The organism is Vibrio sp. TRT 21S02 (assembly GCF_050113675.1).
In the GTDB taxonomy this organism is placed as follows: domain Bacteria; phylum Pseudomonadota; class Gammaproteobacteria; order Enterobacterales; family Vibrionaceae; genus Vibrio.
In genome coordinates, this window is sequence record NZ_JBNJOI010000007.1 from 57,672 (window position 1) to 115,342 (window position 57,671).

A 57,671-nucleotide genomic window follows, 5' to 3' on the forward strand; every position below is an offset into this window, starting at 1 on the left:
TACTGCTATTCTCGAAGCGTTGGTAAACTCTTAGAAAATGGTCATAGCCATATTCAAAACGCTCTTCAATTGACCGTCCTTCTTTCTCAAACTGAATTGAAACAAGTCGATTTTCAGCATCATAATCAGCGGTAAAAGGAATATTGTCTGGCAATAGCCCTTTTATTAAGTTGCCATCCGCATCATAGGCAAAAACATCGGTATTGCCATTCCAACTTTTAATTTGGTTCAACGCATTATAAGACGCTTTAGGTTGCACTCGCTCGAATGGCAACGATTCAGAGGTTTGCAATTGGGTGATATTCCCTGCAACATCAAACCCAAATGTAAACTCAGCAATCTTACTATCACCTCGTTTATATTGAAGTTGTGAAATGTCTCCGACAGAATCAAAGCTCAAAGTCTGCACAACATCATTTGGATAAGTGAGGCTCGCAGAAACGTCACCTGCTGTATCGTTGTAAATTAAATCAAAAACTTGCTCCAATGCTGATATTTGTTTTAAACGACTAAGTGCGTCGTACTTATATTCACCATAATTCTCTTCATTTAACTGAATTGAGGAAACTCTATTTAGCTCATCAAAATTTATTGCAATAGTATCTTTGTTCCAAGGCCCATCGATAGTATGAGGCATACCATTTGCATGATAGGTATATTGTGTTTTCCCTTGGCTATCAGTAACAGATTCTATTTGCCCAAGAGCGTTGTATTGGTAACTGACTCCAGGTGTATCATCACTATAACTAACACGGACTAATTGATTTTTTTCGTTGTAGGTGAAGGATTTGGTTATGCCACGAGCGTTCGTCGTTTGCTTGATATATCCTTGTTCATACGCAATGTTAAATTCATTGCCATCAGCATAACGTTTGGTTGTTAGTTGCCCAACTTCGTTATATTCAAATTCTGTTTTGTTTTGGTTTGCATCAATGATTGCCGCAATACGACCAGCGGCATCTCTTTCAAGACGGGTGACCCCTGCCATAGGGTCTACAACCGCCATCAATTGTTTCGCGGAGTTATACTGATATTGGTATGTTCTATCTCCGGGTAGTGTTTTGCTCTCTAAAATACGAGGACAACTACCATAAACAATTTCAGAGTTCCGATTACCCGCTTGTTTCACATGAGTTAATTGATTAATGCGGTCATATTGATATTGCGTTGCTTTGCCATGTAAATCGGTAACCTGAGTAACACGGCCAAGCGCATCATATTGATAAGAAGCGACCACCTTATCAGAGGTTGAGATGGAACCGAGTAACCCTTCTGAGTAACTGAGGTTAACAACTTGCTTATTTGCACCAATGACTTGTATTAACTGACCTTTTTCATTGTATTGGTACTGTGTTTGAGCACCATTTAAATCGGTTTTATTGGTCAACAAATTAGAAGAGTTATAGCTATAGCGAATATCGCCTCTTGGGGTTGCTTCTTTAATTAAGTTTTGATTGTCGTCGTACACATAGATAGTTTCATTGCCTAGCGTATCTATCGACTGGATGATATTCCCTAGAGAGTTATTCCTAAATTGGATTGTACTACCATCAGAATAACTTTTTTTCGAGAGATTACGGTTGTCATCGTACTCGAAACGGACCCACGTATTATCCGGATAATCTATCTGGCTAATTCGTGAATAACCCTTATTAAAACGTTGATACTGGTAGACTGTTTTAGGGACATTATCTTGAGCATTGTTGGTATGTCTATCGACATAATTCACATAATTTTCTGGTGAAACATGCCAAGACTTTCCTGTCTGTGAGTTATAGAAAAACTCTTCACGGTATCCGAGAGGATTAATAGCTGTAATACGGCTACTCATCCCCATAGGGTCTCCTAATGCAGGATATTCATCGACACGACTTGAATCAGGGTCTCCAAATTCAACAATAAACTGTGTTTCACCCTTGGCATCTTTAAGTGAATTGATGATTCCGTTTTCATCGTAACCCACCTTGGCGGTGTACCCTTGCATGTCTTCCAGACTGATCAACTCACCTTTATCGTTGTACTCAAAGTGGGCTTGATAACCTGTTGGCCCCGTAGCCGTAGTGATTTGGTTGTTCTGGTTATACGTAAGGGTGACTGATTGTGCTAAGGCATTGGTGATCTGTGTGAGCTTATTATTTTGGTACGCAAAAGTCAGCGCATTACCGCTTTGATCAACCGAAGTCACCAACGTGTACTTACCTTCGTTACTTGCTTCAAACAATTTATAGCTGCCGTCAACGTACTGTGCTTTTATCTGCTCGCCCTGAACTGATAACCTCGGTAAGAAAGAGGCTTCCCCAGCCATAAGTGAATATTTGTTTAAAACAAAGTTGGTACCAATTTTTTCATATTCATCCACACGGCCATCACCGCTGAATAAAATAAATGAGCCTGTTTCTTCATGTGTTGTAATGTAGTCGCCATAACTGTGCGTCCAACGAGATCCAACAGAGCTTTGTGGGTTTTCTTTACCTAACGCATTGTAAGTGAGTGAGAATTCAATATTAGGTCCATAAGCAGAGTCCACCCAAATCGGTGTATCATAAACAACTAAGTTCAAACTCTTAAAGTCAAAGTGCCATACGGGAGCACCTCTCTCACAGCCATCTCCGTTATCACCAGGTTTATCCGATTCGTAAGCAGAACCAGGAGGACGCTCCCTTCCCTGAGCACCATTAGGTGGATCGTACAAAGGGGCACAAGATTGAATCAGCGCTAATACCACTAGCGCTAGTGCAACAAAAATAGCTAATAGCATTTGTTTTATTCCTTTAGTGGTTTAGTTGATTCGAAGTGGATTCTTTTTCAACCAAAAGAGCTGGTGAAGTTAATAATGCATCATATTGATTAGTCGCCTTATTGTGTATTAGGCGTCCTTTCGCAAGATTAAAATCGTAGAATGCGGAGAGGTTCTCCTCCTCACCAGAAGGGGTGTTTCGCTGATAGTATTCCAGTTCATGGTCAGACAACGAGCGGTCCCAATATTGGATATTATCTACTTGCGCTTTCATTTCTTCTGTTTGAGAAAATGCGCCTAGATAAAAAGGAGTTTTACTTACGCCAGAAAAGTCAATATATGACAAAGAATATATTTTAGTTCCATCTACATATATCTGTGCGGTAGAAGACTTATAACGCATGGCAAAAGTATACCAAACACCCTCATTAAGCTGCTTACGCCTGCTGTAACTCCCTCGATCTCCAACACCAAAAGCAACATTACCATCTTTATCTACGCCTAAATAGTATCGATTTTTGGTAAGATCATTAGCACCTAAGTGTTGTAACAAACCTTTTAACTGAGAAAATTTAACATTATAAATTAATGTCTTATCTCCGGAGCCTGGGTAAATACCAGTTATAGCATAGTCACCATTACCATTGAGGTTTAATACTCCATCGGTAAATAACGTTGTTTCACTACCATGTTTATTTTCAAACCAACGTGTAAACGACAACCAGTTTGAAAGTCCATCTCCATCACTAACTTTATCTGCATCTTTAGTAAATGGATCAATTCCCTCACTCAGTTCAAAGCTATCGATCATCCCATCACTATCAGTATCTTCATCACAGGGGTTTGTCGACAGTTCAAACTCCTTACCGTCAAATAATCCATCGTTATCTGTATCTGCTGTCAAATAATCAATGCAAAGTTGTTGCTCTATATAATCAGGAATCCCGTCAGCATCGGTATCTTCCTCTGGATAAGGTTGAATATTGATGTCACCCTCGAGTTTCAAGTCGAAATCTCCATTGGCAAGGTTTTTCACCCACGTATCTTTTACCGTAGAGAAATCATAAGCGGCAACAAGTCCCTCAGAGCCGAAGATCGGCATAATGGCGGTATACTTCAAACGCTCTTCATCTGACAATGCTCGCTCCCAGACTTGAACATTGTCCAATACACCATCAAGATGATTTGTAGCAAGACCTACCTCATTCAATGCCCCCAGCCAAACAGCATGATCAAATGGCTTTGAAATAGTTGACCACCTCCGATAATCACTTCTTATTAATCGAGTATTGAGATAGAAATTAATCTTCTCTTTCCCAACAACTAATGCGATGTGGTTCCATTGTTCTGAAGAATATATTGGTTCATTCCAAGAGTACCCACTTGAAGTGTCTTCTCCCCAACCCATCTTATGCTGTAAATACTGGGTGCCCGCATAATAATGCTGACTTTTTCTTTCGGTCACACCTGATAGCTGTGATTTGTCGTTTGACGACTTGAACCAATACATTAACGTTGAATCACTATCTTTGGGGAAGAATGGCGTGATGGCATAACCACCATTCGCTGAGTTGGCTAATACTCCACTTTCAACTGAATTCTCTGTTAATTCCGATGTTTCAATGCTTAGGTATTCCTGCCAGTTGTTTACACCATCACCGTCACTGTCAAAATTAGCATCGGCAATTTGAGCATCCGTGCCGTTTTTGCGCTCAATATTGTCAGGCATGCCATCACTATCAGTATCTTCATCACAAGGGTTTATCGATAGTTCAAACTCCTTACCGTCAAATAATCCATCGTTATCTGTATCTGCTGTCAAATGATCAATGCAAAGTTGTTGCTCTATATAATCAGGAATCCCGTCTGCATCTGTATCTTCCTCTGGATAAGATTGAATATTGATGTCGCCCTCGAGTTTCAAGTCAAAATCTCCATTAGCAAGGTTTTTCACCCATATGTCTTTTATCGTAGAGAAATCATATGCAGCAACAAGCCCTTCTGAACCGAAGGCTGGCATAATGGCGGTATACTTCAAACGCTCTTCATCTGACAATGCTCGCTCCCAGACTTGAACATTGTCCAATACACCATCAAGATGATTTGTAGCAAGACCTACCTCATTCAATGCCCCCAGCCAAACAGCATGATCAAATGGCTTTGAAATAGTTGACCACCTCCGATAATCACTTCTTATTAATCGAGTATTGAGATAGAAATTAATCTTCTCTTTCCCAACAACTAATGCGATGTGGTTCCATTGTTCTGAAGAATATATTGGTTCATTCCAAGAGTACCCACTTGAAGTGTCTTCTCCCCAACCCATCTTATGCTGTAAATACTGGGTGCCCGCATAATAATGCTGACTTTTTCTTTCGGTCACACCTGATAGCTGTGATTTGTCGTTTGACGACTTGAACCAATACATTAACGTTGAATCACTATCTTTGGGGAAGAATGGCGTGATGGCATAACCACCATTCGCTGAGTTGGCTAATACTCCACTTTCAACTGAATTCTCTGTTAATTCCGATGTTTCAATGCTTAGGTATTCCTGCCAGTTGTTTACACCATCACCGTCACTGTCAAAATTAGCATCGGCAATTTGAGCATCCGTGCCGTTTTTGCGTTCAATATTGTCAGGCATGCCATCATTGTCAGTATCTGAATCACATGGGTTTGTAGTAATTATAAATAGATGAGATACACCAAGCTCATCACCATCATTTAAACCATCACCATCACTGTCCGCATTCAATGCATCAGTACAAAATGCCAACTCTAAACGGTCAGCTAAGCCATCATTATCCGTATCATTGTCTGTTGGCTCAGCAACTAATTGAGCACCATGAACTAACTTCAAGTCGTATTGATTTGTTGCTCGGTTTTTTACCCAGTCACCTTTGGAAACACTAAAGTCATACCAAGCCTTTAGAGAAGGAGATGTAAGTTCTGGCTCTTTAAACATGTACTGTTTTATTTCATGTTGGTTTAACGCTCGAGACCATATCCCTACATCATCAAACAGCCCTTTCATATGATTCACCGGTGTGCCATATTTATTTGATGCCCCAAGATAAGTAGCCCAAAGCGTTGCTTCAGAAGGAAACGCATACTGAGTCTTAACAGGTGTGCCATTTACGTATAACGTTACCCTTTGGTCCTTTTCATTTTCTCTTTTATACACTAAAGCAAGATGCACCCAGTCTCCTATGGCATGAGGTCTGTCGTCATCCGTATCAAAACGAATACGTGCAACTCCCTTATGTTCACCATTGAAGCCCAACTCCATACCCTGAGAGACACCTGAGAGTTTCAGCTTATATTCGTCAGGTCCTTCAAACTGGGTCCAGTACATAAAGGTCACTTCCCCTTCATCAGGAAAGAAGTTGGTAATAGCGTAGCTACCAGAGTGCTCTAATTGCATCACACGTGCCGCTTCAACTTCAGAACTTGACGGAAGCACCTCTGTCATATCGGTTGCGTAGCTTTGCCAGTTATTATTTGGGCTACTTGGTAATGACTTGCTATTTGCGTTTGATATTAAGGGGTTACTGCTATTTTTAAGTTCATAGTCATCCGGAATATTATCTTTATCACTGTCCCATAAACATGGATCTGTAACTATAGGGTAAAGAGAGTTCACACCATACTCTTGACCATCTAATAACCCATCACCATCAGTGTCTGCATTCGCTACATCAAGGCAACTTGCCAACTCTAATTTGTCATTAATCCCATCGGCATCACCATCAAAATAAGCCTCTTCTTCTGTTAAACGCGCCCCTTTGACCAAGGTTAAATCATATTTTCCTGTTACTAGGTTTTTAACCCATTGGCCTTTAGATTCGTTAAAATCGTACGCCAGCAATAAATCGGCTTCACTAGTAGCATCAGGTTGAGTGATCATATAACGGCGAATTTCTTGCTGGTTCAATTCACGTTGCCATAAGAAGACATTATCTAATTTGCCATTCATATGACGATTCGCCACACCCTCAAAATTGATGGCTCCCAAAAATACTGGGAAAGGGATACTTTTAATAGCGCGATTCGAGCTCTCTTTGATAAGTTGACCATTCAAATATAATTTAGCTCCACCACTTCCCACCGTTAATGCAAGATGATTCCATTGGTTATTCATCAAATCATCATAGCTATGTTCTCTGTATGAGCGATTAAGTATAAATGCAGCTCCATACATATCATGTCCTAAGGCTAAGCCCGCTTCATTACTGATTGGGGTTGCGCCGCTCATGGCATAATCGTATACATGTAACCTTTCATTTGGCTTGTACCAAAACATAAAGGTTGAGTCGCCTTCAGTAGGATAATAACCAGATATCGCATAACCTGGAGTATCTTCAATATTTAGCTCTCGATCAGTTTCAATCGACGTTAGAGACTGGAACTCGCTACTATTATTTAATGTACCGATAAAGTAATCCCAATTAGTTTGTCCACTAGCCGTATGAAGTAAGTTCCCATCAGCAATGGTTGGGTTCATTCCGTTCTCGAGTTCAAAGAAATCGTCGACCCCATCATTATCCGTATCTTTTTCGCAAGGGTTGGTGGTTATTTTCTCGCCATCAATGACTGTGCCTATTTGCAGTTCATTCCCGTCAGCAATACCATCACCATCAGAATCACTATTACTAGAGTCAGTACAGTAGGTTGCTTCAAACTCGTCACTTAACCCATCTCGGTCTGCATCTTCAGAAACTTCCGACGCAATAACATGAGCGCCCTTAACCAATTTCATATCATATTGGTCAGTCGCCATATTCTTAATCCAATCTCCTAAAGTATTTGAGAAATCATAAAAAGCCACTAACCCATCACTCTGTGCATCAGGTGCCTGTAACATGTGGTTTAATATATCTTGAGCCGACAACGCTTGATCCCAAATTTGGATATCATCTATCTGACCTGACTGATGGTATTTATCGATACTTTGATAATTTAATGCACCAAACCACAGCATGTATTTCTGTAGCTGAGAAGTACTTTGATTTGTTGCTCCTCTGTTAATGCTTTCAAGATTACCGTTAATATAAAGCTTGATACTTTCAGGTGAGGTCACGATAGCAAGGTGATTCCATTGATCTTTTTTGAGAGTTTTAGAAGCTGTCAGGCTTCTATCTGCCCAATCCCCTTTGCCCTGCCCAGTTTTATCTAAGCCTAATGTAAATTCATTACTATATATCGAGTAAGTTGCACCACTAAGCTGCTCGGCAGATATTGAAGAAGGCTTAAACCAGTACATAAGCGTCTTGTTGCTACCTTGGGGGGTAAGGCCTGATATTGCATAGCCTCTACTATCCGAGAGTTCGAGCTCACCATTTAGGCTTTGTTCTGCGTGATTATTCGTCTTTAATTGAGATACCGATTGCTTCGCATACCTAGTCCAGTTGTTTTCCGTTTCATTTGTAGCGATGTGCCCTACATCATAGGCGGTTGGATCCATATCATTTTCTGCCTCAAATTGATCAGGAATACCGTCATTATCTGTATCTTCAGAACATGGGTTAGTGGATTTGATGCTCTGTGACAAAGGCGCTAATTCATCTTTATCAGAAACACCATCGCCGTCACTATCAGCCTTATATGGATTTAGGCATTTACCTTGCTCCAATTGATCGGATAGTCCATCTCCATCAGAATCCTCTCCCCAATCACGTATTGTGAGGGCAGCAGTTGAGGTTAGCTTTAGGTCATAACGTTCATTGGCTTTATTAAATACCCAACTTCCTCGAGACTTTGCAAAATCATAATAAGCGACTAAACCCAAAGTCCCCGCCTCAGGCGCTTCAATCATGTAGCGACGAATGAGATGTTGTGGTAGCTCTCGTTGCCATATTTGAACATCATCCAGCGCTCCATTCATATATTTACTTGGCTTCCCTGATGAATTCAAAGCCCCCAACCAGATAGATAAAGGAACTGGATCTGGAGGATTTAGCAGCCAAGCCGGTATAGAGCGTCTATCAACTCTATTCCCATTAAGGTACAGTGTTGCAGTTCCCGATTTCACAGCGATAGCAAAATGGTGCCATTCATTTAGGTTAAAGCTCTCTTTGTCGCTACCTAATCCACCACCACTCCACTTACCGACCATTTTGCCTTTGGAATAGTTATCCGTTCCTAGTTGCAAAGTTGCGGTATTCGAATTAGTAAAAAAGCCAGAGAATTGATCTCCATAGGAACTCGGTTTGAACCAATACATAAAGGTCTGTTCGACATTACTGCTATAACCAGAAATGGCATATTCTCGATTGTTATTCAGATCGAGATAACGTTCTTGATCGACAGTGTCTAGGTTGCTTTCGACTTGTTCTATATGGTTTTGGTAGATCTGCCAATACGTTAGCCCTGAGTCAGGGTCTACCATGAGCACATCATTTTTCGAAGGGTTCATACCATTCTGGTATTCAAAGTCATCGGGAATGCCATCCAGATCGGTATCTTGATGACACGGGTTTGAAGTCACCCCAATTGAAGAGCCAATACCAAATTCTTCACCATCAGAAATACCATCACCATCAGTGTCAAAACTGTCGGTATCACTACAAATGGCATTTTCAAATACGTCAGGAATATGGTCACCATCCGTATCCAAATAATCTGGTTGTAAAGTTAGTTTTGCACCTGATGAAAGTTTTAAGTCAAACTGACCTGAGACTATGTTTTTAACCCATTCACCTCGACTCTCAGTAAAATCATAAAAACCGAGTAAGTTGTCGTCCTCTTGGAATGTTGGATTAAACATGCTCTTTGTTACATCTTGAGCGGTTAGGGCCTTACTCCAAACTCGAATATCATCAATAACGCCATTAAAACCTTCAGTTAACCACGCTTTTTTCTGATTTCTCGCCCCAAACCACAGAGCATATTGGCTCGCACTCTTAAAGGTTATACCGCGTAAAGTCTTGACCAGTTCTCCATTCACAAATAGTCGAGCTTCTCTGTCCGCGTACGACAAAGCAACATGCGTCCATTGTCCGTCATTTGCATATTGGCGTTCAGTTGTCGTCTGACTTTGGCCAACTCCAAAAATAAAATTACGTGATTTATCCAGACCTACAAAGTAGCGACGATTACTGTCATCATGAGAACCTTGAAGCTGGCGTGAATCTAGGTCATCAAATTGATGTTTGCTCCAAAATGATAGACTCATTGGAGAGCCATCTGGAATATAACCTGAAATTGCAAAACCATTATTGTCAGCGAGATCTAATACTCGTTTCTGATTAACAATCTCTGTATTTTCTTCTCTATGTTTGTTCGCTACCCATTGAACATAATCCGACCAACGTTCACCGTAATAACTATCTACGGTAAGAGGATTTGTTCCTGCGATCGTCTCATACGCGTCTTCGATACCATCCCCGTCTCCATCAACTAAACAAGGTAACGAGTGAATTTGAGTAGCTTCCCCGAAGACAATTTCTTCATTATCTAATAGCCCATCCCCATCAGAATCTGAGCTTAACTCTGATAAACAAAGTGTTCTTTCAATATGATCGGGAATTGTATCTGAATCGCTATCTAGCGCTGTAAATGACGCTATTTTACTAAAAGATTTTTGGCCGGTGTCGCTTATAGCTACAACTTGCCAATAACGTGGATTAGAATCGGTAATGTCGGAAAGATCGATATTTATATTGTTATTAATAAGACCACTTTTATACTTATAGAGTTGGCTTTCATTTGAGCCAAGCAAAATTTCATAATGGCTAATATTTTCCATTAATTCCCAACTAAACCTGACAGGGTGCTCTAAATTTAATTTCGAGAGATTAGTTGGTGAAATATAAATTGGGGAATCTAAATCTGAAAACTCTTTTTGGTCTGAAACCGAAAGTATGTTTCCTAACGCATCAAGATGATAATATCTTTTTGTCTCATCACTATTAGCTGATATTAACTGCCCAAGGAGATTATATTTATATGATTGCTGTACTCCCACGGCTTGCGCATGAGAAAAGATAAATAGAAGAACAAAAAGGGTTATTATACGATTAATATTCACCGAGCAGCTCTTTTATATCGCCATCAATAGGTAAATAAAATATCAAAAATTATATTTTAAAAAAAGAACCGAAATTAGTCTGAAAGTATTAACATTATAAAAATATAAAAAACCATTATAACACTGAAAATAGAATATAATTTTCCTTTAAAAACAATGAGCTTTACAATTAAGAGTGACAATTTAATTCAATTCACATAAAAAAGTTTTATACTCAAATTCTTAATATGTGAAGTACTTAAACATACTATCCTTAAAAATCATAACAAATTCTAAACCAATGCGATTGTTGGTCAGTACTTTCCAGCATAACCAACGATGACTCTTTCGCTATTGCCTAATAAAAATGCCGTTCACTTAATGTGAACGGCATTTAGGTTCTTACTTATCTTTCAGAATTAGTGTACTACAGCTTCTTCTTCATTAAGGTATTCAAACTGCAACTCATCGCCTTTAAGAGCAACTTTTACAGTCCCGCCATCAACTAATGAACCAAACAACAATTCGTTCGCTAATGGTTTCTTCAATTGCTCTTGGATAACTCGTCCCATAGGGCGAGCACCCATCGCTTTATCATAGCCTTTCACAGCTAGCCAATGGCGCGCATCATCCGAGACTTCCAATGATACGCCTCGAGAGTCCAATTGGGCCTGAAGCTCAACAATGAATTTATCGACAACCTGATGGATAACATGCTCATCAAGACTATTGAACCAGATGATGTTATCAAGACGGTTACGAAACTCAGGTGTAAACACCTTCTTAATTTCCGACATCGCATCATGACTGTGATCTTGCTGGATCAGACCGATTGATTTCTTCTCAGTCATCTGAACACCAGCGTTGGTTGTCATTACTAAGATAACATTACGGAAATCGGCTTTACGTCCGTTGTTATCAGTAAGCGTACCATTGTCCATTACTTGCAGTAACAAATTGAAGATATCAGGATGTGCTTTCTCAATCTCATCCAATAGGACAACTGAATGAGGATGCTTGATAACCGCGTCAGTTAGCAAACCACCTTGATCATACCCAACGTAACCTGGAGGAGCACCGATTAAACGGCTCACTGAGTGGCGTTCACCATACTCAGACATATCAAAGCGAAGTAGCTCTATACCCATCAACTTCGACAGTTGAACTGTGACTTCGGTTTTACCTACCCCTGTTGGGCCTGCAAACAAGAAAGAACCAACAGGTTTGTTGTCTGCACCTAACCCAGCACGAGTCAGTTTGATCGCTTCGCTCAATACATCAATCGCATCATCTTGACCAAATACCAGCATTTTCATCTTCTCATCAAGATTTTGAAGAATCTCTTTATCTGATGAAGAAACTGACTTTTCAGGAATGCGAGCCATTTTCGCGACCATTGCTTCAATGTCACCCACACCTACTGTTTTCTTACGGCGACTTGCCGGAGCAAGACGACTGCGCGCCCCAGCTTCATCAATAACGTCGATTGCCTTATCAGGTAGATGACGTTCATTGATGTATTTCGCTGAAAGCTCCACTGCGGCTCGAAGTGCTTTATTGGTGTAACGGACTTCGTGGTGAGCTTCGTATTTCGGCTTAAGACCGATCAAAATTTTAGTCGTATCATCTAACGACGGCTCTACAACATCAATTTTTTGGAAGCGGCGAGAAAGTGCTCGCTCTTTGTCAAAAATATTGCTGTATTCTTGATAGGTGGTTGAACCAATACAACGCAACTTACCACTACTTAGTAACGGTTTAATTAAGTTTGCTGCATCCACCTGCCCACCAGAAGCAGCACCAGCACCGATGATAGTATGAATTTCATCAATAAATAGGATTGCGTCGTCTTCTTTCTCTAGCTGTTTCAAAATAGCTTTGAAACGCTTCTCGAAATCTCCACGATATTTAGTACCCGCAAGCAGTGAACCTATATCAAGAGAATAAATCACACTGTCTTTGATAATTTCAGGTACTTGACCTTCAACAATTCTCCAAGCAAGACCTTCTGCAATCGCAGTTTTACCTACCCCCGCTTCACCAACAAGAAGTGGATTGTTTTTACGACGGCGGCATAGTACTTGGATTGTTCGCTCAAGCTCTTTTTCACGGCCAATCAACGGATCAATCTGCCCTTGCTTAGCTAATTGGTTTAAGTTTGTTGCGAAACTTTCTAAGCGCTCTTCCGAGTTAGTTTCTTCAACGCTATCGCTGCTAAATGAATCAGATGACGAAGAATCGTCACCGGAGCTTGACGCTTTTGTTATGCCATGTGATATAAAATTGACGATATCTAAACGGCTAATATCGTTCTTTTTAAGAAGATACGCTGCGTGAGATTCTTGTTCACTGAAGATGGCAACTAGTACATTTGCACCAGTTACTTCACTGCGCCCTGAAGACTGAACATGGAATACGGCGCGTTGTAACACTCGTTGAAAACTCAATGTTGGTTGGGTTTCACGAGTCTCATCGTTTTCGGGGATTAAAGGCGTTGTTTGGTCGATAAATACATCAAGTTCAGCGCGTAAGCCGTCAATATCAGCCTGACAAGCTAACAACGCTTCTCTGGCAGCATCGTTTTCAAGCAATGCTAGCAGGAGGTGCTCGACGGTCATAAACTCGTGTCGTTTGTCTCGAGCTCGGGCAAATGCCCCATTCAAACTCGATTCTAGTTCTTTATTTAGCATAAGTACCTCCTTATGGAACGGCTCTGCCGATAGAATTTAGCGTTAGGCTTGCTCCATCGTACAAAGCAGTGGGTGCTCATTTTCCCTTGAATACATAGTGACCTGTGCCACTTTAGTCTCAGCAACTTCTGCAGTAAACGTGCCACAAATTGCTTTACCTTCATAATGTACCTTGAGCATTACCTGTGTCGCCTGATCGATATCCATTGAAAAAAAGCGCTCAAGGATTTCAATAACAAAGTCCATTGGTGTGTAGTCATCATTATTAAGCACCACGTTATACATCGATGGCGGCTTAACTTTGGTCTTCTCTGCCTCCAGCAAATCCGAGTCTGGAGTTACCCATTCAAAATTATTACTCATTGTTCCATTTAAAACGTTTAGAGAGTTTCTTCACTAATTTTACCACTTCACCAAAGCAAAAATGTAGATTTCACTCGTAATAAGAACAAAAAACGGTTTAGTAAAAAAACACCCATACTTAGAGACTAATGCAGCAATTGTATCGCTGCAAATAAAAGATTTCTATTGTGGCATATGTGCTATCTAATTGATTAAAAAGACACCACAACCCACTCATATCAATGATGATTAATAGTGAAACATACTGATTTTTGTTGAAAAAATGTAAATCTCAAAAGTGATTTGTTTGCAAATATGTAGGATATTATACGTCTTGCCTATTGACTGCGCTCAATCATTGACTAAATTGGTCAAATAGTGACTGAAAATTTGGCAGCGGCTGAATGGAAATTCACTATTTACAGCTTACATTATGACGTGAGTTGAGGGTTAACAACATCAGTAACAAAATGCATGAGGGATGTATAGCATGGCTACAGGTACAGTGAAATGGTTTAACAATGCCAAGGGATTTGGTTTTATCTGCCCAGAGGGTGAAGATGGAGATGTATTTGCACACTACTCAACCATCAAAATGGATGGATACCGTACTCTGAAAGCTGGCCAACAAGTAACGTTCGAAGTGGAAGAAGGACCAAAAGGTTACCACGCAAGCTCTGTAACTCCGGTCGAAAGCCAAGTTGCAAAATAATCGCTGCCAAAACTGGTTAATTATTCCATAAAAAACCCGCCTTTCGGCGGGTTTCATTTTTATCACTTTATTAATCGATGATGCTATTGAGTGTCGCACTTGGGCGCATCAATGGTGATGCTTTGTCGAATTCAGGTGTGTAGTAACCACCAAGAACACCAGGAACACCTTGAGCGTCATTTAACTCGGCAACAATTTTGTCTTCGTTTTCTGCTAGTGCTTTTGCCACAGGAGCAAACTCAGCCGCGAGTTCCGCATCCTTTGTTTGAGTTGCTAGAGCTTGAGCCCAGTAAGTCGCTAGGTAGAAGTGGCTACCACGGTTATCTAGCTCGCCAACTTTACGCGAAGGTGACTTATTGTTGTCTAGGAATTCACCAGTAGCTTTATCCAACGCATCAGCAAGAACTTGTGCTTTCGCATTACCTGTAATTGTACTTAAGTGTTCCAAAGAGGCTGCAAGTGCAAGGAATTCACCAAGAGAGTCCCAACGAAGGTGGTTTTCTTTCTCTACCTGCTGAACGTGCTTAGGTGCAGAGCCACCAGCACCTGTTTCAAATAGACCACCACCGTTCATTAGTGGAACGATAGAAAGCATCTTCGCAGAAGTACCAAGTTCTAGGATTGGGAACAAATCAGTTAGGTAGTCACGAAGTACGTTACCTGTTACTGAGATAGTGTCTTGACCATCTTTTATACGCGCTAGCGAGAACTGACACGCTTCAAGTGGCGCTAGGATCTTGATCTCTAGACCAGAAGTATCGTGTTGTGGAAGGTATGCATTTACTTTCTTGATTAGCTGAGCATCGTGTGCACGGTTCTCATCTAGCCAGAAGACTGCTGGAACACCTGTTGCACGAGCGCGTGTTACTGCAAGCTTAACCCAATCTTGGATTGGCGCATCTTTCACCTGACACATACGGAAGATGTCACCCTCTTCTACTGATTGCTCAAGTAGAACAACACCAGAAGCATCAACAACACGTACTGTGCCCGTAGCATCTAGAATGAATGTCTTATCGTGTGAACCATACTCTTCTGCTTTCTGAGCCATTAGGCCAACGTTTGGCACGCTACCCATTGTGGTTGGATCGAACGCACCGTTTTCTTTACAGAAGTCGATAACCGCTTGGTAGATACCTGCGTAGCTACGATCCGGGATCATCGCTTTAGTATCTTTCTGTTTGCCATCTGGGCCCCACATTTGACCAGATGAACGCAGCATCGCTGGCATAGATGCATCAACGATGATGTCACTTGGTACGTGTAGGTTCGTGATACCACGATCTGAATCAACCATCGCTAGAGGAGGCTGAGTTTCGTAAACCGCTTGTAGAGCCGCTTCGATTTCTTTTTTCTGAGCTGCAGGCAGTGATTGGATCTTCGCGTAAACATCGCCGATACCGTTGTTTACGTCTACGCCTAGCTTGTCAAATACATCACCGTATTTCGCGAATACGTCTTTGTAGTAAACCTTAACCGCGTGACCAAAGATCACTGGGTCAGACACTTTCATCATGGTTGCTTTCATGTGCAATGAAAGCAGAACGTCTTGCTCTTTCGCTTCAGCGATTTGCGCTTCAAAGAACTCAACCAACGCTTTCTTGTTCATGACTGAACAATCGATGATTTCTTTGTCCTGCAGTGGGAAAGCTGCTTTCAGCTCTTTCACAGCACCATCAGCTGCAACGAATTCAATCTTAACGTCGGTTGCGCCTGCAACTGTATGCGATTTTTCGCTACCAAAGAAATCGTTACCAGACATGCTAGAAACGTGAGATTTAGAATCTGCAGACCATGCGCCCATTGAATGTGGATTTTTCTTCGCATAATTCTTTACAGATAGAGGCGCACGACGGTCAGAGTTACCTTCACGCAGTACTGGGTTTACTGCACTACCTTTAATTTTGTCGTACGTTGCTTTGATCGCTTCTTCTTCGTACGTGCTTGGTTCTTCTGGGTAGTTAGGTAGATTGTAACCTTTGTCTTGTAGTTCTTTGATTGCAGCTTTCAGTTGAGGAATCGAAGCTGAGATGTTTGGCAGCTTAATGATGTTTGCTTCTGGAGTTTTCGCTAGCTCGCCCAATTCAGCAAGTGCATCACCGATGCGTTGTTCTTCCGTCAAATGCTCAGGGAAGTTTGCAATAATACGCCCCGCTAGCGAAATATCACGTGTATCGACGTTGATACCCGATGAAGCTGTAAATGATTGAATAATCGGCAGTAGAGAGTAAGTAGCTAGCGCAGGTGCTTCATCAGTGATGGTATAAATAATTGTAGGTTTTTCTGTAGGCATGAAATTTCCCTATTGTTCTAACAGTGCCCTATTGGATGACTGGCCCTGTGTGAATGTCCGCTAACAAGATGGTGTATCATCCCCTCAAAGCTTGTTTGCGATTTTGTCACTCTTTAAAATTATCGGGATAAAGCGTTGAGCGTGCCATATCCTTATTCCTTGAGTGCTTATAATTAAACAAAATGATGAGAATAGTCTATCATCTTGTGTCTTAAACCTGTTTTTGGGCGCGCAAATCATAGCTCAAATTGTGTGTTCAGAAAACTTAGACAAACACTTCGTTTACATTTTTGCAAGGTAGTTAACATGTCCCCACGCTCACAACGTGAGTCTTCTCGCCGAAGTTCTAAACCTAATCAATCGGGTTTTAAACGAACGAAACCCAACAATACAAGCAAAAATCATTCATCTCGACAGCGTCGTAAACCAACGAACGAGAAGCCTCGTCTATCACCTGAAGAGCGTAAAGTTATAGTCTTCAATAAGCCCTACGATACGTTAAGTCAATTTACCGATGGCGAAGGTCGAAAAACACTGGCGGACTTCATTCCAGTGAAAGATGTTTATGCTGCCGGCCGCCTTGATCGTGATAGCGAAGGACTGATGGTATTAACCAATGATGGCATTTTGCAGGCTCGCTTAACACAACCGAAATCTAAGTCTCCAAAAACTTACTGGGTACAAGTCGATGGTGCGCCAACGGAAGCAGATCTTGATAAACTGCGTAAAGGGGTCGAACTGAAAGATGGCATGACGCTCCCGGCAAAAGTGGAAGTAATGCCTGAACCCAATGTTTGGGAGCGTAACCCTCCAGTGCGCTTTCGAGCCAATATTCCAACAACATGGCTAGCCATCACCATTATTGAGGGGCGTAACCGTCAAGTTCGTCGCATGACAGCGAACATTGGCTTCCCTACTCTGCGTTTAATCCGCTATTCGATGGGTGATGTGACGTTAGGCAATTTACAGCCAGGCGAATGGAAAGAAATTGAGTTTTAGATCGTCAAACATCGACCGAAATTCCTTGCTTGCACCAGCCCCTCTCTACGAAATGACGTATACAGTTTGAACCTCCAAATACAAAAAAGCCGCTTCATTTGAAGCGGCTTTTGCTATTCAGAGAAATCATATACTCAAAATAATTGGAGTTTCAGCTAGGCAACAAGTAAGTTCATCCCTATGCGCATAGGAGTTCTATGTAATTAGGGTGAACTTACGCAGTTAACAACGCTGCAACTTCAAGTATGAAGAGTAGATTACTCTTCGTCTTTCTTCTCTGCGGCTTTAACAGCAATCGCTAGCTCTTCAAGCGCAGCTGGGTTAGCTAGGCTTGGTGCATCTGTTAGCAGACAAGAAGCAGCCGTTGTTTTCGGGAATGCGATAACGTCACGGATGTTTTCAGTACCACAAAGTAGCATTACCAGACGGTCAAGACCGAATGCTAGGCCTGCGTGAGGAGGCGTACCAAATTTCAGAGCATCCAACAGGAAGCCAAATTTAAGCTGCTGCTCCTCGGCATCAATACCTAAGATATCAAATACCGCAGCTTGCATTTCTGCATTGTGGATACGTACAGAACCACCGCCCACTTCGTAGCCGTTTAGAACCATGTCGTATGCGTTTGAGTTCGCAGCCGATGGGTTCGCTTTTAGCTCTTCTGCTGTCACACCCAGAGGTGATGTGAATGGGTGGTGCATCGCGTGTAGATTGCCTTCGTCGTCTTCTTCAAACATTGGGAAGTCAACAACCCATAGCGGTGCCCATGCAGACTCGTTTGTTAATTCTAGATCGATACCTAGTTTCAGACGAAGTGCACCTAGAGCTTCAGATACGGTGTTTGCTTTGTCAGCACCAAATAGAATGATGTCGCCAGATTCTGCTTGAGTGCGGTCAAGAATACCGTTGATCACATCTTCGTTTAGGAACTTAGCCACTGGAGATTGGATACCTTCCATGCCTGCTGCACGGTCGTTAACCTTCATCCATGCTAGACCTTTCGCACCGTAGATGCCTACAAATTCACCGTAACCATCAATTTGTTTACGAGTTAGTGAAGCACCGCCCGGTACACGGATTACTGCTACGCGACCTTTCTCGTCGTTTGCTGGACCAGAGAATACTTTGAATTCAACATCTTTCACTAGGTCTGCAACGTCTACTAGCTCTAGTGGGTTACGTAGGTCTGGTTTATCGCTACCGAAACGACGCATCGCTTCAGAGAATGGCATTACTGGGAATTCACCTAGGTCTACGTTTAGTAGCTCTTGCCACATATCACGAACCATTTTCTCAGTGGTTGCACGAACTTGGTCAGCCGTCATGAATGACGTTTCGATATCGATCTGAGTAAATTCTGGTTGACGGTCAGCACGCAAGTCTTCATCACGGAAACACTTAACGATTTGGTAGTAACGGTCAAAACCAGACATCATTAGCAGCTGTTTGAATAGCTGTGGAGACTGAGGAAGCGCATAGAAGCTGCCTTTGTGAACGCGGCTTGGTACTAGGTAGTCACGTGCGCCTTCTGGCGTCGCTTTAGTCAGTACTGGCGTTTCGATATCTAGGAAGCCGTTGTCATCTAGGAAACGACGAACGAAGCTAGACGCTTTAGCACGTAGTTTGATGCGGTCGCTCATTTCAGGGCGACGTAGGTCTAGGTAACGGTACTTCAGGCGCTGCTCTTCAGAGTTCTTTTGGTTGAAGTCTAGCGGTAGAACATCACTGCGGTTGATGATTTCAAGGCCTTTCGCGATGATCTCAACTTCACCCGTCGCCATGTCTTTGTTGACTTGGCTATCTGGACGAACGCGAACTTCACCCGTAAGTTTGATACAGAATTCATTACGAAGTGTATTTGCCACTTCATACGCATCTGCCATATCTGGATCGACAACTACCTGAACAACGCCTTCACGATCTCGCATATCGATAAAAATAAGACCGCCTAAATCACGGCGACGGTTAACCCAGCCGCAAAGTTCTACAGTTTGTCCTGCAAGGGACTTGTTCAGGTGACCACAGTAATGGGTACGCATAATGAATTTCCCAATCTCTTAAAATTTGTTGATTACTTTCCGCCGCCTAGTCTGGCTGGCGACAGAGCAAAGATCCATTTATACGCTGAAAGTCGTCCGAGATCGACTATTCAGAATACAATTTATTGCCTTTTATCTGGGATAGACGTTTTTTAGCACAACAAATGAGCAAAACCACATCTAACCGAAAAAATTGGCGCTGATTATAGCGTTAATTTGGGCATTTATTCAAAAGTCTCGTACAGTAGCTAACATCAGTATCTAGTAAGCGAATTTTCCATGACTTTACCTTTGCGGCTTGGGCTCACTATGTGGTCTCATTCAGGATGGCAACAAAGCTTTTATGGCAGCGGCACCAAACCAGCGGAGCGCTTAGCTAAATACGCTCAGGTTTTTCATACTGTTGAAGGAAATACCACCTTCTATGCCACCCCTTCTTTAAGTACCGTCAACAATTGGCGAGCGGCTACATCAGATGAATTCCGCTTTACCTTTAAACTCCCTAGTGCCATTACCCACCAGCATATGCTAAAAGGTGTGGGAGACATGCTGCGAGATTTCATGGCCGTCATGGAGCCTATTCATGATCGTGTTGGTCAATGGACCATCCAGCTACCAGCCACATTTGGCCCCGAGCACCTAGAACAACTAAAAAAGTTTTGTCAGCAATTCCCTTCCAGTTTCCCATTGGGGGTTGAAGTTCGAAACCTCGCCTTCTTTAACAAGGGGGAAGAAGAGAAAGCGTTAAACCAGTGGTTACTGGAACATGGTATCGACCGCATCATTATGGACAGCCGTCCAGTTTTCGCGGCAAAGCCTATCAATGACGTGATCATAGACGCGCAACAAAAAAAGCCACGCGTGCTCGTTCATGCAATTTCAACCGCCACTCACCCCATGATTCGTTTTATTGGCCACCCAGAACTTGCGGAAAACTTGCCGTTTTTTGAACCTTGGTTAAATAAACTTCCCACTTGGATTGCACAAGGTAAACAGCCGTATGTCATGATACATACGCCGGACAATGTGGAAGCTCCAGAGCTCGCTACTTCGCTATACAACAAACTCAGCCAACGTATCACTTTGCCCGATTTAGCACCCTTTCCATGTCAAGATGGCAATCCACAAATACAGATGTTTTAATTCAATCAGCAGCTCAATAATGACAGGCGCGCCAAGATCTCATAAAATACGCGCCTTTTTTAATGCTCAGCGCAATCAAGAGATGTTGTTATGAACCCAAAGAGCAATCCGGATACTATTTTTTCTGCTCCGATCGATAAGATCGGCGACTTCACGTTTGATGAACGTGTTGCGGAAGTTTTTCCAGACATGATCCAACGTTCGGTGCCGGGCTACAGCAATATCATCTCAGCCATTGGTATGCTGGCAGAACGCTTTGTGAAGCCGCACAGCAATATCTATGACCTAGGTTGTTCGTTGGGTGCCGCCACGCTATCTATGCGCCGTCATATTCAACAAGAAGGCTGCCAAATCATTGCCGTTGATAACTCGTCCGCTATGGTTGAACGTTGTAAACTACACGTCAACGCCTATCGTAGTGATACACCAGTTGATGTTGTTGAAGCCGATATCCGTGATATCAACATCGAAAATGCTTCCGTTGTGGTGTTGAATTTCACCCTGCAATTTTTGTCGCCAGAAGACCGTTATTCTTTATTAGAAAAAATTTATGCGGGTTTGCGTCCGGGCGGGATTTTAATTTTGTCTGAAAAGTACGTCTTTGAAGATCAGGTTTCCAATGAGCTACTGATAGATCTTCACCACGACTTTAAACGCGCTAACGGCTACAGCGAACTGGAGATCAGCCAAAAACGCAGTGCAATTGAAAATGTCATGCGTCCAAACTCCAAAAAAGAGCACAAAGAACGCTTTGCTCAAATTGGCTTCAGCAGCTTTGATGTTTGGTTCCAATGCTTTAACTTTGGTTCAATGTTCGCCATAAAATAGTACTTATCACTTACGCACCCTATAACGGCTTCTTATTTTCTATTTAAATTACAGTGACTCACTCAGTATGTTTAATTTTGCTAATTTTTATCAGTTGATCGCTCAAGATACTCGTCTTCAACCTTGGCTTAACACCTTGCCACAACAGCTGACAGATTGGCAGAATGCCGAACATGGTGATTTTGACCGTTGGGTTAAGGCTCTGAATAAGATCCCACAAGGTGCGCCCGATCAAGTTGATCTCAAAAACTCGGTCACCATTGCCAATGACACCCCGTTTCATACCGGCGAGCTGAAGAAGCTGGAAAACCTATTGCGTACGTTCCACCCTTGGCGTAAAGGGCCATACACGGTGCATGGTATCCACATTGATACTGAGTGGCGCAGTGACTGGAAATGGGATCGCGTACTTCCTCACATTTCACCATTAAAGAATCGCAGTGTGCTCGATGTGGGCTGTGGCAACGGCTACCACATGTGGCGCATGCTCGGTGAAGGCGCTCGCCTTTGTGTCGGTATCGACCCTTCTCACCTGTTCCTTATCCAGTTTGAAGCCATCAGAAAAATGATGGGGGATGATCAACGTGCCCACTTATTGCCACTTGGGATTGAACAACTGCCTAAGTTGGAAGCTTTTGACACCGTATTCAGCATGGGTGTGCTCTATCACCGTCGCTCACCGCTTGATCATTTGATCCAACTGAAAGACCAGCTGGTTGAGGGTGGTGAACTGATACTAGAGACTCTGGTTATTGAAGGGGATGAAACCTCTGTACTGGTTCCGGTTGATCGCTACGCGCAAATGCGCAACGTTTACTTTTTCCCATCGGCAAAAGCGTTAAAAGTGTGGCTTGAACAAGTTGGTTTTGAAGACGTTCGTATTGTAGACGAGAACGTCACCACCGTAGGAGAACAACGCACTACTGAGTGGATGACGCATAATTCACTACCCGATTATCTCGACCAAAATGACCCAAGCAAAACCGTTGAAGGACACCCAGCACCTCGCCGCGCTGTTCTTGTCGCTAAAAAACCGATAAAGAAACAAAATTAAGACGGTGTCTTGCTAATTTGACAAAGAGTTAACCCTTCTGACACGTCAAATCATTACCCTTATACTGTTGTATTAAGGATGCGTCTTGCGTCCTTAATTTTTTACGTTTATTTGCCAATCCTCACGACTTAAGAACCATAGTCATCTGGTTGCTTGGAGTGTGAGATTGGATAAGCTAAACTCCCAAAATTAAAATAATTTAACCATTTTCAGGTTTTTCAATGCTTAAAAGATTGTCACCAGTAGTCGCGCTCGCTGTACTTTCCGGATGTACTCTAACAAACAGCGAACAATATCACCAAGAAACGTTAGCAGCTATCCAAGCTTCTGAAACCAATCTGACCAATAAAATCTCTAGTCTAGAACTTCAGCTAAGCAGTCAGTCTGGCTACATTGAAAGCCTTGAAGGTCAAATTAAATCTCTTAACGGTGAATTGCTTTCATTCAAGAAAGAAGCAATTACCGAGATCAAAAAAGAGAGAAAGCCGGTCATTTTACCTGCACCTGTCCCAACACCTCCTCAACCCTCTCATGAAGTTGTACTTGGCTCGATAGAGAAAGTGACTATCGACTCAATCAACCAAACATTTGATGCACGTGTGGATACCGGTGCGGCAACCTCTTCTCTCAATGCTGTTGATATCGAAGAATTTGAACGTAACGGCAAAAACTGGGTCCGTTTCCATTTGTCTGATGAGCAAAATGTGGCTGGTGACGATAACTGGATTGAAGCTCCGGTGCAGCGTTACGTGAAAATCCGTCAATCAACAAACGACGATTCTGAGCGTCGTGCTGTGGTCGAATTGTGGGTTAAAGTTGGCAAAATCCACGAGAAAGCACAGTTTACACTAGCTGACCGTTCTCAAATGAGCCACCCAGTATTGCTGGGGCGCGAGTTCATCCGTGACATCGCTGTGGTAGACGTAAGTCGCCAGTACATTTTCACGGGAAACAATAAGAAAAAATAAGGTAACTTTATGACGTCAAAAGTACCCTTTTACATCTCAGTGATCCTGCTGATTGTGGCAGGTATTGCATTGAGTATGTTCCGCCACCAAAATTATGGTGTGCCATGGACTCCAGGCGAGGCTCGCCAGATCTGGGATATTGAAGCTCGAGTCGAATTTTATGGCCAAGGTAAGCCAATTAAAGCCTCTTTAGCCGCGCCTCATACCCAAACAGGTTACACACTGATTAGTGAGTCTTCCTCTTCTCCGGGTTACGGCGTTTCTTACGTAGACAGCGATGCAGGCCGACGTGCTGAGTGGTCAATCCGCTCTGCCATGGGCCCACAAACCATTTACTACAAAGCTCAGTTCTTGGTTGACCCGCAAGCGAAAGTGGACCCTATTCCCCCAAGTGAAGAAATAGCAAAACCAACGTTTGAAGGCCCAGTTGAAGCTGCCGTTGTTGCCGTTATTGAGCGTGCAAACCAACGCTCAGCCGACGACATCACCTTCACCCGTGAACTGGTTAAAATTATTAACGACAATGAAAGCCAAAATGCCGCACTTATTTTAAATAAGATGAGCAAGGTTGAAGCGGTCGATAAAATCCTCGCTTACGCTCAAATTCCAAGCAAAATTGCCGGTGTTGTTGAGTTGGAAGATGGCCGTCGCCGCCAAAGCATCCAACAAATGAACCAAGTTTGGGATGGAAAAGAGTGGAAGCTATTCAATCCTGAAAGCACCAATCAATCTGTTCAGCCGAATATCTTAGTCTGGGATGAATCCAACATCTCACTACTTGATGTTGTTGGCGGCCAAAACAGCCAAGTGCACTTCTCAATGATTGCACAGCAAGTTTCGGCTCAGCAAGCAACCAACGACAAAGTCGAAGCTGATGGTCTGCTTAACCTTTCAATCCATAGCTTGCCACTTGAAGAGCAAGCGATGTTTAAGACCATCATGCTGATCCCAATTGGCGCACTTATCGTGGTTTTCCTGCGTGTCATTATCGGCCTAAAAACCTCTGGTACCTTTATGCCAGTGTTGATCGCGGTTGCATTTGTACAAACACAATTGGTGACAGGCATTGTTGGCTTCTTGCTAATTGTCGGCACAGGTTTAATCATCCGAAGTTACTTATCAAGGCTTAACTTACTGCTGGTTGCCCGGATTTCAGCGGTCATCATCACCGTGATCATGATCATTTCCGTGTTTACCGTTGTAGCCTTTAAGATTGGCCTGACTGAAGGGCTTTCTATTACCTTCTTCCCGATGATCATCTTGTCTTGGACTATTGAACGTATGTCGATTTTGTGGGAAGAAGAAGGTGCCAAAGAAGTGGTGCTTCAAGGTGGTGGTTCATTGCTTACCTCTGTGTTGGTTTATCTTGCAATGACAAACCCATACGTGCAGCACCTAACATTTAACTTTATCGGTCTTCAACTGATTGTGCTAGCTGGCATTTTGCTGCTTGGTACATACACAGGTTACCGTTTAACCGAGCTTCGCCGCTTTAAACCACTTGCGGAGGATTAATTGATGTTTTCGAACTTCACCTCCCCGTTTAAGTTGCGTCGAAAAGGCATCATGGGTATGAACCAACGTAACCACAGTTACATTGGTCGATACAATGATCGCTCAAAGTACCCATTGGTGGACGATAAGTTAAAAACCAAAATCATTGCAGAACAAGCTGGTTGTACGGTGCCAAAACTGATTGGTGTAATTCATAACCAAGCTGAAGTAAAAAGCATTCACAACATGGTGAAAAACTGGCCGGGCTTTGTTATTAAGCCCGCTCAAGGCAGTGGTGGTAAAGGCATCTTAGTCATTACCTCTCATAAAGATGGCGTCTATACCAAACCATCTGGCTCGACCATTAACCAAGAAGACGTTGAACGCCATATCAGTAACGCATTGGCTGGCCTGTTCTCTCTTGGTGGTAAAAATGACGTCGCCGTGGTCGAAAACCTGATCAAATTCGATGATTGCTTTGAAGGTTTCAGTTATGAAGGGGTGCCTGATGTACGTATTATCGTATTTAAAGGCTACCCAGTGATGGCAATGATGCGTTGCTCGACTTCTGCCTCTGATGGTAAGGCGAACTTGCACCAAGGCGCCGTTGGCGTTGGTATTGACATCGCCACTGGTCGAGCTATTCGTGCCGTGCAATTTGACCAACCGATCGCGAATCACCCCGATACCGATAAAGATTTATCCACCCTTCAAGTCCCACACTGGGAACGCCTGTTAACGCTCGCAGCGAGTGCGTGGGAAATGACAGGTCTTGGCTATATGGGTACGGATATGGTGCTGGATAAAGAAGAAGGGCCAATGGTGCTTGAACTGAATGCACGTCCCGGTTTAGCCATTCAGATAGCAAATGGCGCAGGTTTGCTACCAAGGCTGCACCATATTGAAAACCTTGGTACTCCGGCTGAATACCCCAAAGCGCATGAACGCGTGGCTTACGCCATGAAACAATTCGGCTCCACGCCCGATTTTTAGTCACTCATTTCAGCTCTCAAATAAAAATCCCTCGATTTAGTCGAGGGATTTTTTTTTGCTCAAGTAAACACAGATTTAAATAAGAGCAATAGGTAAATAATCAGACTCAAAGTCTAGCGAATAGCCATACTTTTCTTTGGCGTACTTGGTGGCAGTTAATAACGGAAAGGCGATATAACCACTCGGGTTGTTGCTGAAATCTTCACTGTGAGTCCACCACTCTTTATGCATCTCTAGAGCGCGTTTCGTCGCTGCTCGAAAAACCATTTCATCTTGGTTATGAATCGCTTTCATCACATCAAAAAAGCCCAAAGTAATTGTGATGCCACATAGCGCGTGCGCTTTTTCTCTTGATGACTGTTTGTTCAAGTTAATCTGAGTCATCAGGTCTTCAATAAGCTGTTCAATATTCTCGTGCTTCATCAACCCTAAGCAATGCAAATAAAGTTGATTCATCAAGTAAGATTGCTCACTTAAAAACTCAACCTGCTCTTTTGCCAACATCTCCATTAGGAAATTCAGATCCTGATATCGCCCGGAAACAATGGTTAAAAAGACTAACTCAATCCAGTTTGCTCCATCAATAACGTTTATTTCTTTACCTTTCCCTTGGATATAAAAGTCACGCCCTTGGTAGTGATAATGAATTGTTTCATCCTTAGGTGCAGTTAACTCTCTATACCGGAGCAAAGCATATTCTTGCGCCTTTTGCAGGTGCTGATAAACAGCATCCCGCGACACTGAAGGTAAGTGGTGGCCGATACACAGCAGTTTGAAGTGCGCTTCATAGCTAGACTCGAAGTTATAGAAATCTCCAGTTACATCATTTAAGAAATACTGACTTACTTTGTAATAACTCGATAGTGTTACCTCATACAGTCTCTTTTTTCCTTCTAGGTTCTTAATATGCGTAGCTACGGTTTTATTTCCTCGATTCAAATAAATGTCCTCAATACTGCATGCAATACATCTTAGTTGGCGCGATAAGGCTACACTACAAGCTGTGATTAATAAGGTAAACGGTTGATTGATAAATTTATAACACCCATCAATTTACAAAAATATACCTGATATCAAGAGGGACTAGCGGGTTTATTGAGGATAAAAAAATCCCCGAGCCAATGTCGGGGATTCATTTCACTATCTCAATGTAAACGCAGCTTACAACTCTTCAGCCAGTTCTTGTTCTGGATCCTCTTGTCCTGATGAAAAGGCGGGCTTTTCTTCCTGACCAAAGCCACGTAACCCCACCACGTGAACGTGTTCATGGTCTTTAAAGACCTTACGAACCAATTTGTAGGTGGTGCCCTTCTCTGGGCTGATGTTTTCTGGTGCAGCAATCAGCAATTGCATGTCCAGACGATCACACAGCTCAAACAGGGTTGAGATCGACTTCGCATCCAGACGTGCCGCCTCATCAAGGAACAGTAAACGACACGGAACAATGTCTTTGCTGCGCAAGCGACGAGATTCTTCTTCCCAGCTTTGAACTACCATCAACAGGATTGACTGACCGGTACCAATCGCTTCACCAGTAGACAGTGCGCCAGACTCCGCTTGCAGCCAACCATCAGAACCACGGTTAACTTCAATACTTAGCTCAAGGTAATTACGGTAATCTAGCAGTTCTTCACCCAATACCTGAGGCGAACGCTGACCCATGTCAATATGTGGGTTCACACGTTGAAATAGCTTGGCCATCGCTTCAGAGAAGGTATAACGCGCTGATTCAAACAAGTCTTTGTGCTGTTCTTGTTGAGTTGCTAAGCCATTCAGCAGTACTTCGTGGCTTTCACGTACTTTCACATTCAAACGCACACCTTTCACCTGACCAAAGGCAATGTTCGACAAGCCTTGGTTCAGCATTCGGATACGGTTTTGCTCACGTTGGATGGTTTTCTTGATGATGCTCGCCACAGATTCAGAGCTGATTGCTAAGCGATTTTCACGCTGAGTTAACTCTTCCGTCAAACGTGCCAGCTCAACTTCCATCTCTTCAATCGCTTCGACCGGATCATCGGTGCGAATAATATCCTGACGGATACGTTCGCGAAGGTGCTGATAAACCGCAATATAGAACAGAACTTTACGCTCCGGATGTGCATTATCTTCAGACAAACGAAGTGCATCGCGCAGGTCATCATTGTCAGCCACAGCTAGACGCAATGCACCTAATGATTTATCCGACATAGAACGTAGCTCACCCGCCGACATGTACGCTAGTTCACGTTTATGCAGGCGACGCTCAACATCGTTTTCGCGCGCAAGGCGAAGTACTGAACACCAGCCAGCTTTGGCAGCGACAACGAATGTACGCAGTTCAATGTACTCTTTTTGTACTTTTTTCAGACGTTTCGCCACGCCTTTCATTTCGAGCTCGGTGGAGGTAATAGTGCGTTCGTATTCGCTCTTACGTCCTCGAGACGTATGTAAGCGCTCATGCAGCTCATCGCGGCGACGAATTGCACGCTCTTGTGCGCCTTCATCCGCTGTCACACCAAATTCTTGCAGCTCTTGCTTGAACTCCTGAACGGTTTCAAGTTTCGCCTGATGAGAACTCTTCAATGATGCTAGCACCTGATTGTATTGGTTCATCTGGCTTTGTGCTTGCTTCAGCTCGTCACGCGTACGAGTTCGCATACGTTCTGCTTCCACCAACTTCGCTTTCAACTGCTCACTGAGTTCGCTGCTTTGGTTAAGCAAATCAACAGAATCTGAATACGCAAAATAATGACGGCGTTCCACCAAGTCAGAAAGCGCAAAAATTTGTTTCTTCAACTCTTGTAAGTTGATATCAGCCGCTTTGTATTCGGCTTCTAGCGCATCGAACTGCTCTGGGTCCGCTTCTAAAGCAGAGGCGATTTTCTCAAGCTCTGCAATCGCTTTGCCGTGACTGGTTAAGAACACTTTGGCTTCTGACAACTGGTTAATTTTCTCTTCCAGCTCATCAAAGCGCGCTTGTAATGAATCATCTTCAATCAGATTAATGCTTGACGCCAGTTTATCGAGTGCAGAAAGCGCCTGTTTGCTATTAAGCAGTTGGCTGCGTTGTTGCTGCTCTTTTGCATCCAAGTCAGCCAAGGTACGAGAAAGCTGGTTGCGCTTATCACGTAACGTTTGCAATGCTTTTTCTGGGTGAGCTTCAAACGCAACCTGAATGTGTTTCGCCACAAAACTGTTGAACGCTTGATACAAACGCTGAAGTTTTTGAGAGTCAAATGCGGCTTTCGCATGTTCCTCAACCACTTTTTCACGCTCATTACGTAACAACTCAAGACGCTGCTCACGTGCTGCACGGCCAAATAGTGGGATCTCCGGGAAGCGTGAATAACGCATTTGGCGATCGTTCATGCGAACACAAACCGCCCCTTCCAACTCTTCTGCGTCGAATGAGCTGTCATCAAAGGCATCAATATCACCTTCAATGATGTAGAGATCATCTGGACAGTCGTCTAGCTCAACCAGTTTCTCTTCAATGCCAGATAAGTCTGAAACCACAATCGCATGACGCGCTGGGCCGTACATCGCACTGAAATATGGCGCGTCGTCGATGGTAATGTCGTCATAAATTTCAGACAGCAGTACACCACCTAACGTATCGGCTAACCCTTTAAGGCGCGGATCATTTGAACCCCCCGGTGAAGCCAGACGTTCAATTTCGCCCTCTAAATGAGTACGGCGCTCGGCAAGCTTGTCTTTCGCAAGAGATTGCTCTTTCTCTTGCTCTAACACCACTTGCATCTGTGACATGACTGCTTGGCTGTCATACAGGTCCGCACCACTTTGTTCTTTTAACGCTTCTAGTGCGTCATTGGCGGCAATCCATGTTGGCGCAATTGCTTCAAGCTTATTGATTTCGGCTCTTGCATCTTGCTCTAGGCGACGTTGCTCACTGCGTTGTTCACGCAGCTCTTCTTGCGCAATTTCAAGCGATTCAATTTGCATCGCATGACGTTCACGTTCTTGTTCAAACGTCACTTCATCGTTCAATTCAATCTGAAATTGCTTTTGGTACGCAGCGGCTGACTCTTTTGCCAAACGCTGTTGATTCAGGCTACGCTCAACATCACGGTGTTGGGCACGCCATTGCTGCTCATTTTGCACCACTTGATTTGCATCACGCGCCTTCAAAATCGCAGACTGAGCGTGGCTTGAGGCCTCTTTGCGTTCAATATCACCAACAATGCTCTTCACCAGTTTAAGTGCTGTATCGAACTGTTGAGCCGCCGCTGAAGACATATCAAGCTTATGTTTCACTGCAAGGAGCTTATTGGTGTTCTCTGTTTCCTGATTTTTTAGATCAGACACCAATGCTTGCGCAGCCTCTGCCGTGAGGTTCTCTTTACCTAGTAATTGCTTCGCTTTTTCTAGCGCCTGAACGGCTTGTTGGTATTGCAGTGCTCGCGTTTGTTGTACGTCTAGCGCTTGCTGATAATCGGCAAGTTGCGTTTTCAGGCTATCCACTTCTTCTTCCGCAACTGTGGATTGCTCTTCCGCCACCATGACGCGTTCTTTCGCTTCTTCGACTACCATCATCTGCTCTTCAAGGCGCTCATTGAGCTCTTCAAGATCTTCCTGATAACGGGCAATTTTTTCTTGCTGACGCAGCGCATTTTGCACCAATTGAAGGTGGTCAGATGCAGATTGGTAATCTTGCTCTAGTGCCGCTTCCGACTCAATCAGCAACTCGAGTTCTTCTTGTACCCGGTTAAGCAGATTATTTTGCTCAACCAAGGTCTCACGCGAACCAAATAGCTCACCACGAAGAGCCAGTGTTTGCTCTAACTTGTTACGACGATCATTAGCATGACGCATATAGTCTGCCGCAACATAGTTGGTGGATTCCGTGATCAGGTGTTTGAATAGATCGCGGTCAGCCTGTGTGGTTTTGATCGCTTCCAGTGTCATGCGGTTTTCACGCAGCGCAGATTCCATATCTTGAAATGCTTTCTTCACCCCGCCATTTTGTGGCAATAAGTAGTCTCGGAGTGAACGCGTGATCGCGCTAGAAATACCACCATAAAGGGAAGCTTCAATAAGACGGTAGAACTTAGAACGGTCGCTGGAATTACGCAGCTTCTTAGGGATCACTCCGAGCTCAAACATTTGCGCGTGGTAATCAACAATCGAGCTAAATGCCTTAAACTGCACACCTTCATATTGCGCAACGGCATCTTTCACTTCGTTGATCTGACGAACGCGCGCTTGGGTGTCTGAGACATTCTCAATGAGTACATCGGTCGGCTTAACATGGCTCGGTAGTCCTTGAATCACGAAAGGTTTGATGTCGACTTTTTTATCTCGACCCGCTACCTGTTGCAGCTTAACCGCGAATAACAAACGCTGTTTGCGTGAGTTCACCACATCCAAAGAGGCATAACACGCCCCCGGTTGAAGCTTACCGTATAGACCTTTGTCTCGAGATGATTGGCTACTGCCCGCTTCCGTTGTGTTACGGAAGTGAAGTAAGGTTTGGTCTGGGATCAGCGCCGTAATAAATGCCGCCATCGTGGTCGATTTACCCGCGCCGTTACCACCAGAGAGTGTGGTAACTAATTCATCAATATCAAAAGTACGAGCAAAGAAGCCGTTCCAGTTGACCATGGTCAGCGATTGATATTTACCTCTTTCAATCATGCTTCACCCTCTAATTCTGCTTGCTCGTTGTCATTGTTCTCATCGTCTTCAGATAGCAGGCTACCTTGACTTGGCTCTTTCGTGTGCACCACTGCTTCACCGTCACGGATCAGACGAAGCTGAGCTTCACGCATGTCATCACCAACGCGTACATCAGCACCAAAACGGAACACTGACTCACTGATGCTAAATTTACCTGTTTCACCAATATTGATGATCATACCCAGACGGCGCAGACGTCTAAGAGACGTACGTACTTTTTCAAACAGTTTTTCTTTGTCGAGATCAGAGCCTGTTGCACGGTTAGTCACCAGCTTCATCAGTTTCTTTTCATCCGCCAGAGCCAAAAGCTCTTCGTACAGTTCTTGGTTGGTAAAGATCCCCTCATGAGCCAAACGTTCTGGGCTTAAGTAAAGGAAACACAGAACTTTACCCACCAGCATATCCAGTTCGGATAAAACACTGCGGCCAATCAACGATGTAGAACGGGGGCGCAAATAGAAGAAACCTTCTGGCGCTTTGACTAGCTCCGTGTTGTATCGCTGATAAAAAGACGCCAGTTCAACCTCAAAATCAGACAATAACGCATGGTTATCGAGATCTTCACTTGAGATATGACGCCCAGCACGCAGCATACTGTCCAGTGCAGGGAAAAGAGGGTTTGAAATTGCTTTTGCCAGATTCTCTGACATGTATTCATTAGTATCGGTCGATGACATTTGCTTGTACCTTTGCACCATATTCGTTGATCGCCTGCCAATCTGGCTGGATAGCGTTGTAATCTGACTCGGAGTAACCCAGTCGAACCGCTTGATCAATCACGATACGTGCTAAATCGAAGTGATGAGTGCGTGGGTGCTGCGCAAGATAATCACGCAATACCAGACCAAGATCGATTGGCGTGCCCTGCTCTTTATGAACACGCAGCATATCGCCAATACGTTCTGACAACTCATCATTGACCTGTTGGAACTCTTCATATTCAACTTCAAGAGGAATATGGCCCGTCACTTCGTCGTCACGAAGCACAAGAGCTTCATCACGGAGATCGGTGAGACGTTCAGCATCTGCGTAAGTCAGATACCAAGGCATATCGAAGTAGTCTTTGACAGACTGACGCAAACGAGAGCTGAACGCGCGATTTTTATCCATATCAATTGCAGTACGGATAAACTTATGCACGTGGCGGTCGTAACCAATCCACAAATCAATCGCTTGTTGACCCCAACTGGTGATTCTGTCGAGCTTCATCTGCAAGCCAAACAGGGTTTCTTCAATGAACTCTAACTCATCATCACCGTATACAATTTCCTGTATGTCTAGGATTTGAGTTTGTAGTTCATCTCCTGCTGCTTGAAGCGTATCTTGCAGTTCACGTAGTGTCGTGGACGTTTCGGTTAGCAGTGCTTCACAGTTGTTGATGGCATCGCGCCAGTCTTTATTTAGCAGTTCTGCAATTTGCTCTTTAACTGAGCGCTGTTGCTCATCCATGACGCGTTGGTTAAGGTCAATTTGATCAAAGATCTCACCAACAGAATACTTTAGTACGCCATAAACGTTTTTCTTCCAATGCCCCGGTGTGCCACCTTTTTGTGCGGCTTCAATGGCTTTCGCCATTTCATCTGCCACCATTGACAACTGAATCGACAGCTTGAGTTTTGAAAACTCACGATGGCGCACATAGTAATCAGTAATCCCAATTGCCAGCGGTGACAATCGATAGATACTCGCACCATCGGTCACTTCACTGGTGAAGCGACTGATAAGACGTTGTTTCACCATTTCGTTAATGGCGTTATTCGCACGAAATGCAGAAGCTTCCCCGGTGTCCTCAAATAGTCGAGTGACAATGGTAAAGGCGTCGTGTAACTCCCCTTCACCCAGCTCCTCATCAAACCTTTCGTTGCTCAAAACAGCAATGGCAATTAGAAATGCCAGCCGTTCAGTGGTTAGGCTCAATGAGAAGTCATGCTGTTTAACCCAGCCAACTAATTCATCGATGGGTTGTTCAGCAGCGTTTTGAGTCATCTCACTCATTGTTATTCCTGCTTATTTTTCTTTTTTGGCCCATACATGAATGTATCGACCCAATGAGAGGTATGGCTCTTGTCGACATAATTTTTGTTCGAGTGCCAGTACATCTTCAAACTGGTAATCCCCCATATACTCCATATTTCCTATATAGTCAGCAAAACAGCGGATCCCAGATTTACCACAAATTTCAAAACCAGCATCTTCAATCCATTGATAAACATCGGCTGGAATTAAGCCTTTCTGTGGCTGTAATTTAAATCGTTTCCGGTGTGGCATACCGTCAAGCACATGCGGTAGGTTGCCACACACTACATTTTTATAGACTAAACCATGGTGGTTATAGAACATCACTGATGCAATACCACCGGGCTTAACCTGCTCTAAAACTTTTTGCAACGCCGTATGCGGGTCAGCTAACCACTCCATCACAGCGTGGAACATCACAAGCTCAACCGGCTCTTCCATATGTTCGGAGATCGATTGGACTGGTGAATGAATCAGGCGATACTGCTCAAGCACGCCATTTTTTGCAATATCTTGCTTGGCAAGCTGCAGCATTTCAAAAGATAGATCACATAACGTGATTTGATGTCCGAGCTTAGCAAGCTTTTGCGACATTTGTGCCAAGCCACCTCCCGCATCTAATACGGAAATTGAGCTATTCTCAGCGTTAAGTTCAGAGAGAATTTGCTGAAGATCTTGCCAAACAATCACTTGGCGCACCTCACCTTTCCCTGAACCGTAAATATTTTTTGCAAATTTGTGGGCAATATCGTCGAAATTGCGATCTTCAGTCACAGCAGCTTGGGGTATCATAACTAATCGTGCTGCTATTCTGTCACAAGGAAAGCAGGAATAAAGAGGCTTTCTCTTAAATTTATAATCAATTGATGTTTTTTCGGACTATTTAAGTATGTTTGAGCTGAAAAAAATGGTTTCATCCTTGCTCATGCCATTACCTGCGATGCTTTTCATCGGTTTCGCTGGCTTAATGCTGATCATGTTTACACGTAAACAGAAAACTGGGTGTTTCATTGTATTATTTTCATTCATTGGGCTCTTTTTGATCGCATTCCAACCTGTGTCTTCACGCCTTCTTATGCCTTTGGAGCGCCAATATTCTGCATTTTTCCCTGTCGATGAATCGATCGACTACGTCATGGTACTAGGCAGTGGTCATGTGGTGGACGATAAAATCCCGCCCACGTCTGAACTCAGCCGCGCTGGGTTAATGCGTTTGAGCGAGGGAATCCGTATTTTACGTATGTACCCTGGCGCAAAATTGATCTTGTCTGGCTATGCTGGAGGCTCAGAAGTCAGTAATGCTCGCATGATGGCAAAAGTAGCCTTAGCCTTAGGTGTATCTAAATCTGATATTATCTTACTGGAAACGGCAAAAGATACCTGGGAGGAAGCAAGACAAGCTGCAGCCTTTGTTCAACGCAAAAAGCTGGTTGTTGTCACTTCAGCTAGCCATATGAATCGCGCTTTGAATGAATTTCACTCCGCGGGTCTAACGCCTTACCCTGCTCCAACTAACTATCTAGCACAAAGTAATGTCTCTCAGTTTTGGGAAAAATATGCGCCTAAAGCACGTTATTTAGAGCAAACAGAGCGCTATTGGCATGAAACGCTTGGAACTATCTGGCAAACACTTCGCGATTGGGCTTCTGATTACGAAGAAAAAGCGCTGGAATCTTCTCAAAGTAACGTTTAATCCATAGATTAAAAACAAAAAGCCGAAGCAAATGCTTCGGCTTTTTATATTATTTGATTCGTACCTTGGTATTAATCACCAGCAAACATGTAACCTTCACCATGAACGGTAACGAAAATTTGTGGGTTCTTCGGATCAAACTCCATCTTCGCACGCATACGGCGGATCAGAACATCAATCGTACGGTCATTTGGTGCATCAACACGGTGACTGATCATATTCAAAATACGTTCGCGACTAAGGACTTGGTTAGGGTACGAAGACAGTGCGACAAGTAATTCGTATTCTGCTTTGGTTAATTTGACGGGTTCGCCATTTCGGCTCAGTGCTCGACGCTGAATATCAAACGTCCACTCTCCAAAACGCACCACATTTTCATCTTGCTTCTTCGCGTCATCTCGCTCAGAGCCATTTCGAGCATTAGATATACGCCATAATAGGTTCTTCACTCGAACCAATAGCTCACGCAGCTCAAAAGGTTTTGTTACGTAGTCGTCTGCACCCATTTCGAGGCCAACGATTTTATCAATGCTATCCGTGCGTCCTGTCACCAGGATAATCCCAATATCAGACTGACTGCGAAGCTCACGAGTAAGCATCAGACCATCTTCTCCTGGAAGATTAATGTCTAACATAACTAGGTCAATTTCATTGGCCTGTAGCATCTCGCGCATTTTTTCACCACTATCAGCCTCGCTGACAGAGTAACCTTCATTCTGAAAGTAGCCTGCCAGTTTACTGCGAGTGACCGCATCATCTTCAACTACTAGTACGTGATAGCTCATCTACACTACTCATATTGTATATGGAATTATTTGCCGTTATATTCTATTCATAATTCGTAACATATCTAGCTTTTATCATTCTAAAATCAAGAAAGGTGATTTTTTCTTGATTCAGAACAAATGTCGACCAACGGTTCATATTTTCGAATAATTGGGCTTTATTTGTCACAACACATATTACCGCTATTCATTTTTATTCGTTAAACTAACTATATACCGATACTAGGAGTCGCGCATAATGCAAGAAATCAAGGCGTTTAATGAAAAGCGAGCAGAAATATACTGGTGGCTATCAAGTGTGTTTGCTAGAGAGCTAACAGAAACAGATATTGAACAATATCATTCACCAGAAATTCGCGCTTTTTTGACTGGATTGGGCGAAAACGAAAGCTTAAAAACCGCGTCAGACAAGTTGATTGACGCTCTAAACCGCTTAATGGATCGCGAAGATGCACAGTTAGAATTAGCGGCAGACTTTTGTGACATTTTCTTGAAGTCGGATAAGGATTCCGCCCTACCATATGCATCTATGTACGTGGGTAAATCCGGTCTTTTAAATGATGAGCCAGCTAAAGAAATGCAAACCATCATGGAGCAGCACGGCATTGCTATCGATAAAAACCTAAATGAACCTGCTGACCATATTGCTATTGAACTCGACTTTCTCGGCAACCTGATCATTCGTTCTAATGAGCTTGAACAAGAGCGCCACATGGAAGAAGCACTTGCAGAACAAGAGCAATTTATTAAGAAACACATTCTAAATTGGACACCTCAATTTAGTGATAAGTGTCAGTCTTTGGACGAATTTGGTTTTTACGCTGCGATTAGCCAACTAACCATTGCATTTCTTGAGTTAGATTGCGTTTATTTAGCTGGTAACTAATCAAGTCAGCTTTATGGTTAGTTAAATTGTGATTTAAGCACGAGCTTAATTGCTATTTTTATTTGCCAGTGAGAATTTGGCGGTCTAAAATCGAGACCGCAAACGATAAAAACGAATAATGTAAAATACAAACCGCTCTTTAAAAGCGGTTTTTGTGTTTCTGATACTTTCTGCCAAATTATTCTAAAATCAGAATAGAGATTTGTGGCAGTCATCGACAGGACAAACCTATGGCCACTATAAAAGATGTAGCTCGCCTTGCTGGCGTATCTACCACCACCGTTTCTCATGTGATCAACAAAACTCGATTTGTTGCTGAAGCGACTCAAGAAAAAGTGATGGAAGCCGTCAAGGAGCTAAACTACGCTCCGAGTGCGGTTGCTCGTAGCTTAAAATGCAACACGACTCGCACGATCGGTATGCTTGTTACCCAATCTACAAACCTGTTTTTCTCAGAAGTGATTGATGGCGTAGAAAGTTACTGCTATCGCCAAGGTTATACACTTATCTTGTGTAATACAGGTGGTATTTACGAAAAACAACGAGATTACATTCGTATGCTTGCGGAAAAGCGCGTAGATGGCATCTTGGTGATGTGTTCTGACCTAACAGAAGAACTGAGTGAAATGCTCGATCGTCACGCTGACATCCCAAAAGTAGTGATGGATTGGGGCCCAGAAAGCTCACAAGCTGATAAGATTATCGACAATTCTGAAGAAGGTGGCTACCTTGCCACGAAATATCTGATTAACCACGGGCACACAGATATTGCTTGTCTCAGTGGCCATTTTGAAAAAGCCGCCTGTCAAGAACGTATTCTAGGCTACAAACGCGCGATGAAAGAAGCCAATTTAGCCGTCAATGAAGACTGGATCCTTGAAGGTAACTTTGAGTGTGACACTGCGGTATTGGCGGCGGATAAAATTGTCGCCATGGACAAGAAACCAACTGCAATATTCTGCTTTAATGACACCATGGCATTAGGGTTAATGAGCCGCCTTCAACAGAAAGGAATCCGCATTCCTGAAGATATGTCCGTTATTGGCTATGACAATATTGAACTTGCAGAGTATTTCTCGCCACCACTCACAACCGTTCACCAACCAAAGCGCCGTGTTGGTAAAAACGCGTTCGAAATATTACTGGAACGAATCAAAGACAAAGAACATGAAAAACGTGTTTTTGAGATGCATCCCGAAATTGTCGAGCGAAATACTGTTAAAAAAATCAATAGCTAATAACTTTGTACTGTTCGGTATCGGCTTTTTCTGCCAACCAAACACAACAAACAAGTAAATATCTGAATTAAGATCACATTTAGACCATCAGAGTGTGATACTTGCCTCAAATATTATTTATTCTTTAGTGGAATAAATTAAGCCACGCACAGGGCAAACCAATCCGAAAGGATGGGACGCAAAGCCTCCGGCCTACACAGGAAACTGCAAGGTAGCGGGGTTGCCGATGGCAAAAATGCAAACTGTTAACTCCTTACTGACAATACATCTGCATTATTTTGCTAATCTCTCGGACCTGCATTGGTGGCGTATAACTATACACCGAGAATTTACAGCATGGATAAACCAGTACTAAAAGACTCAATGCGACTCTTTGAACAACTAGGGCGCATAAAATCTCGTTCAATGTTTGGTGGCTTTGGAGTTTTCGCAGACAGCACTATGTTCGCATTGGTGGTAAACGATAAGTTACACATCAGAGCAGACGAGCAGTCCGCGGAAATGTTTAAATCTCAAGGGTTAGAGCCTTATGTTTATAAAAAACGCGGCTTCCCGGTTGTCACTAAATACTTCGCTATGCCAGAAGCATGGTATGACGATAAAGAACGAATTATCTCTCTAGCTCAAAAAGCGCTAGTCGTTGCAAAACAAGAGAAAACAACTCAAGCGAAGGCTAAGCCTGAACGCTTAAAAGATCTTCCTAACCTAAGACTTGCTACAGAGCGCATGCTCAAAAAAGCAGGTATTGATTCAGTCGAGAATTTGGAAGAGAAAGGCGCAGTAGAAGCGTTTAAAGCGATTCAGCAGACTCATTCCTCAGATGTCAGCATTGAACTGCTGTGGGCTTTGGAAGGAGCAATTAAAGGCACTCATTGGTCGGTGATCCCTCAAAACCGACGTGAAGAATTAATGAGTAGCTTGAAGTAACTCTATATTGACCAATAAAAACCAGCGCTCGTCGCTGGTTTTTTATTATTTGAAATTTTTTGCCCCTCTCCCTGTTCTAATAGCTTAGTACTACCATTTAAAACTAAATGCTATCGTTACTTTTTTATGTATCTTTTTTTGTTAATTGAGCCAATTGGTCGTGGGAGCTATCTGTATGAATAAAAAACTCATTCTTGGTGTATTACTGGTTGTGACCATCATATTTCTGGCAATGAATTTCGGCCAACATCTCACACTCGAAAACGCAAAAGCTCAGCAGCTTGAACTAGCAAACTTTATTGAAAACAATTTCTTCATTGCAGCAACAACCTATTTCTTTGCCTATGTTGCCATCACTGCCTTTTCTATTCCTGGAGCGGCAGTGGTGACATTGCTTGGCGCCGCTTTATTTGGGTTTTGGACTAGTTTACTGCTTGTCTCATTTGCCAGCACGATCGGTGCGACGCTCGCCTTTTTAAGTAGCCGCTTCTTATTACGAGAGTGGGTGCAAAGTAAGTTTGGTGATAAGTTGACTGCAATTAACAATGGGGTTGAAAAAGACGGGGCATTCTATCTATTCTCTCTACGTTTAATTCCAGTTTTTCCTTTTTTCCTCATAAACCTACTAATGGGGTTAACACCAATCACAACGTTGCGATTTTATTTGGTAAGCCAACTTGGCATGCTCCCAGGAACGGCAGTCTACCTTAATGCAGGTACACAGCTTGCGCAAATTGAAAGCCTATCTGGTATTGTTTCTCCATCAGTCTTGGTTTCTTTTGCTCTGCTTGGCTTGTTCCCAGTCATTGCTAAATGGATCATGGCGAAAATTCGCGTCTCACCTTCAGCGGAGAATGGAAAAGCGTAGTGAAAATCTACATTGCCAAAAATCCAACCGAAGCTCACATTCTGTGTGAGCTTTTAAAAACTCAGAATGTCTCTTGTGAGGTTAGAGGAGAAGGTATCTTTAGCTTGCAAGGCGAATTACCTATATCACCAGAGACCAATGCCTATATATGGTTACTTGCCCCATCCAAACACACTTTAGCTCTATCAATTATTGAGGAGTACGAAGCGCAAAGAAACAGCAATGCACCTAGCTGGTATTGCCATCTGTGCGGGGAGGAGAATGAATCACAATTTGGTTTATGTTGGAACTGTGGAGCGTTACCGGAAAGTCACTGAGCTACAATTTGCTTTTGAATAAAGGCAATGGAGTGATTGTTAAATTCGTCAGAGCGCTCCACATTACATACATGACCACAATCGGGAATCTCGAGTAAATGGCTTTCTTGATGCACCGCAACCATCTCTTTTACGGGTTGAATAAACATATAATCCCGTTCTCCCATCAGATATAGCGTCGGGATGGGAAGCTCTCTATCTTTAAAGTAACGCATAAGCGGGTTCACTTCAGCCGTCAGAATAAACCAGCGTTTAAATTCCTTTTGGCATAATTTCTTGGCTTCCCGGATAAATAAATGGCGTGACTCTTTCTGAGTTCTTTGTGGCATGACGATATAAGCAAATAAGCTGTATAACCACATATAAGGCACGATGTGTTTAAATAGGTTCCCTAACTTAACCAACACTTGAGATCGAGTATTCAGCCGTGTGACCGCCCCCCCTAACACCATCGACTGTACTCTGTCAGTGGCAAGCTCTGCCAAGTTTCGCACAATGATGGTTCCCAAAGACATACCTACAAAATGAGCGGATTGTATCTTTAAGTGATCAAGAACGCGGAGAATATCCATTGTCACGGCTTTAAACGTGTATTGATTAGACATCAACCCTTTAAGCAACTCGTTAGATTTTCCATGCCCTCGTAAATCAACCAATAAAAGATTGAAGTGAGCTTTATATGCTTTGATCTGTTTATACCAGATAGACGAACTCCCCCCTGCTCCATGGACAAAGACAACCCATTCAGAGCTAGTTGGATGAAGAAACGTTTTATGAAATAGCAAACTATCTGACATATCTTTTCGAATAATTTAGGTTTAACAAATTCGAGTTTCGAAGAATATCACAGAACATGACTGAATATATTCAGCTTAAGTCAATTCCTTACAATTGTTCGGGAAAGGGCGTAACAAAATGTCAAAAGGCGCCAATGCGCCTTTCATTTTCTCAATTCTGAGTCGATTGATATAACTTCAAGTACTCATTTGCAGCGTTATTCCAGCAAAAGTCTTGTTGCATGGCAAAGCATTGAGTTCGTTGAATTTCTTGTGGCGATTGTAAATAGAGTAAAAATGTTCGTTGAAGTTTGGCCAATAAAGCCTCAGGTTCAGGCTTATGAAAAACGAATCCGGTTGCCTTAGTATTATCTTCATCGTAGTCCGTGACGCTATCTTTTAGCCCGCCGACGGAGCGAACGATAGGTAAAGTGCCATAAGCCATACTGTACATTTGATTCAAACCACAAGGCTCGAATTCTGAAGGCATAATGAAGAAATCGGCTCCCGCCTCCACCAAATGAGCGAGCTCATTGTCGTACGCATTTACAAAAACAAAGTTATCCGAAAACTCTTCTGCAATATGTTCAAGCTGATAAGCAAAGACAGGATCACCAGTCCCTACAACCACAAGTTGTAAATTATTGCGTAAAAACTCTTTTAAAACGGGCATAAAATAATGCACGCCTTTTTGATGAGTCAATCGGCAAACCATGCCATAAACCGCAACGTCTTTTTCAGGTAAATTAACCTGTTGCTGTAAAGCACGCTTACACGCCTTCTTACCTTGGAGCATACTCTTCAAATCACCATGGTAATTTACCGGGATAATAGGGTCATGCCGCGGATCCCAAGCAGAATAATCACACCCGTTTAAAATACCGACTAAATCTTCTGCTCTAGAGAGAAATTCTTCCCCCATCCCATGGCTTCCCAGATCCGTTTTGAGTTCTTCAGCATAGCGTGGGCTTACCGCATTCACTTTATCAGCACACATCACACCGGCTTTGAGCATGGAAATATGTGAGCCACTCACCTGTGCTTCCGGTGCAAATCGTGTGTGGAATTCAGGAATACACTGAACCTCTTCGAAAGGAAACTGCCCTTTAAATACAGCATTATGAACAGAAAGGATCGTTTTAATAGAGGAATAAAAAGGCATCGAGTGATAACGATGCTTTAATAAATATGGGATCAGCCCGGTATGCCAGTCGTTGGCATGGATAATATTTGGTAAAAAGTCGAGTTTAGGAAGCATATCCAAACAAGCAGCACTAAAAAAAGCAAAACGCTCTCCATTGTCCTTATACGCTTGGTTTTGTTCCGCATACATTTCTTGGCGGTCAAAATAATCCGGACACTCTACTGCATACACCATGACACCAGCGACTTCTGTTTGCCGCACTTTATACTGAGTATGAGGCCAAGTATCAAGTCGCGTATCAAGCAAGACTTTACATTGCTTAATACCAGTAATTTGCCCATACGCAGGTAAAGCAATACGAATATTTTGATCAAGCTTAGAAAGTGCTTCTGGCAGTGCTTTGGCCACATCGGCCAAACCACCACTCTTAATCAAGCCTTCAACTTCTGATGCAACAAACAAAATAGAGAATGTATCAGTAGCCAATTCTTGCTCCTTTAGGGATAACGACAATGCCTTCTTCTGATACATGATAAAGCTTACGATCTTGCTGCAAGTTCACGCCAATCTCAGTACCAGGTGCAATATCCACATCCTTATCAATAATCACACGACGTAAAACGCAACCTTCGCCAATTTTTACATCACCGAGCAGGATACTTTCACTAATATCGCAAGCAGAAGCAACATTTGTTCGAAAGCCTAGCACTGATTTTTCGATACGAGAGCCGCGGATATAGCTCCCATTACACACCAAACTGTCAATGATTTGTACCCGACCATTAACAGAGTCAGAAAAAGTAGCCGGTGGTAGAGGTGGGTGATAGGTGTGCATTGGCCACTTACGGTTATACAGTGAAAATGGCGCGTCTTTTTCCAGTAAATCCATATGCGCTTGCCAGTAGGCGTCAATGGTGCCTACATCACGCCAATAGACATTATCTTTTTCACCTGGAATTTGGTTGTTACTAAAGTCATATACAAAGACGTCGCCACGAGGATACATTTTAGGGATGATATCTTTGCCAAAGTCGTGGGAGGATTCAGGGTTGTCCGCATCCTCAATTAACTCACTAAACAAAGCTTGTGCTTCAAAGATGTAATTCCCCATTGAGACGAGAGAATGTGCAGGATCTCCTGGAATGGCTTTCGGTGATTCAGGCTTTTCGGCGAAGCCAATCATTTTCCCCTCTTCATCGACTTCAATCACTCCAAATTGAGACGCTTCTTCGAGTGGCACTCTTAACGCCGAAACAGTTAGAGACGCTTGTTTTTGCTTATGAAACTCAAGCATCTGTTTGATGTCCATCTTATAAATATGATCGGAACCAAAAATACAAACCTGATCAGGTTCTGCCAACTCCATAAAACCAAGGTTTTGATAAATGGCGTCCGCGGTACCTTCATACCATCGTTTACCTGTGCGCATTTGAGCTGGAATAGGGTCAATAAAACGGTCGGTAATACCATTGATATTCCACCCTTTCTTAAGGTGGTGGAATAAAGATTGCGATTTAAACTGGGTGAGTACATAAACTCTCATGAGATCTGCATTAACAAAATTGTTTAGTGCAAAATCGATTAAACGATAGCTTCCACCAAAGGGAACCGAGGGTTTACTACGACTCTCCGTCAGGGGACGTAAACGAGAGCCCTCTCCACCAGCCAGAATCATGCCTAAAACGCCAGCCATTACTATCTCTCCTTTTATTGTTTGGCTTATTGATATCTACATATCGAGATACCTTTCCCCTTTTACGCCAACTCACGAGTCCATGTTATTGCAAGTCACCATACTTCGGCAGCAAACCGACAGCATAACAATGCGCAAAAGGTTTACTATAAAGTAACCATTTCGTTGCAGATTACAATTTAAAATACGACATACGCGAAATGTTCATTTGGTTACTTTTATATGCCTGATTCAGCTCACAAAACAATTGCTGACACAGATATACTCACCGGATATGACAGGATCTATGTGAGATTTAATTGGTAGTGATAAAAACTAAGTAGTTGCGGAGGCATCAAGGCATTTGTCATTAATGATATGTGTGTTTCCTATTCCCTTATTTTTGGCAAGGTAAAGTGCTCCGTCAGCTTTTGCTAACGCTTGTTTTAATGTCAGCTCGGGTTCAATCATAATGGCGCCAATGGATAAGGTATAATCTTCAAATAGTGACGGCTCGGCAATAACACACTCATCAATATAATGATTTAGTCTAGAAGCAATAGCATCTAACGAATTTGCTTCGGTTGAACGAATTAAAACCAGAAATTCACCATCATGCCAACGACAGGCGGAATCATATTCTCGTACCGCCGTTTTAATACCTTTCGCCGCCGTATGAAGAATGCTGTCTTCTTGCTCAACACTCGAATCTAGTCCTTGCTTTTCAACGTCCAACCACAATAAACCAAAACAATAATCTTCTCTTTTAGCTCTGGCCAATTCATTCGACAACTCTCGCTCCATCCCTTTCTGGTTCAGTAGTCCGGTCGTGGGATCAAGCATCGCCATCTGATATAACGTTGAGGTTCTAACCGACACCAGTTGCTCAATTGAACCTCTGGCTTGTATCAGCTCTTTACCCACCTGTTCAATGTTGGTTTGCAAATGCCAAAGCTCACTGCAAGGGCCATGTTCATGGCATGGACTTATGCGTTGTAACTGCCGTTTAGCGGCTTCAATAGGTAACACAAACTTTTTAAGGCAAAGCATATAAATCAGCGACGCAAGTACCACAGTCAATGCCAGCGTAACGTATATGAGCACATCTATTGTCTTCGCAGGAACAATTCCTTCTAGATTTACAAACGTGACTTCATACCAGCCAAGCGCATCGATATAGTGGATAGAAATCATGGATTTTCCATCCTCTCCTTCAATCATAATGGAGCTTGCTTCTTCACCCCTCTTTTGCTTTCCCATTAACGACTGCACCGCAAGGTAGCTTTTCGGGTCATCGAAGAAGTCCGTCATATTATGCTTTTCGGTAGGAATGCTTTGTATTACGCCAGATTTACTATGAAGCTGCACTTTAAAGCTTTGATCAATGAAAACTGTTGTAAGTTCAGGGTTTTGGTATTGTGTTAATGTCTCAACAAAAGGCTCGACATCTAACCCCGTCCCGACAATGCCTAAGAACTCCCCATCTTTGATAATAGATTGATAAACCCATAATTTAGTGATCCCTAGGTGACTATCTTCAGCCATATTGAGTGCCAATGGGCTTTCACTATTCTTATGATGAAAATACCAATTATCTTGTGGTCGATTCTTTGAAAGGAAGTAACGAAAAAATGATTGCCCCCTTACGGAGGCAACACTATTGAAATGAAATGAAGCGTCGGCGTTCACAGCAATAAAAAAGTTTTTTGCTTCAAATCGCCAACGATATCGCTCCAGTGTCTGCTCAGCAACGAAGCGATAGATTTCATCATCATGCTTTTGTGTCCAGCTAATGATATTTGGATGCTGTGACAGCTCCTGAACTAAGTGAATCTCTTGCAGTATAGGGGATAGCGTACGATCGATATCGTAATGGGTAGCCACTTCGCCGTATTTCCATAAAAGCTCGTTAATAACGCCATCGAGTATGGTTCTGACAGTGAAAAACAATGTTCCGCTTATTGCGATACTTAGTAGCACAGAAAAAAATAATGTCTGGAGCTTTAAGGTCATATTTACCCACTTATCTCTATTAAATAAGCAAATAACACGATATGAATTCTAAACAAAGTATCAAAATGAGACATGTATTAATAACCCTCCCCCGAACAGAGTTTTGTTAACTGACTCGCGATACTGAATGATAAAAATGACAATTTTACAATTAGATAGCTAATTTGCGTTTACTGTACGTATCGGTTGCTTGATAACAAACGAGGAATGATGACATTGGCTAAACACATCCACAAAACGAAAACCGGCTTCTAGTCCTAATTGATAATCATGCTCGAGATCTTCTTGCTCACTCAATAGCGATGATGATTTAAGTGGAGATGAGGGTTTGATTTGCACGACAAAGCAATCATCAGGTGGGTTTTCAAGAAATTCCTGTGTAAGAGAATATGTTTGATAATGGACCATCAACATGTCCGCAAGTCCTGAGTCGAACTTATCTCCTAGCAAATGGCTTAGTCTGTATATATCATCTGCTCCAAATAGCCACCGGCCGCCATTTAAAGACTCTAGATGTAACTGATCTTTCTTTTGTTCTTTAGAACGAATAATTTGTTGGGTAAAAAACTCATTCCAATCAGATTTCCATTCCGCCAATTTTGATTGAAACTGCTGGTGAATAAGCTGAAAAGACTCTTCAAACCATTCCACCTCTTTCGTTTCAACAGCAATGTTCTTATGCGAAGTTTCTAAATCTTCTCCTTCTGTACGGATCACAATGATACAACGGGCGTTTTTTCTCCACGCTTCTTGTACCGGAATGGAAGCAGAGACGCCCCCATCCACATACCAATTTCCAGCAAGTTCTACTTGCTTGTCATAAAGCCTTGGGATTGCGCATGTTGCGATCAGAACCTTATACCAGTCCTCATTCAACATTGGTAGGTAATGATCAGCAAGTGTTGTCGTATCAGTAACGGCGGCGAAAGCTCTTCTCTCTCCTAAAGCGAGCTGACCCATATCAATATCCAACTGATATGGATAATGGCAAATCTTATCTAAAGCCCAATCTAGCCCTAGAAACTGCTTTCGCCGTATGTAACCAAACAAAGAAAAGAAATCTGGATCCGTGGTGAGATCTTTAATGAACGCACGCCCTATTCCTTGTTGTCGGCACAAGAATGCGCAGACATTCAACGCACCTGCAGATGTGCCATAAAACTCATGAAAAGGATCAAAATTTGATAATAGAAAAGCATCCAACACACCGGATGTAAAAATACCTCGCTGACCGCCACCTTGGGCCACCAAAGTATTTTTGCCTCCGGTGTATTTCGATAGTCGAGTAACATCGACCAGTGTTGCAGCGTTAGAAATGATACCGCTGTTGGGCATCTGAATTACCGCACTAGTGCGTGATTGCCACTAGACCAAATGCAATCAACACAGTAAAGACAGTGACGGTAACAACAAGAGCGAATTTTAGATCATGTTCCATAGAGATCTCCTTACCTTTAACAAAGTAATAACATCACTGTGAAGCGTCTTCAATTATTGTTCTTTTTTTGTGCTTAATTATGGCGTTAACATCACAATAAGTGAGCGTTTTTAAAAGTTTTAATCGTTTACCTAATTTCAAAGGATATGAAAATGCAACGAACAACGTTAGCTGCGTTACTGATGACGTCTTTTGCTTTTACTCCTGTAGTACAAGCAGACATCTATCTAACGCCATGGGTGGGTTACACCGCAGGTGGTAGTGTTGAAAATCAAGACGGAGCAGAGTTTGATATCAAACCGTCTGAGAACTATGCACTTTCGGTTGAAACCGACTTAGATAATGGCCGCGTCGGTATGTTTTATTCTGCGCAAAGTAGTGACGTCGAAGAGGTTAGTGCGAGCTCGACCATCCACTACTTGTTGTTCCAGAGCGCTATTTATTATCCGCTTGAAAGCCAATTTTCTGGATATCTGGGTTTAGGTTTAGGTGCTTCTTATGTCGATGCAGATTGGGTTGATGACAAGTACGGTTTCTCTGCCAGTATATATGGTGGGTTTGAATATGCGATTACTGACAATCTTGCCCTAAACTCACAGCTACGCTGGTTGGGGACCGCAGTTGATAACGATACCAGTGGTGTTTGCCATATCCCATCCTCTGAAGGACCGTGTGTCATTCGATTTAAAACAGAATGGATGAATCAAGTTTCCGCAAACATTGGGGTTACTTTTACCTTCTAATTGTTAATTAGTTGATAATTTTAACAATTCAGCAAAATACCAAGCCAGAGTGTATGTTTTTCAGTCATACACTCTATTTATTCACAACAGAATAAAAAACTAAAATACAGACCAAAGATAGAACTATTGCAAAATCAAATGTTCAACACCCTCCCAGCAATACCACCAGAATCCATTTCAAACAAACTTAATACCACCAGAACACCATAAGTTAACATTTATATTCTATTGCGTTAACTAACATTAGTGGTTAGTCTGTAAAACATGCGCAGCTGATTATTTCAGTTTTCGCAAACACACATCGAACAATAAAGAACAATATTCTAATTTTTCTTGATACATACAAAACAATAAACCAAAAATTGGTTCAATCACGGAAGATAGAGCATTTATTCGAGCTCAACATCGACCATAACGTATATCAAGAAAGCTTCATTCCTCAGGGAGTTGTTATAGGAGTCTAAATATGAAGCGAGAACAATGGGGATCCCGTGCTGGATTTATTCTAGCAGCTGTAGGGTCAGCAATCGGCTTAGGAAACATTTGGCGTTTCCCTTATATGGCCTACGAGAATGGTGGCGGCGCCTTTTTTATTCCTTACCTTTTTGCCATGCTCACCGCAGGTATTCCTTTTATGATCCTCGAATTCAGTATGGGTCAAAAATATCGAGGGAGCGCACCTGCAACTCTTGGTCGAATCCATTCTAAATTTGAGTGGCTAGGCTGGTTCCAGGTTGGTGTAGCCGCAGTGATTGCCGTTTACTATGTTGCGGTTATCGGCTGGGCCATTTCATACTTTGGGATGTCATTTACCCAAAGTTGGGGAACCGACACAAACGCATTTTTCTTTAGTGAATACCTTGGTTTAGGTGATAACTCACCAACCAATCTAGGCAGTATTCAGTGGAAGATCGCAGCTGCAATGCTCATAGCTTGGGCGATTACATATGTCGCTATCCATACGGGTGTTAAGGCTGGTATTGAGCGCGCATCAAAAATCATGATGCCGATCTTATTTGTTATGGTTCTATTGCTAATTGGACGCATGGTATTCCTACCAGGTGCTCTTGATGGTGTGAACTATATGTTTGAGCCAGACTTTAGCAAGATATGGGATGTGAAAGTATGGGCCGCAGCCTATGGTCAGATTTTCTTCACGTTAAGTATTGGTTTCGCAATCATGCTTGCCTACTCGAGCTACTTGCCTGAGAAGTCAGATATTACCAACAATGCTTTCATGACCGTACTTATCAACTGTGGCTTCTCTATCCTTGCTGGTATTATGATCTTCTCAGTTCTTGGCTACATGGCACAAGAGCAAGGTAAACCGTTGACTGAAGTGGTTTCTGCTGGCGTTGGTTTAGCATTTGTAACCCTACCAGCCGCAATTAACTTGCTCCCTGCACCATTTATCCTTGGTCCACTGTTCTTCTTTGCACTTGTTGTTGCTGGCCTAAGTTCGCATATCTCTATTATGGAAGCGGTGACTTCAGCTCTAATGGATAAACTGAACTGGAGCCGTAAGAAAGCAGCAAATATCGTGGTAGGTGTCGGCTTAGTCGTATCAATGGCTTTTGCAACAAACGGTGGCCTATTGCTACTCGATCTTGTTGACCACTTTGCTAATAATGTCGGTATCATGCTAGGTGGCCTAATCGAGATCATTCTAATGGCATGGCTACTCAACAAAGTTCCTGAAGTCCGCAACTATGTAAACAGTACTTCTGATTTCTCTATCGGTGTTTGGTTTGACGTCTGCTTGCGCTTTATCACACCTGTCATGCTTGCGGTGATCCTAGCAACGAAACTACAAACCTTATTCACTGAAGGCTACGGTGGCTACGATCTAACATTGGGTTGGGCTGTCATTGGAGCACTTTTTGTTTACGCTATCATTATCAACGCGACTAACCGTGGGGAGGCTCGCTCATGACAACAGGTGCAATCATTATGATGGTTCTAGGCTTAGGCATCACTTGGGGCGGAGCTGCAATTTGCATCAAACGCGCCATGAATAAGCAGTAGTTAATCACCTTTCTACTGATAAAAAGCCGACATTATGAATGTCGGCTTTTTATTACCTAAAATGTGTACTTAATACCTAACGCACCACCTATTTGTAACTCTGGCCCTTTATACAAGTTCAGCTCAGGCTGAACCTGCGCATAAGCATCCCACCCTTTACTAATTTGATAACTCAAGCCAAGTGGTATTCTCATCCCGAAATCATTTTTCCATTCGGCCCAACCACCAGCACCCACATACCAGCTCAAAGGTTGATGCTCCTCAAAATGGCCTCGGGCAATAATATAGTCAAATGCCGCACCTTCATTACCTAGTATGAAGCGATATTGCTCATTTAATTCAGCCACCACACTCAACTGTTGATCCACTGCCATGCCAACAGACAGACTTGTTGCTTCTTGTTCTGCAGCGACTGCAGTTCCACAAGCGACAACAAAAGCCATCGCTAAAACCTTTCTCATACACATTCCTCTATTGAGATGTTTATTTTCGAATAAAAAACACTGTTCTTTTTATACTCAACGCATAGGAAATGGATGTCAGACAAAAGTTAAGCCGGTGTTAAGGCTGGTTTCTAAAGATCAAAAAAAGGAGGCTAAATAGCCTCCTTTTTATTTACGTATGGGGATTAACCGTGATGGCGGATCCACTCGTCCATTTCTGTCTTAAGGTTATCAGACTTGGTACCAAAGATAGCCTGAACACCACCAGAAACAACAACAACACCCGCTGCACCAAGCTTTTTCAGCTTGTCTTGATCAACGATTTCAGTATCAGCAACAGATACGCGTAAGCGCGTGATACATGCATCTAGGTTAGTGATGTTCTCTTTACCACCAAATGCAGCAACAAGTTCAGCAGCTAGCTCAGAGCCCGTTGCAGTCGCTTCATCGTCTGACTCGTCTTCACGACCTGGAGTTTTAAGATCAAGCGCTTTAATTACTGCACGGAATACAACATAGTAAACACCTGCGTACGCAACACCAAGACCAATTAACAGAGGTATATTTTCTGCTCGAGGAGACTGAACAACAAAATCAATAAATCCGTTCGAGAATGTATGACCGTGGATAATACCAAGTGAATTTGTTAACACATAAGCTAAACCAGCTAGAATCGCATGAATTGCATATAGAACTGGAGCAATGAATAAGAATGAAAACTCGATTGGTTCAGTAATACCAGTCAAGAAAGAAGTTAACGCAGCTGACGCCATGATACCCATTACTTTTGCACGGTTTTCTGGTTTAGCTGAATGTGCAATAGCAAAAGCAGCAGCAGGAAGACCGAACATTTTAAATAGATAACCACCCGCTAATTGGCCGAAACCATTACCTGCAGCACGTGATGCATCATCAGCAGTTAGGAAACATGTCATGATGCCATGAACTTCCTCGCCACTACCATTTACACAAGTACCAGCTTCGTAGAAAAATGGTACGTTCCAAATGTGGTGCAAACCAAAAGGAATCAAAGAACGTTCGATGATACCGTAGATACCAAATGCTGTAACAGGGTTTTGGTGTGCTGCCCAATCTGAGAATGAAGCGATTACAGATCCAATTGGTGGCCAAATGAATGACAATACAACACCAAGTGCGATAGAAACAAAACCAGTGATAATTGGCACTGCACGTTTACCAGCGAAGAAACCAAGGTATTCCGGCAATTGAATTTTGAAGAATCGGTTAAATGCCCATGCAGCAACACCACCAGCTAGGATACCACCTAGTACACCTGTATCGATCTTATCTACACCCATTACGTCAGCCATAACGCTTAACGTAGCGGTCATAATGCCGTAACCGACAATCGCAGATAGACCAGATACACCATCATTATTCGTGAAACCTAGTGCAACACCAACGGCAAACAGCAAAGCCATTTGACCGAAAACGGAACCACCCGCTTGTTCCATTAAATGTGAAACAACTTCTGGCAACCAAGAAAAGTTGGCGGCGCCAACACCCAACAAAATACCCGCAACTGGAAGAACTGATACTGGAAGCATCAGAGCCTTACCAACTTTTTGCAGGTTAGCAAAAAGGTTCTTAAACATGTTCATGCTCCTGAAAAATTATATGTGTTATTGGGTTCTAACGGCACACCCCCGTAGCCATAATGTTAGCACCCCAGAAAATGTAACTATTTGTAACAGTTTATTTTCTGCATCTAAATATATCTGGTGAGCCAATCTCCATGCTAGTGAGTTACGAAAATTAGTTTCAAATTTATAGATAGATCACAATAACGAGACAGTCATGAAATGCATTGCAAACAAGCTAACTATCTAATATTTATAAACTTATAAAGATATGAGATTAATTTTAATGGGTAAATAAAATAGGTACGGTTGTTATTTTATGTAACAAAATTACATTTTGGACTTTTTGAGCTCTCAAGTTCAACAATTTGGGTAAACACGATTAAGCAAACGTTCAAACGTGAGATTAGTTACAAAAAAAGGAGCCTTGGCTCCTTTTTTATACAATCTATGTTTTATTTCTCAAAAAAAGATCTTTGAAGTTTTCGGTTGTTTTATGCGCAACCTCATGGAGGGCTAACCCTTTTAATTGCGCAATGTATGCCGCGACCTCAACCACATAGGCGGGCTGATTTTGTTTACCACGATGTGGTACGGGAGCGAGGTAAGGAGAGTCAGTTTCAATAAGCAGCCGCTCTAAAGGAAGCTCTTTAACCACTTCTTTTAGCTCTGTCGCTTGTCTAAATGTCACAATGCCAGAGATTGAGATATAAAAGCCGAGTTCCATCGCTGCTTTGGCAAAAGGCAGGTCTTCAGTAAAGCAGTGGATAACACCACCACATTGATCAGCCTGCCCCTTCGTTAAGATATCTAACGTGTCCTTACGTGCATCCCTTGTGTGGATTATCAGTGGCTTATTCAAGTCCACAGCAAGCTCAACTTGTTGTGAAAACCGTAGCTTCTGTAGCTCTGCCGTTTCAGGCTGATAATGATAGTCAAGGCCGGTTTCCCCAATCGCCACCACTTTAGGATGACGCGCATACTCATGTAACTGGTCAAGCGCAAAATCACTTTCGACATCTAGTGGATGAACACCACAAGACGCATATATTTCCTCAAAAGGGCTGATCATTTCCATCATATTAGGAAAAGAGTCTAACGTTACCCCAACAGACAACAGTTGATTTACGTTAGCTGCCTTTGCTTTTGATACAACATCTTCTATCCCCGAATGAAGATTTTGGTAATCTAGTTTATCCAGATGACAGTGCGAATCTACAAACATACTTCCCCATTAAATTCGAATAGCCAGTTTAATATCAGCAGCTCTTTATTCAAGCCAGTATGATGAGCGAGTTGCTCACGCAATCGACCTAAGCTTTTTGTGTGTTTATATAACGTATCGTAGCTCAATAAACTTGCTAACGTTTCACTACCGGGAGTAAAAAAAGGTTCCGTAATACTGAAACTTCTCTTCTGTGCATCTGAAAGCAAGAACCATAACCACAATAAGCTGTCTTCATGACTAGCTAGTAGCTTCGCAAGATTGACCCCATCTTCAGTACCAGAAAGAAAAGATAAAAAATGTTGTTCGATTTTTTTATATTCAGCATCTAAACCTTTTTCCACAAACTCACGCGTACTCAAAGGCGAATTACCATGAATATGTGCCGCATATTCTGGGATCGGCTTAGAAACATGACTAGTTAACCATGCCGTAAGGAGTTGTGGCTCTGGGTTAGCAATATGCCACTGCTGACAACGACTTTTTATGGTGGGAAGTAATTCGTTGACTTGCGTTGTGATCAGCAAGAAAAAGCAGTTTTCTGCTGGAGACTCTAAGGTTTTTAACAACGCATTAGCCGCCGATTCATTCATCGCTTCTGCAGGTTCAATAACAAACAAACGGAAGCCTGATAATTGAGAGGATTCTTGTGCGACCCTGTTATATTGACGAACTTGATCAACCGTAATCGACTTACCTGATTTTTCAGGTGCAATATAATGATAGTCAGGGTGACTATTTGATTGCATTAACTGGCAACTATGGCAAAACCCACACGCGTCTTGCTCATCATTCGAACACATCAATGCTTGAGCAAAACGACTAACCAAAGGCTCTGTGCCCATACCTTTTTCTGCACTCAGTAGTGTTGCATTCGAAAAGCGGGACGCTGCGAGGTTAGTTTGCCATTGCCGCCAAACCTCTTCTAACCAAGGCGCTAGCGTGCTCATGCCTGACAATCCAGCCACTGGTTCAGTGTTGATGTAATATCAGTGGCTACTTGTTCGATTGATTGCTCCGCATTAACAATGACAACACTTTGATCTTGCGCAGCAAGCTCCAAATAACGCTCACGAGTTCTATCAAAGAAACTCATATCCATCTTCTCAATACGATCAAGCTCACCACGTCCACGAGCTCTTTCTAGGCCGACACGAGGGTCGATATCAAGATAAATCGTCAAATCAGGTTTAAACTCACCCAATGTGGTTTGTTTCAGAACAGTCATCACATGACGATCAAGTTGTCTGCCACCACCTTGATAAGCTTGAGAAGACATATCATGGCGATCACCAACAACCCATACCCCTTTATTTAAGGCAGGCTTGATAACATTTTCAACCAACTGAACTCGAGCAGCATAAAGAAGAAGTAACTCTGTCATGTCTTGGAGTACTTCACCTTCGTGCTCTTGTTTAATCAAGGTTCGTAGTTGCTCTGCTAAATCTGTACCACCCGGCTCTCGCGTATGCTGAATATCTTTAATGCCCGCTCGATTTAAACAATTCAATACCGCTTCAATTGCCGTGCTTTTCCCAGCACCTTCTAAACCTTCAATGACTATGAACTTCGCTTGCTTCATTTCTTACTTCTTAATTTTCTCAAGTACGCCCTAACGGCACGATTGTGTTCTGCCAATGTTTTGGAAAATACATGACCACCATCCCCACTCGCAACAAAATAGAGATAGTTACTATCTTCAGGATCTAATGCAGCAGCAATGGATGCTCGACCCGGCATTGCGATCGGCGTAGGTGGTAATCCAAATATCACATAAGTATTGTAGGGCGTTGGTGTACGTAAATCTCGTTTACGAATATTACCATCGTACTTATCTCCCATGCCATAAATGACCGTAGGATCCGTTTGAAGTCTCATTCGTTTATTCAATCGATTCACAAATACCGAGGCCACCCGTTGCCTTTCCGAAGCAATGGCCGTTTCTTTTTCAATAATGGAGGCCAGAATGAGTGCGTCATACTGATTATTTAATGGTAGATTTTTCTGTCTCTTTTCCCATTTCGAATCAAGCTCTTGAGCCAGCTGAGTGTTGGCTCGTTTCAGGATCTGAACATCTGACATACCATTGGTGTAATGATAAGTTTCAGCAAGAAACATTCCCTCAAGCTTATCTACATCCAGTCCAAGAAGGGCAGCGATTTCTTTCTCACTCAGCTTGTCAATTGTATGCTGCAGATAAGGCGCACTCGCCAGTGCATCTCGCCACTCTTTAAACGTTGAGCCTTCAACAAAGGTAAGAGAAAATTGATGTTCTTTTCCTTCACTAAATTGAATAAGAACATCTCTTAATGTGGTTGGCCCCTTTATTAAATAAGTACCGGCTTTGACACCAGTTAATTCAGGATAAAATCGACGGGAAAGAGGGGATAAATCATTAATTTCAATGAGCTGATCATTTGACAGTTGGGCCAACAGTCGATTGAAACTTGTGCCCGGTTTAATCGTTACTATTTGTTCTCCAGCAAGATTTAATGGCTGATTAACAAATAAGTTCACTTGCTTAGTCACATAAAAATATCCGCTTACAAGTAGCAAAACAGCGGCAATAGTCAGTACAGTGATTTTTTTAATCACAGGATATGTTCTCCTGAATCATTTTTGTTATTTTTCCAATTGGGTAGCACTTCTGTTTAATGTTTTTAATCGGCACTACACCTAGAATTGAATTAGTGATAAACACTTCATCAGCATTCTCTATATCACTGAGAGAAAAATGCCCAATAAGCAACTCCCAGTGATTTGCTTGCGCGAACTCTAAGACCTGAGCTCGCATCACGCCTACTACACCAGAATTCGTTAAGTCTGGCGTAAATAACACGTCATTTTTAGTCCAAAAAAGGTTAGCCATCGTGGTTTCAATGACATGTTCATTGATGTCTAACACCACGCCATCGACATAACCTTGATTATCCATTTCTGCTTTTAATAAAACCTGTTCCAATCGGTTATTGTGTTTATGCCCTGCTAACATTGGATTTAATCCCAAACGCTGTTCACAAACACCTAAAATCATCCCTTGATGACGATAATCAGCGTAGAGTTCAGGGTAAGGGAAAGTGCTGATCGTGACGGTAGGATTAATGACGCCCTGGGGGCTGTATCCTCGCCCACCTTCACCACGGCTAATATGAATTTTGATTCCAGCTTTATCATCGCTCAGCGCTGCTTGGCGTACCCAACTTTCAATTTGTTGCCAATCAGGAAGTGGAATCGAAAGTCTCTCCAAGCATGCATTCATACGATTAACATGACATGGCCAAAGAGCAGGCTCACCTTTGCGAGTAAGCAGCGTCGTAAAGCATCCATCACCGTATTGAAAAGACCGATCTTTAACCATATGGTTTTCGGTCTTCATTCCATTTATCCAATACATATTTACTTCCAAACAAAACAAAACGGCTTAATGCCAAAGCATTAAGCCGTTTTACCACAATTCGGTTGATTTCTCTTTAAATCTTTTTGAATACAAGAGAACCGTTTGTACCACCGAAACCAAATGAGTTACAGATCGCGTATTCCATTTCCACTGCTTTTGCAGTGTGTGGAACAAGATCGATATCATCCAAACCTTCATCGCGGTTATCGAGGTTAATTGTTGGAGGTACAATCTGATCCACTAATGACATCACTGTAATGATAGCTTCCACAGAACCTGCTGCACCCAACAAATGGCCTGTCATTGACTTAGTTGAAGAGACTTTAACTTGTTTAGCTCCCTCTTCACCCAAGGCACGACGGACACCTTTTATTTCTGCAACATCACCTGCTGGTGTCGATGTGCCATGCGCATTTACATAGCCAACCTGAGTACCGGTAATACCTGCATCTCGCATCGCTGCTTCCATAGCAAGCGCACCACCA

43 protein-coding genes and 1 riboswitch (2 of these 44 cut by a window edge) are annotated in these 57,671 nt (G+C 42.7%); of the genes, 17 read left to right on the forward strand and 26 right to left on the reverse strand.

The window, feature by feature from the left end:
• From ACQEXU_RS11375 to clpS, 4 genes are all read right to left on the reverse strand, one after another.
• Nucleotides 1-2,758, reverse strand: the 5' portion of a protein-coding gene (locus tag ACQEXU_RS11375; RefSeq protein ID WP_427010910.1) for an RHS repeat domain-containing protein. The gene continues 800 nt to the left of window position 1, outside the view; only the first 2,758 of its 3,558 coding nucleotides appear in the window; it begins with the start codon at nucleotides 2,756-2,758; its stop codon lies off the left edge, out of view.
• Nucleotides 2,759-2,771: 13 nt separating this feature from the next.
• Nucleotides 2,772-10,769: a LamG-like jellyroll fold domain-containing protein gene (locus ACQEXU_RS11380; RefSeq protein ID WP_427010911.1), complete on the reverse strand. Its 7,998-nt coding sequence runs from the start codon at nucleotides 10,767-10,769 to the stop codon at nucleotides 2,772-2,774.
• A gap of 398 nt (nucleotides 10,770-11,167) precedes the next feature.
• Nucleotides 11,168-13,438, reverse strand: coding sequence for an ATP-dependent Clp protease ATP-binding subunit ClpA (gene clpA, locus ACQEXU_RS11385; protein WP_367988628.1), 2,271 nt, complete (start codon nucleotides 13,436-13,438; stop codon nucleotides 11,168-11,170).
• Between the two features lie 42 nt (nucleotides 13,439-13,480).
• Nucleotides 13,481-13,801, reverse strand: a complete 321-nt coding sequence (gene clpS / locus ACQEXU_RS11390; protein WP_367988627.1) for an ATP-dependent Clp protease adapter ClpS — start codon at nucleotides 13,799-13,801, stop codon at nucleotides 13,481-13,483.
• Nucleotides 13,802-14,270: 469 nt separating this feature from the next.
• Here clpS and cspD point away from each other — a divergent pair, with 469 nt between their 5' ends.
• On the forward strand, nucleotides 14,271-14,492 hold the full coding sequence (gene cspD, locus ACQEXU_RS11395) for a cold shock domain-containing protein CspD (RefSeq protein ID WP_367988626.1): 222 nt from the start codon (nucleotides 14,271-14,273) through the stop codon (nucleotides 14,490-14,492).
• Between the two features lie 70 nt (nucleotides 14,493-14,562).
• Here the strand turns inward: cspD and ACQEXU_RS11400 are convergent, their stop codons facing one another.
• Nucleotides 14,563-16,785: an NADP-dependent isocitrate dehydrogenase gene (locus tag ACQEXU_RS11400; RefSeq protein WP_427010912.1), complete on the reverse strand. Its 2,223-nt coding sequence runs from the start codon at nucleotides 16,783-16,785 to the stop codon at nucleotides 14,563-14,565.
• A gap of 306 nt (nucleotides 16,786-17,091) precedes the next feature.
• Between ACQEXU_RS11400 and ACQEXU_RS11405 the strand changes: the two genes are divergently transcribed.
• Nucleotides 17,092-17,784 carry a pseudouridine synthase gene (locus ACQEXU_RS11405; protein ID WP_427010913.1) on the forward strand — a complete coding sequence of 231 codons (693 nt, stop codon included), beginning with the start codon at nucleotides 17,092-17,094 and terminating at the stop codon, nucleotides 17,782-17,784.
• 257 nt (nucleotides 17,785-18,041) lie between these two features.
• Here the strand turns inward: ACQEXU_RS11405 and aspS are convergent, their stop codons facing one another.
• Nucleotides 18,042-19,820: an aspartate--tRNA ligase gene (aspS, locus tag ACQEXU_RS11410; protein ID WP_427010914.1), complete on the reverse strand. Its 1,779-nt coding sequence runs from the start codon at nucleotides 19,818-19,820 to the stop codon at nucleotides 18,042-18,044.
• Nucleotides 19,821-20,129: 309 nt separating this feature from the next.
• On the opposite strand from aspS, the gene ACQEXU_RS11415 reads away from it, so the two are divergent.
• From ACQEXU_RS11415 to ACQEXU_RS11440, 6 genes are all read left to right on the forward strand, one after another.
• Entirely contained in the window at nucleotides 20,130-20,963 is an 834-nt protein-coding gene (locus tag ACQEXU_RS11415) for a DUF72 domain-containing protein (RefSeq protein ID WP_427010987.1), read from the forward strand.
• A gap of 90 nt (nucleotides 20,964-21,053) precedes the next feature.
• Nucleotides 21,054-21,791 carry a carboxy-S-adenosyl-L-methionine synthase CmoA gene (gene cmoA, locus ACQEXU_RS11420; protein ID WP_367988622.1) on the forward strand — a complete coding sequence of 246 codons (738 nt, stop codon included), beginning with the start codon at nucleotides 21,054-21,056 and terminating at the stop codon, nucleotides 21,789-21,791.
• 67 nt (nucleotides 21,792-21,858) lie between these two features.
• Nucleotides 21,859-22,845, forward strand: coding sequence for a tRNA 5-methoxyuridine(34)/uridine 5-oxyacetic acid(34) synthase CmoB (gene cmoB, locus ACQEXU_RS11425; RefSeq protein ID WP_427010915.1), 987 nt, complete (start codon nucleotides 21,859-21,861; stop codon nucleotides 22,843-22,845).
• A gap of 221 nt (nucleotides 22,846-23,066) precedes the next feature.
• A complete protein-coding gene (locus ACQEXU_RS11430; RefSeq protein WP_367988620.1) occupies nucleotides 23,067-23,813 on the forward strand; it encodes an ATP-dependent zinc protease family protein in 747 nt (248 codons plus the stop codon).
• A 9-nt stretch (nucleotides 23,814-23,822) separates the two neighbouring features.
• Nucleotides 23,823-25,328 carry an inactive transglutaminase family protein gene (locus tag ACQEXU_RS11435; protein ID WP_367988619.1) on the forward strand — a complete coding sequence of 502 codons (1,506 nt, stop codon included), beginning with the start codon at nucleotides 23,823-23,825 and terminating at the stop codon, nucleotides 25,326-25,328.
• A gap of 3 nt (nucleotides 25,329-25,331) precedes the next feature.
• Nucleotides 25,332-26,300 (forward strand): alpha-L-glutamate ligase-like protein, encoded by a 969-nt coding sequence (locus ACQEXU_RS11440; protein WP_367988618.1) that lies wholly within the window; start codon nucleotides 25,332-25,334, stop codon nucleotides 26,298-26,300.
• 75 nt (nucleotides 26,301-26,375) lie between these two features.
• Here the strand turns inward: ACQEXU_RS11440 and ACQEXU_RS11445 are convergent, their stop codons facing one another.
• From ACQEXU_RS11445 to cmoM, 5 genes are all read right to left on the reverse strand, one after another.
• Nucleotides 26,376-27,239 (reverse strand): Imm49 family immunity protein, encoded by an 864-nt coding sequence (locus tag ACQEXU_RS11445; RefSeq protein WP_427010916.1) that lies wholly within the window; start codon nucleotides 27,237-27,239, stop codon nucleotides 26,376-26,378.
• Between the two features lie 222 nt (nucleotides 27,240-27,461).
• Nucleotides 27,462-31,937 (reverse strand): chromosome partition protein MukB, encoded by a 4,476-nt coding sequence (mukB, locus tag ACQEXU_RS11450; RefSeq protein ID WP_427010917.1) that lies wholly within the window; start codon nucleotides 31,935-31,937, stop codon nucleotides 27,462-27,464.
• Nucleotides 31,934-32,656 carry a chromosome partition protein MukE gene (mukE, locus tag ACQEXU_RS11455; RefSeq protein ID WP_367988614.1) on the reverse strand — a complete coding sequence of 241 codons (723 nt, stop codon included), beginning with the start codon at nucleotides 32,654-32,656 and terminating at the stop codon, nucleotides 31,934-31,936. Before mukE ends, mukB begins: the two co-directional genes overlap by 4 nt.
• The gene (mukF, locus tag ACQEXU_RS11460; protein ID WP_367988613.1) at nucleotides 32,637-33,974 is read right to left on the reverse strand and encodes a chromosome partition protein MukF; all 1,338 of its coding nucleotides are present in this window, start codon (nucleotides 33,972-33,974) and stop codon (nucleotides 32,637-32,639) included. The genes mukE and mukF overlap by 20 nt, the downstream gene beginning before the upstream one ends.
• Before the next feature lie 12 nt (nucleotides 33,975-33,986).
• Entirely contained in the window at nucleotides 33,987-34,769 is a 783-nt protein-coding gene (cmoM, locus tag ACQEXU_RS11465; protein ID WP_427010988.1) for a tRNA uridine 5-oxyacetic acid(34) methyltransferase CmoM, read from the reverse strand.
• A gap of 115 nt (nucleotides 34,770-34,884) precedes the next feature.
• Here cmoM and elyC point away from each other — a divergent pair, with 115 nt between their 5' ends.
• Nucleotides 34,885-35,688 carry an envelope biogenesis factor ElyC gene (gene elyC, locus ACQEXU_RS11470; protein WP_427010918.1) on the forward strand — a complete coding sequence of 268 codons (804 nt, stop codon included), beginning with the start codon at nucleotides 34,885-34,887 and terminating at the stop codon, nucleotides 35,686-35,688.
• 71 nt (nucleotides 35,689-35,759) lie between these two features.
• Here the strand turns inward: elyC and torR are convergent, their stop codons facing one another.
• Nucleotides 35,760-36,473, reverse strand: a complete 714-nt coding sequence (gene torR, locus ACQEXU_RS11475) for a two-component system response regulator TorR (RefSeq protein WP_367988611.1) — start codon at nucleotides 36,471-36,473, stop codon at nucleotides 35,760-35,762.
• 238 nt (nucleotides 36,474-36,711) lie between these two features.
• On the opposite strand from torR, the gene torD reads away from it, so the two are divergent.
• The 5 genes from torD (at nucleotide 36,712) to ACQEXU_RS11500 (ending at nucleotide 40,709) form a co-directional block, all read left to right on the forward strand.
• A complete protein-coding gene (torD, locus tag ACQEXU_RS11480) occupies nucleotides 36,712-37,359 on the forward strand; it encodes a molecular chaperone TorD (RefSeq protein WP_427010919.1) in 648 nt (215 codons plus the stop codon).
• Between the two features lie 230 nt (nucleotides 37,360-37,589).
• Entirely contained in the window at nucleotides 37,590-38,597 is a 1,008-nt protein-coding gene (gene purR, locus ACQEXU_RS11485) for an HTH-type transcriptional repressor PurR (protein WP_427010920.1), read from the forward strand.
• A gap of 142 nt (nucleotides 38,598-38,739) precedes the next feature.
• Nucleotides 38,740-38,825: riboswitch (cyclic di-GMP riboswitch) on the forward strand.
• A 108-nt stretch (nucleotides 38,826-38,933) separates the two neighbouring features.
• Nucleotides 38,934-39,524 carry a TfoX/Sxy family DNA transformation protein gene (locus ACQEXU_RS11490; protein ID WP_367988608.1) on the forward strand — a complete coding sequence of 197 codons (591 nt, stop codon included), beginning with the start codon at nucleotides 38,934-38,936 and terminating at the stop codon, nucleotides 39,522-39,524.
• Between the two features lie 175 nt (nucleotides 39,525-39,699).
• Nucleotides 39,700-40,392, forward strand: coding sequence for a TVP38/TMEM64 family protein (locus tag ACQEXU_RS11495; RefSeq protein ID WP_427010921.1), 693 nt, complete (start codon nucleotides 39,700-39,702; stop codon nucleotides 40,390-40,392).
• A complete protein-coding gene (locus ACQEXU_RS11500; protein WP_367988606.1) occupies nucleotides 40,392-40,709 on the forward strand; it encodes a DUF2007 domain-containing protein in 318 nt (105 codons plus the stop codon). Before ACQEXU_RS11495 ends, ACQEXU_RS11500 begins: the two co-directional genes overlap by 1 nt.
• Here the strand turns inward: ACQEXU_RS11500 and ACQEXU_RS11505 are convergent.
• The 6 genes from ACQEXU_RS11505 to ACQEXU_RS11530 all read right to left on the reverse strand — a co-directional run bounded on the left by ACQEXU_RS11505 (nucleotide 40,703) and on the right by ACQEXU_RS11530 (nucleotide 47,752).
• Nucleotides 40,703-41,506, reverse strand: a complete 804-nt coding sequence (locus tag ACQEXU_RS11505; protein ID WP_367988605.1) for an alpha/beta fold hydrolase — start codon at nucleotides 41,504-41,506, stop codon at nucleotides 40,703-40,705. The genes ACQEXU_RS11500 and ACQEXU_RS11505 overlap by 7 nt on opposite strands.
• 151 nt (nucleotides 41,507-41,657) lie before the next feature.
• The gene (gene glgA / locus ACQEXU_RS11510) at nucleotides 41,658-43,115 is read right to left on the reverse strand and encodes a glycogen synthase GlgA (RefSeq protein WP_427010922.1); all 1,458 of its coding nucleotides are present in this window, start codon (nucleotides 43,113-43,115) and stop codon (nucleotides 41,658-41,660) included.
• Nucleotides 43,105-44,322 (reverse strand): glucose-1-phosphate adenylyltransferase, encoded by a 1,218-nt coding sequence (gene glgC, locus ACQEXU_RS11515; RefSeq protein ID WP_367988602.1) that lies wholly within the window; start codon nucleotides 44,320-44,322, stop codon nucleotides 43,105-43,107. The genes glgA and glgC overlap by 11 nt, the downstream gene beginning before the upstream one ends.
• Nucleotides 44,323-44,637: 315 nt before the next feature.
• Nucleotides 44,638-46,314, reverse strand: coding sequence for a GGDEF domain-containing protein (locus ACQEXU_RS11520; RefSeq protein WP_427010923.1), 1,677 nt, complete (start codon nucleotides 46,312-46,314; stop codon nucleotides 44,638-44,640).
• A gap of 159 nt (nucleotides 46,315-46,473) precedes the next feature.
• Nucleotides 46,474-47,649, reverse strand: coding sequence for a patatin-like phospholipase family protein (locus tag ACQEXU_RS11525; RefSeq protein ID WP_367988600.1), 1,176 nt, complete (start codon nucleotides 47,647-47,649; stop codon nucleotides 46,474-46,476).
• 13 nt (nucleotides 47,650-47,662) lie between these two features.
• Nucleotides 47,663-47,752: a YnhF family membrane protein gene (locus ACQEXU_RS11530; RefSeq protein WP_367988599.1), complete on the reverse strand. Its 90-nt coding sequence runs from the start codon at nucleotides 47,750-47,752 to the stop codon at nucleotides 47,663-47,665.
• Nucleotides 47,753-47,898: 146 nt separating this feature from the next.
• On the opposite strand from ACQEXU_RS11530, the gene ACQEXU_RS11535 reads away from it, so the two are divergent.
• The 3 genes from ACQEXU_RS11535 to ACQEXU_RS11545 all read left to right on the forward strand — a co-directional run bounded on the left by ACQEXU_RS11535 (nucleotide 47,899) and on the right by ACQEXU_RS11545 (nucleotide 50,520).
• Nucleotides 47,899-48,495 (forward strand): outer membrane protein, encoded by a 597-nt coding sequence (locus tag ACQEXU_RS11535; protein WP_427010924.1) that lies wholly within the window; start codon nucleotides 47,899-47,901, stop codon nucleotides 48,493-48,495.
• A 466-nt stretch (nucleotides 48,496-48,961) separates the two neighbouring features.
• Nucleotides 48,962-50,428 carry a sodium-dependent transporter gene (locus tag ACQEXU_RS11540; RefSeq protein WP_367988598.1) on the forward strand — a complete coding sequence of 489 codons (1,467 nt, stop codon included), beginning with the start codon at nucleotides 48,962-48,964 and terminating at the stop codon, nucleotides 50,426-50,428.
• On the forward strand, nucleotides 50,425-50,520 hold the full coding sequence (locus tag ACQEXU_RS11545; RefSeq protein WP_367988597.1) for a MetS family NSS transporter small subunit: 96 nt from the start codon (nucleotides 50,425-50,427) through the stop codon (nucleotides 50,518-50,520). Before ACQEXU_RS11540 ends, ACQEXU_RS11545 begins: the two co-directional genes overlap by 4 nt.
• A 56-nt stretch (nucleotides 50,521-50,576) precedes the next feature.
• Here ACQEXU_RS11545 and ACQEXU_RS11550 read toward each other — a convergent pair whose 3' ends face one another.
• The 8 genes from ACQEXU_RS11550 to fabF all read right to left on the reverse strand — a co-directional run.
• Nucleotides 50,577-50,981 (reverse strand): hypothetical protein, encoded by a 405-nt coding sequence (locus tag ACQEXU_RS11550; protein WP_427010925.1) that lies wholly within the window; start codon nucleotides 50,979-50,981, stop codon nucleotides 50,577-50,579.
• Nucleotides 50,982-51,148: 167 nt separating this feature from the next.
• A complete protein-coding gene (gene ptsG / locus ACQEXU_RS11555; protein ID WP_427010926.1) occupies nucleotides 51,149-52,579 on the reverse strand; it encodes a PTS glucose transporter subunit IIBC in 1,431 nt (476 codons plus the stop codon).
• Nucleotides 52,580-53,012: 433 nt separating this feature from the next.
• On the reverse strand, nucleotides 53,013-53,789 hold the full coding sequence (locus tag ACQEXU_RS11560; protein ID WP_427010927.1) for a TatD family hydrolase: 777 nt from the start codon (nucleotides 53,787-53,789) through the stop codon (nucleotides 53,013-53,015).
• Nucleotides 53,780-54,739, reverse strand: coding sequence for a DNA polymerase III subunit delta' (gene holB / locus ACQEXU_RS11565; protein WP_427010928.1), 960 nt, complete (start codon nucleotides 54,737-54,739; stop codon nucleotides 53,780-53,782). The genes ACQEXU_RS11560 and holB overlap by 10 nt, the downstream gene beginning before the upstream one ends.
• A complete protein-coding gene (gene tmk, locus ACQEXU_RS11570) occupies nucleotides 54,736-55,371 on the reverse strand; it encodes a dTMP kinase (protein WP_367988592.1) in 636 nt (211 codons plus the stop codon). The genes holB and tmk overlap by 4 nt, the downstream gene beginning before the upstream one ends.
• Nucleotides 55,368-56,384, reverse strand: coding sequence for an endolytic transglycosylase MltG (gene mltG / locus ACQEXU_RS11575; protein ID WP_367988591.1), 1,017 nt, complete (start codon nucleotides 56,382-56,384; stop codon nucleotides 55,368-55,370). Before mltG ends, tmk begins: the two co-directional genes overlap by 4 nt.
• On the reverse strand, nucleotides 56,377-57,183 hold the full coding sequence (pabC, locus tag ACQEXU_RS11580; protein WP_427010929.1) for an aminodeoxychorismate lyase: 807 nt from the start codon (nucleotides 57,181-57,183) through the stop codon (nucleotides 56,377-56,379). The genes mltG and pabC overlap by 8 nt, the downstream gene beginning before the upstream one ends.
• 76 nt (nucleotides 57,184-57,259) lie before the next feature.
• On the reverse strand, nucleotides 57,260-57,671 hold the end of the coding sequence (fabF, locus tag ACQEXU_RS11585; RefSeq protein WP_427010930.1) for a beta-ketoacyl-ACP synthase II. It continues 833 nt past the right edge of the window; 412 of the gene's 1,245 nt are visible here — the last part of the coding sequence; its start codon lies off the right edge, out of view — the gene reads right to left on this strand; the stop codon is at nucleotides 57,260-57,262.

What these genes read in the sequence shown, in the direction of transcription:
- cspD (WP_367988626.1), top strand. Translation starts at nt 14,271, where the DNA reads ATGGCTACAGGTACAGTGAAATGGTTTAACAATGCCAAGGGATTTGGT.
- ACQEXU_RS11540 (WP_367988598.1), top strand. Translation starts at nt 48,962, where the DNA reads ATGAAGCGAGAACAATGGGGATCCCGTGCTGGATTTATTCTAGCAGCT.
- ACQEXU_RS11520 (WP_427010923.1), bottom strand. Translation starts at nt 46,314, where the DNA reads ATGACCTTAAAGCTCCAGACATTATTTTTTTCTGTGCTACTAAGTATC.
- tmk (WP_367988592.1), bottom strand. Translation starts at nt 55,371, where the DNA reads ATGAAGCAAGCGAAGTTCATAGTCATTGAAGGTTTAGAAGGTGCTGGG.
- clpS (WP_367988627.1), bottom strand. Translation starts at nt 13,801, where the DNA reads ATGAGTAATAATTTTGAATGGGTAACTCCAGACTCGGATTTGCTGGAG.
- aspS (WP_427010914.1), bottom strand. Translation starts at nt 19,820, where the DNA reads ATGCGTACCCATTACTGTGGTCACCTGAACAAGTCCCTTGCAGGACAA.
- clpA (WP_367988628.1), bottom strand. Translation starts at nt 13,438, where the DNA reads ATGCTAAATAAAGAACTAGAATCGAGTTTGAATGGGGCATTTGCCCGA.
- elyC (WP_427010918.1), top strand. Translation starts at nt 34,885, where the DNA reads ATGTTTGAGCTGAAAAAAATGGTTTCATCCTTGCTCATGCCATTACCT.
- ACQEXU_RS11435 (WP_367988619.1), top strand. Translation starts at nt 23,823, where the DNA reads ATGACGTCAAAAGTACCCTTTTACATCTCAGTGATCCTGCTGATTGTG.
- ACQEXU_RS11440 (WP_367988618.1), top strand. Translation starts at nt 25,332, where the DNA reads ATGTTTTCGAACTTCACCTCCCCGTTTAAGTTGCGTCGAAAAGGCATC.
- mukE (WP_367988614.1), bottom strand. Translation starts at nt 32,656, where the DNA reads ATGTCATCGACCGATACTAATGAATACATGTCAGAGAATCTGGCAAAA.
- ptsG (WP_427010926.1), bottom strand. Translation starts at nt 52,579, where the DNA reads ATGTTTAAGAACCTTTTTGCTAACCTGCAAAAAGTTGGTAAGGCTCTG.
- mukF (WP_367988613.1), bottom strand. Translation starts at nt 33,974, where the DNA reads ATGAGTGAGATGACTCAAAACGCTGCTGAACAACCCATCGATGAATTA.
- torR (WP_367988611.1), bottom strand. Translation starts at nt 36,473, where the DNA reads ATGAGCTATCACGTACTAGTAGTTGAAGATGATGCGGTCACTCGCAGT.
- glgC (WP_367988602.1), bottom strand. Translation starts at nt 44,322, where the DNA reads ATGGCTGGCGTTTTAGGCATGATTCTGGCTGGTGGAGAGGGCTCTCGT.
- ACQEXU_RS11560 (WP_427010927.1), bottom strand. Translation starts at nt 53,789, where the DNA reads ATGTTTGTAGATTCGCACTGTCATCTGGATAAACTAGATTACCAAAAT.
- ACQEXU_RS11415 (WP_427010987.1), top strand. Translation starts at nt 20,130, where the DNA reads ATGTGGTCTCATTCAGGATGGCAACAAAGCTTTTATGGCAGCGGCACC.
- holB (WP_427010928.1), bottom strand. Translation starts at nt 54,739, where the DNA reads ATGAGCACGCTAGCGCCTTGGTTAGAAGAGGTTTGGCGGCAATGGCAA.
- ACQEXU_RS11545 (WP_367988597.1), top strand. Translation starts at nt 50,425, where the DNA reads ATGACAACAGGTGCAATCATTATGATGGTTCTAGGCTTAGGCATCACT.
- ACQEXU_RS11400 (WP_427010912.1), bottom strand. Translation starts at nt 16,785, where the DNA reads ATGCCTACAGAAAAACCTACAATTATTTATACCATCACTGATGAAGCA.
- cmoB (WP_427010915.1), top strand. Translation starts at nt 21,859, where the DNA reads ATGTTTAATTTTGCTAATTTTTATCAGTTGATCGCTCAAGATACTCGT.
- ACQEXU_RS11550 (WP_427010925.1), bottom strand. Translation starts at nt 50,981, where the DNA reads ATGAGAAAGGTTTTAGCGATGGCTTTTGTTGTCGCTTGTGGAACTGCA.
- ACQEXU_RS11525 (WP_367988600.1), bottom strand. Translation starts at nt 47,649, where the DNA reads ATGCCCAACAGCGGTATCATTTCTAACGCTGCAACACTGGTCGATGTT.
- mukB (WP_427010917.1), bottom strand. Translation starts at nt 31,937, where the DNA reads ATGATTGAAAGAGGTAAATATCAATCGCTGACCATGGTCAACTGGAAC.
- purR (WP_427010920.1), top strand. Translation starts at nt 37,590, where the DNA reads ATGGCCACTATAAAAGATGTAGCTCGCCTTGCTGGCGTATCTACCACC.
- cmoA (WP_367988622.1), top strand. Translation starts at nt 21,054, where the DNA reads ATGAACCCAAAGAGCAATCCGGATACTATTTTTTCTGCTCCGATCGAT.
- ACQEXU_RS11505 (WP_367988605.1), bottom strand. Translation starts at nt 41,506, where the DNA reads ATGTCAGATAGTTTGCTATTTCATAAAACGTTTCTTCATCCAACTAGC.
- ACQEXU_RS11490 (WP_367988608.1), top strand. Translation starts at nt 38,934, where the DNA reads ATGGATAAACCAGTACTAAAAGACTCAATGCGACTCTTTGAACAACTA.
- ACQEXU_RS11495 (WP_427010921.1), top strand. Translation starts at nt 39,700, where the DNA reads ATGAATAAAAAACTCATTCTTGGTGTATTACTGGTTGTGACCATCATA.
- ACQEXU_RS11405 (WP_427010913.1), top strand. Translation starts at nt 17,092, where the DNA reads ATGTCCCCACGCTCACAACGTGAGTCTTCTCGCCGAAGTTCTAAACCT.
- pabC (WP_427010929.1), bottom strand. Translation starts at nt 57,183, where the DNA reads ATGTATTGGATAAATGGAATGAAGACCGAAAACCATATGGTTAAAGAT.
- ACQEXU_RS11430 (WP_367988620.1), top strand. Translation starts at nt 23,067, where the DNA reads ATGCTTAAAAGATTGTCACCAGTAGTCGCGCTCGCTGTACTTTCCGGA.
- ACQEXU_RS11535 (WP_427010924.1), top strand. Translation starts at nt 47,899, where the DNA reads ATGAAAATGCAACGAACAACGTTAGCTGCGTTACTGATGACGTCTTTT.
- ACQEXU_RS11530 (WP_367988599.1), bottom strand. Translation starts at nt 47,752, where the DNA reads ATGGAACATGATCTAAAATTCGCTCTTGTTGTTACCGTCACTGTCTTT.
- torD (WP_427010919.1), top strand. Translation starts at nt 36,712, where the DNA reads ATGCAAGAAATCAAGGCGTTTAATGAAAAGCGAGCAGAAATATACTGG.